Source organism: Collinsella sp. LCP19S3_B6 (assembly GCF_052121815.1).
Lineage (GTDB): Bacteria > Actinomycetota > Coriobacteriia > Coriobacteriales > Coriobacteriaceae > Collinsella.
On sequence record NZ_JBQKDN010000017.1, the window covers coordinates 1 to 46,553 of the forward strand.

General features: G+C 58.1%; 33 protein-coding genes, 4 tRNA genes, 1 rRNA gene and 1 pseudogene. 35 read left to right on the forward strand and 4 right to left on the reverse strand.

What is annotated here, in order from left to right; all coding sequences use genetic code 11:
* From rrf to uvrB, 4 genes are all read left to right on the forward strand, one after another.
* Positions 1–91, forward strand: a 5S ribosomal RNA gene (rrf, locus tag ACTQWD_RS06875); the annotation flags it as partial.
* A gap of 191 nt (positions 92–282) precedes the next feature.
* Positions 283–924, forward strand: a complete 642-nt coding sequence (gene coaE / locus ACTQWD_RS06880) for a dephospho-CoA kinase (RefSeq protein WP_441559604.1) — start codon at positions 283–285, stop codon at positions 922–924.
* Positions 917–1,498, forward strand: coding sequence for a lytic transglycosylase domain-containing protein (locus ACTQWD_RS06885; protein WP_441559605.1), 582 nt, complete (start codon positions 917–919; stop codon positions 1,496–1,498). The genes coaE and ACTQWD_RS06885 overlap by 8 nt, the downstream gene beginning before the upstream one ends.
* Before the next feature lie 51 nt (positions 1,499–1,549).
* Positions 1,550–3,790, forward strand: a complete 2,241-nt coding sequence (gene uvrB, locus ACTQWD_RS06890) for an excinuclease ABC subunit UvrB (protein WP_441559606.1) — start codon at positions 1,550–1,552, stop codon at positions 3,788–3,790.
* 65 nt (positions 3,791–3,855) lie between these two features.
* Here the strand turns inward: uvrB and ACTQWD_RS06895 are convergent, their stop codons facing one another.
* The 4 genes from ACTQWD_RS06895 to ACTQWD_RS06910 all read right to left on the reverse strand — a co-directional run bounded on the left by ACTQWD_RS06895 (position 3,856) and on the right by ACTQWD_RS06910 (position 9,978).
* On the reverse strand, positions 3,856–5,496 hold the full coding sequence (locus ACTQWD_RS06895; protein ID WP_441559607.1) for an NAD(P)/FAD-dependent oxidoreductase: 1,641 nt from the start codon (positions 5,494–5,496) through the stop codon (positions 3,856–3,858).
* Positions 5,497–5,576: 80 nt separating this feature from the next.
* Positions 5,577–6,848 carry an NAD(P)/FAD-dependent oxidoreductase gene (locus ACTQWD_RS06900; RefSeq protein WP_441559608.1) on the reverse strand — a complete coding sequence of 424 codons (1,272 nt, stop codon included), beginning with the start codon at positions 6,846–6,848 and terminating at the stop codon, positions 5,577–5,579.
* A complete protein-coding gene (locus tag ACTQWD_RS06905) occupies positions 6,849–7,679 on the reverse strand; it encodes an Mrp/NBP35 family ATP-binding protein (protein ID WP_427718672.1) in 831 nt (276 codons plus the stop codon).
* 145 nt (positions 7,680–7,824) lie between these two features.
* Positions 7,825–9,978, reverse strand: a complete 2,154-nt coding sequence (locus ACTQWD_RS06910; RefSeq protein WP_441559609.1) for an LTA synthase family protein — start codon at positions 9,976–9,978, stop codon at positions 7,825–7,827.
* Positions 9,979–10,171: 193 nt separating this feature from the next.
* Between ACTQWD_RS06910 and uvrA the strand changes: the two genes are divergently transcribed.
* From uvrA to ACTQWD_RS07065, 31 genes and pseudogenes are all read left to right on the forward strand, one after another.
* Positions 10,172–13,051 carry an excinuclease ABC subunit UvrA gene (gene uvrA, locus ACTQWD_RS06915; RefSeq protein WP_427728763.1) on the forward strand — a complete coding sequence of 960 codons (2,880 nt, stop codon included), beginning with the start codon at positions 10,172–10,174 and terminating at the stop codon, positions 13,049–13,051.
* Positions 13,052–13,185: 134 nt separating this feature from the next.
* A complete protein-coding gene (gene ybaK / locus ACTQWD_RS06920; protein WP_154517518.1) occupies positions 13,186–13,686 on the forward strand; it encodes a Cys-tRNA(Pro) deacylase in 501 nt (166 codons plus the stop codon).
* 3 nt (positions 13,687–13,689) lie between these two features.
* On the forward strand, positions 13,690–15,987 hold the full coding sequence (gene murJ, locus ACTQWD_RS06925) for a murein biosynthesis integral membrane protein MurJ (protein WP_441559610.1): 2,298 nt from the start codon (positions 13,690–13,692) through the stop codon (positions 15,985–15,987).
* Between the two features lie 60 nt (positions 15,988–16,047).
* A complete protein-coding gene (gene uvrC / locus ACTQWD_RS06930; RefSeq protein ID WP_154517564.1) occupies positions 16,048–17,934 on the forward strand; it encodes an excinuclease ABC subunit UvrC in 1,887 nt (628 codons plus the stop codon).
* A 364-nt stretch (positions 17,935–18,298) separates the two neighbouring features.
* Positions 18,299–19,906, forward strand: coding sequence for an ABC transporter substrate-binding protein (locus ACTQWD_RS06935; protein ID WP_441559611.1), 1,608 nt, complete (start codon positions 18,299–18,301; stop codon positions 19,904–19,906).
* Positions 19,907–20,063: 157 nt separating this feature from the next.
* The gene (locus tag ACTQWD_RS06940) at positions 20,064–21,020 is read left to right on the forward strand and encodes an ABC transporter permease (RefSeq protein ID WP_370450641.1); all 957 of its coding nucleotides are present in this window, start codon (positions 20,064–20,066) and stop codon (positions 21,018–21,020) included.
* 3 nt (positions 21,021–21,023) lie between these two features.
* Positions 21,024–23,039, forward strand: coding sequence for a dipeptide/oligopeptide/nickel ABC transporter permease/ATP-binding protein (locus ACTQWD_RS06945; protein WP_154517511.1), 2,016 nt, complete (start codon positions 21,024–21,026; stop codon positions 23,037–23,039).
* Positions 23,040–23,861 (forward strand): annotated as a pseudogene (locus ACTQWD_RS06950) (ABC transporter ATP-binding protein); the annotation flags it as partial.
* Positions 23,862–23,998: 137 nt separating this feature from the next.
* Positions 23,999–24,925: an acetylxylan esterase gene (locus ACTQWD_RS06955; protein ID WP_441559612.1), complete on the forward strand. Its 927-nt coding sequence runs from the start codon at positions 23,999–24,001 to the stop codon at positions 24,923–24,925.
* The gene (locus ACTQWD_RS06960) at positions 24,918–25,769 is read left to right on the forward strand and encodes an acetylxylan esterase (RefSeq protein WP_427795962.1); all 852 of its coding nucleotides are present in this window, start codon (positions 24,918–24,920) and stop codon (positions 25,767–25,769) included. Before ACTQWD_RS06955 ends, ACTQWD_RS06960 begins: the two co-directional genes overlap by 8 nt.
* A 68-nt stretch (positions 25,770–25,837) precedes the next feature.
* Positions 25,838–26,758: a dihydrodipicolinate synthase family protein gene (locus tag ACTQWD_RS06965; protein WP_427718650.1), complete on the forward strand. Its 921-nt coding sequence runs from the start codon at positions 25,838–25,840 to the stop codon at positions 26,756–26,758.
* 170 nt (positions 26,759–26,928) lie between these two features.
* Positions 26,929–27,894: an ROK family protein gene (locus ACTQWD_RS06970; protein WP_441559613.1), complete on the forward strand. Its 966-nt coding sequence runs from the start codon at positions 26,929–26,931 to the stop codon at positions 27,892–27,894.
* Positions 27,895–27,964: 70 nt separating this feature from the next.
* Positions 27,965–28,651, forward strand: coding sequence for an N-acetylmannosamine-6-phosphate 2-epimerase (locus tag ACTQWD_RS06975; protein WP_154517496.1), 687 nt, complete (start codon positions 27,965–27,967; stop codon positions 28,649–28,651).
* A gap of 99 nt (positions 28,652–28,750) precedes the next feature.
* Entirely contained in the window at positions 28,751–29,671 is a 921-nt protein-coding gene (gene rapZ / locus ACTQWD_RS06980) for an RNase adapter RapZ (RefSeq protein ID WP_427718645.1), read from the forward strand.
* Between the two features lie 6 nt (positions 29,672–29,677).
* Positions 29,678–30,607 (forward strand): DNA-binding protein WhiA, encoded by a 930-nt coding sequence (gene whiA, locus ACTQWD_RS06985; RefSeq protein WP_154517461.1) that lies wholly within the window; start codon positions 29,678–29,680, stop codon positions 30,605–30,607.
* 193 nt (positions 30,608–30,800) lie between these two features.
* Positions 30,801–31,826: a type I glyceraldehyde-3-phosphate dehydrogenase gene (gene gap, locus ACTQWD_RS06990; RefSeq protein ID WP_154517458.1), complete on the forward strand. Its 1,026-nt coding sequence runs from the start codon at positions 30,801–30,803 to the stop codon at positions 31,824–31,826.
* A 140-nt stretch (positions 31,827–31,966) separates the two neighbouring features.
* A complete protein-coding gene (locus tag ACTQWD_RS06995) occupies positions 31,967–33,157 on the forward strand; it encodes a phosphoglycerate kinase (RefSeq protein ID WP_304212190.1) in 1,191 nt (396 codons plus the stop codon).
* Positions 33,150–33,917 carry a triose-phosphate isomerase gene (tpiA, locus tag ACTQWD_RS07000; RefSeq protein ID WP_154517452.1) on the forward strand — a complete coding sequence of 256 codons (768 nt, stop codon included), beginning with the start codon at positions 33,150–33,152 and terminating at the stop codon, positions 33,915–33,917. The genes ACTQWD_RS06995 and tpiA overlap by 8 nt, the downstream gene beginning before the upstream one ends.
* A 5-nt stretch (positions 33,918–33,922) precedes the next feature.
* Positions 33,923–35,476, forward strand: coding sequence for a 2,3-bisphosphoglycerate-independent phosphoglycerate mutase (gpmI, locus tag ACTQWD_RS07005; RefSeq protein WP_441559614.1), 1,554 nt, complete (start codon positions 33,923–33,925; stop codon positions 35,474–35,476).
* A gap of 163 nt (positions 35,477–35,639) precedes the next feature.
* Complete coding sequence (gene secG, locus ACTQWD_RS07010; protein WP_006236144.1) at positions 35,640–35,894, forward strand: preprotein translocase subunit SecG; 255 nt, start codon at positions 35,640–35,642, stop codon at positions 35,892–35,894.
* A 294-nt stretch (positions 35,895–36,188) separates the two neighbouring features.
* Complete coding sequence (locus ACTQWD_RS07015; RefSeq protein WP_441541202.1) at positions 36,189–37,865, forward strand: peptide ABC transporter substrate-binding protein; 1,677 nt, start codon at positions 36,189–36,191, stop codon at positions 37,863–37,865.
* A 157-nt stretch (positions 37,866–38,022) separates the two neighbouring features.
* Positions 38,023–39,060: an ABC transporter permease gene (locus tag ACTQWD_RS07020; RefSeq protein WP_304212150.1), complete on the forward strand. Its 1,038-nt coding sequence runs from the start codon at positions 38,023–38,025 to the stop codon at positions 39,058–39,060.
* Positions 39,061–39,119: 59 nt separating this feature from the next.
* Positions 39,120–40,010: an ABC transporter permease gene (locus tag ACTQWD_RS07025; protein WP_370450642.1), complete on the forward strand. Its 891-nt coding sequence runs from the start codon at positions 39,120–39,122 to the stop codon at positions 40,008–40,010.
* Between the two features lie 2 nt (positions 40,011–40,012).
* Positions 40,013–41,104, forward strand: coding sequence for an ABC transporter ATP-binding protein (locus tag ACTQWD_RS07030; protein ID WP_154517437.1), 1,092 nt, complete (start codon positions 40,013–40,015; stop codon positions 41,102–41,104).
* Entirely contained in the window at positions 41,105–42,133 is a 1,029-nt protein-coding gene (locus tag ACTQWD_RS07035; protein ID WP_154517434.1) for an ABC transporter ATP-binding protein, read from the forward strand. It abuts the gene before it with no gap.
* A 596-nt stretch (positions 42,134–42,729) separates the two neighbouring features.
* Positions 42,730–42,819, forward strand: a tRNA-Leu gene (locus tag ACTQWD_RS07040).
* A gap of 59 nt (positions 42,820–42,878) precedes the next feature.
* Complete coding sequence (locus ACTQWD_RS07045) at positions 42,879–45,224, forward strand: GAF domain-containing SpoIIE family protein phosphatase (RefSeq protein WP_441559615.1); 2,346 nt, start codon at positions 42,879–42,881, stop codon at positions 45,222–45,224.
* Between the two features lie 81 nt (positions 45,225–45,305).
* Entirely contained in the window at positions 45,306–46,052 is a 747-nt protein-coding gene (locus ACTQWD_RS07050; protein ID WP_441559616.1) for an anti-sigma factor antagonist, read from the forward strand.
* 105 nt (positions 46,053–46,157) lie between these two features.
* Positions 46,158–46,233: transfer RNA gene (locus tag ACTQWD_RS07055), tRNA-Gly, on the forward strand.
* 35 nt (positions 46,234–46,268) lie between these two features.
* Positions 46,269–46,342, forward strand: a tRNA-Cys gene (locus tag ACTQWD_RS07060).
* Between the two features lie 42 nt (positions 46,343–46,384).
* Positions 46,385–46,460, forward strand: a tRNA-Gly gene (locus ACTQWD_RS07065).
* Positions 46,461–46,553 lie beyond the last annotated feature (93 nt).

Below are 46,553 nucleotides of genomic sequence, written 5' to 3' on the forward strand. Positions count from 1 at the left end.
CGCCCGGTCCCGTTCCGAACCCGGAAGCTAAGCCCCATCGCGCCGAGAGTACTGCGGGGCCAGCCCGTGGGAGGCCAGGGCGCCGCTGACCGGTGGACGGCACCGAGCCGTGCGCTTGGACTGGGAAGGGGGAGGCCTCGCGGCCTCCCCCTTTTTGCGCTATATACAAGCTGTGCCTTGTGAACGGACTCTTCCTTTGACTCTCTTACTGTTTGGCTGTTTTTTGAACCGTCGCTTTGTATTTGCGCGATAATTACTCGCATTGACGTTAGGGAGGGCTTGATGTTTACCGTTTTCGTTTTGGGCAATATTGCTTCGGGTAAATCGACTGCCTGCCGCTTTCTGGAATCTCGCGGAGCCCTGCTTATCGATTTAGACGTTCTTGCCAAATCGCTGTACGTGCCGGGGTCGGATATCGTCAATGCTCTTGCTGAAGAGTTTGGCTGGGATATTTTGGACGAGGATGGCGGTGTTCGACGTAACGTCCTCGCTTCTCGAGCTTTTGTTTCTCCCGATATGGTTGCAAGGCTCAATAGTATTGTGCACCCCGCTCTCGTTGAGCAGCTTTCGCTGAGGATTCTCGATCCTGTTTGCTGTACGGTTTCGTCTTCCCGCTATCCCTTTGCGGCGGTCGAAGTATCTGCTCCGACTGGCTTTGAGGACGCCTTTGGCCTTGCGGATGAAATTATGGTTGTTAGCGCTCCTTTAGCGGTCCGTCGCGAACGCGCTATTCACCGTGGTATGGAGCCATCCGATTTTGATGCTCGCTGTGCTTGCCAACCCGATGAGTCTTCGCTTTGCAGTCTCGCCACGACCGTGATTGATAACGCAGCGGGCGACAGCTCGCTCTTTGAACAACTGGACGCGTGGCTTGCTCGCCATGGCCTTATGGATGCTATGGATAAGGAGACGACAGATGCCTAAGACGCGTTTCTTTACGTGGTATCGCCTTGTGCCGCTGGTTGTCGTTTTCGTCTTTGGCCTTATCTCGCTCGTTTACTCGTGTGCTCCCGCCGCTTTCTTTAAACCGTTCTATCCGATTGACTATGAGGCGTATGTAAAGCAGTCCAGTATTTCGCATAATCTCGATCCGTATCTGGTGTGTGCCGTCATCAAGTCGGAATCAAACTGGGATCCCGAGGTGGAATCAAACCAGGGCGCCCAAGGTCTCATGCAACTTATGCCCGAAACCGCTCAGGATATGATCGCTAAGGGCCTTGTCGACGGGGATGAGTATTCTGCCGATAACCTGAATGACCCCGCTTCGAATATCGAATTTGGGTGCGCGTACCTCTCATACCTGTTGACGTATTTCAATGGGTCGACGGATAGCGCTATTGCTGCTTACAATGCCGGAATGGGCAATGTCGATGGGTGGGCGCAGCAAAACACATCGCTCCATAACGCGATTGCCTTTCCCGAAACGCAAGCCTATTTGATTCGTGTCAATAATGCCTGGATTCGCTATAAGACCCTCTATCCCGACCGGTTCGTATAGGACTATGCCTGCCGCCTGCGTATACTGCAGATGTATGAGTTAGGAGTATCCATGGCGGATTTTGAAGTTGAGCGTGTTGGCGGAGAGCTCAAACGTTTTGGCGTTGAGGGCTCCGAGGTACCGTTTGAGGTCGTGTCTCCCTATGAGCCTGCAGGTTCACAGCCTAAGGCCATTGAGTCGCTTGTGCAGGGTGTGAGGGACGGAGACCGGTATCAGGTTTTGCTTGGCGTGACCGGCTCGGGCAAGACCTTTACCATGGCCAAGACCATCGAAGCTCTCGGTAAGCCAACGCTGGTCATGGCCCCCAACAAAACCCTCGCCGCCCAGCTTGCGAGCGAGCTCAAAGAATTCTTTCCCAACAACGCCGTGGTCTACTTCGTCTCGTACTACGACTACTATCAGCCCGAGGCATATGTGCCGCAAAGCGATACGTATATCGAGAAGGATGCTTCGATTAACGAAGAAGTCGAGATGCTTCGACATCAGGCGACCGCCTCGTTGCTTTCTCGACGCGATGTGATTGTCGTTGCTTCGGTGTCCTGCATCTATGGCATCGGCTCTCCTGAGGACTATGCGGGGCTGGCGCCGAATGTCGACAAGAAAGTACCGCTCGAGCGCGATGACTTTATCCATGCGCTCATCGACATTCAGTACGACCGGAACGACTATGACTTGGCGCGTGGCACCTTCCGCGTGCGTGGTGATGTTGTCGATGTGTATCCGCCCTATGCTGAGCATCCGTTGCGATTTGAGTTCTTTGGCGATGAGGTCGAGCTTATCGCCGAAATCGATGAGGTTACCGGTGAGATGCTTCGTGAGTATGAGGCTATTCCCGTGTGGCCGGCATCGCACTATGTGACCGAGAAGCCCAAGGTCAAGGCGGCCTTGAAGTCAATCAGTGAAGAGTGCGAGAAGCGCGTGGCGGAGCTCAAGGCAACCAATAAGCTGCTCGAAGCGCAACGACTGCAGCAGCGCACCGATTATGACTTAGAGATGCTCGAGACCATGGGTTTTTGCAACGGTATCGAGAACTACTCTCGCCATTTAGACGGGCGTAAGCCGGGTGAGCCGCCGTTTACCCTAATCGATTACTTTCCCAAGGACATGCTCTGCATCATAGACGAGAGCCATGTGACGGTGCCGCAAATTCGTGGCATGCATGAAGGCGACCGTTCGCGTAAAGTGACCCTGGTGGAGCACGGCTTTCGCCTGCCCTCGGCGCTCGACAATCGCCCGCTTCGTTTCGATGAGTTTGAGGCGAGAATCCCCCAGTTCATCTATGTTTCGGCAACGCCGGGCGACTACGAGCTGCGGGTGAGCCAAAACGACGTGGAGCAGATTATTCGTCCGACCGGCCTGCTCGATCCCAAGATCGACGTGCGTCCCGTTCGCGGTCAGATTGACGATCTTGAGGACGAGATTCGCGAGCGTGTTGCCCGCAAGGAGCGCGTGCTGGTGACCACGTTGACCAAGCGCATGGCCGAGGACCTGACCGACCATCTACTTGATGCGGGCATTAAGGTCAATTACATGCACTCTGATACGGCGACAATGGACCGTGTCGAGATCCTGCGAACGCTGCGCGAGGGCAAGATCGATGTTCTCGTTGGCATCAACCTGCTTCGCGAGGGCTTGGATCTTCCCGAGGTCTCACTGGTGGCAATTCTCGATGCCGACAAGGAAGGCTTCTTGCGCAACCGTCGTTCGCTGATTCAGACGATTGGCCGTGCGGCCCGTAACGCCGATGGCGAAGTCATCATGTATGCAGACGTTGTGACCGATTCGATGAAAGCGGCCATCGAGGAGACGCGGCGCCGTCGCGAGATTCAGATGGCATATAACGAAGAACATGGCATTGTGCCCAAGACAGTGCGCAAGGCCATCAACGACATCTCAAGTTTTATTGCCGAGGCCGAAAAAACTGTGGGCTCCAAGGGACGCTCGAAGGGCGACTCTCTTGGCCATGGTGCATTCTATACGCCCGATGAGTCGGGCGAGGGCGGTGTGCCGGAAACGGTGGTGCCCGAGCAGACACTTGCGGAACAGTTGGAAGAACTACCGCATGACGAGCTTGTGCGGATCGTCGAAACCATGGAAGAGGATATGCGTAACGCTTCTGCCGCCATGGACTTTGAGGAGGCGGCGCGCCTGCGTGATGCTGTCGTTCAGATTCGGGCGATGCTCGAGGGTGCGTCTGAGGACGAGACGATCGAGCGCTTGCGTTCGCAGGCCCGCAAGGGTTCCACGTTCGCATCGGGTAGAAAACGCCAGGGTGCACGGTTTAAGAAATAGCGAACAGGCCCCGAGTTCCCTGTGGAGCTCGGGGCCTGTGTCTTTTGCGCGCTGGAATTCGTTCGCTAGAGGTCTGCGATCAGGGCTTCGGCACAACGGATACCGTCGGTGGCCGCGCTCATGATGCCTCCGGCATATCCAGCTCCCTCACCACAAGGGTAGAGGCCCGGGGTCGATACGGCATGGCACGTTCGGTCTCGGGTGACAGTGACCGGTGAGCTCGAACGAGTCTCCACGCCGGTAAGAACGGCATCGGGGCGGTCGTAGCCCCGTAGCTTTTTTCCGAGTAGGGGAAGTCCCAGGCGGAGCGACTCGACGATATGCTGCGGCAGGGCTTCGTCAATTGCCGTCCAAGTCACACCGAGCGGATAGGTGGGCTTTACCTTTCCGGGCGCCTTGCTGGCGCGTCCTGCGAGGAAATCTCCGACGAGTTGTGCCGGTGCGTTCCAGTTGGAACCGCCCAGGCGATAGGCGGCCGCCTCGCAGGCGCGCTGGAGCTCGATGCCGGCGAGCGGGTCATCGTCGGGAAGGTCCTCAGGCGTGACGTTAACGAGCAGGGCGGCATTTGCGTTACGGCCGTCGCGGGCATTGAGGCTGGCGCCGTTGACGCACAGGTGGCCCTGCTCGGAAGAGGCGGCGACAACCTGCCCGCCGGGGCACATGCAAAACGAGAACACGCTGCGGCCGTTGGGAAGATGGGCGACGAGTTTGTAGGGGGCTGCTCCGAGGGCAGGATGTCCCGCCGAGGCTCCATATTGGGCTCGGTCGATGTCGCGCTGCGGATGCTCGATGCGAACGCCCATGGCAAAGGTCTTTTGTGCGAGGGCCACGTTGTGGTCCTTAAGGAGTTCAAAAATATCGCGAGCAGAATGCCCGCAGGCGAGGATAAGGTGCTTTGTCTCAATTGGCTCGTAAGCGGCGTCTTGGGACGATTGGACATCAATACCGGTGATGGCGCCAGACGCGTCGATGCGAATGTCGACGAGTTTTGTTCGATAACGGACGACACCTCCGAACTGCTCGATGCGCTGGGATATAGCGGTAACAACCGTGGGAAGGAAGTCGGAGCCAATGTGCGGCTTGGCATCCCACAGAATATCGCGGGGCGCACCCGCCTCGACGAAGGTTTCGAGGATGAGGCGATGGGCGGGATTTTTTGTTCCCGTATTGAGCTTGCCGTCCGAGAAGGTCCCCGCGCCGCCCAGACCAAACTGGATATTGCTCTCGGGGTCGAGGATACGCTCCTTTAGAAAGAGGTCGATCGCCTGCGAGCGGCGAAATGCCGGGTCGCCGCGCTCGATGAGCAAGGGCTTCAGACCTGCTTCGGCAAGGGTGAGTGCGGCGAAAAGGCCGGCGCATCCGGCACCGACGACGACAGGGCGCTCTTTGGGTGCGTCGGAGACGGGGGAGGGGAATGAAGGCTCATCGTCTTCTATCGCGCGTACGCGCGAGCGGTCACGCTCGGCAACGCTGTCGATCGCTTCTCGCTCGAGGTGGGGACTAGTCAGCTCAACACGAAAGCTCAGGATAAAATGGACGTCTCGTTTTTTGCGAGCGTCGATTGACTTGCGGTGGAGCTCGATGGACTTGATTTCGGAGTCCTTGCAACGTAGGACGCGCTTGGCGAATCGCTTGCCAACAATGAGGCAGGCATTTTCATCGCCGGCTTCATCGAGTGACGCGTTGACTTGGGTGATTTCGATCATCGAGGTCTCCTTAGAGGCAAGAAAGAGGCCGTCCGGTATCCCAGACGGCCCGAATGCGTTTTTGATTATAGACTGTGCGGCTACAGGCTGCTTGCAGCGCGAATGCCCGAGATCCAGGCCCACGCAAGGTTAAAGCCTCCGCAATCGGCGTCGATGTCGAGCGCTTCGCCGCAGACGTAAAGCGGGGCGTCGACAACGCTGCACGCGTGTAGACTGGGTGTTGAGATGCTCTCGACAGATACGCCACCACGCGTGACCTGCGCCGAGCGCTCCTCGGCTGTTCCCTCGACGAGCAACTTAAAGTGCTTGAGGAACGAGACCAGGTGGACGACATCGTTGGAGCCTGGATGGCACTGCTCGAACGCTGTGCAGACGACGCGGGAGAGTTGCGGGGCGAGCATGCCGTCGAGCCAACGGGGATTGCGGGGCGAAAAGACGCCGAGCAGCTTAACGCGCCGGTTAAGCATATCGAGCAACTCGTCTTTAGAGAGGTCGGGGAAAACGTCGAGCAGGATCGTATCGCCGCGCTGGATACGACGGGAGAGGTTGAAGACAGCGACGCCCGAGATACCGAAGGTTCGAAACAGTACTTCACCGTCTTCGTGCCAGAGCTCACTATGGTTACGGGTGAGCGTCAAGCGGGCGCGGACGCGCAGACCATCCAACGTCTTGAGTGCCGCCCGATCGCCGACGACCGTTGCCGATACGGGGCAGAGGATGGGGCGCAGCGAAGTGAGGGGGAGGCTAAACGTATCGGCGATACCGGTGGGGTTGCCACCCGTGGCGATAATTACGGCGCGCGCCTCCAGGGCCTCGTTCTTGCGAGGGACATCGGCGAGTGCTTTCCGAAGCGAGCGGAGCTCCGATTTTCGGTCGTCGTGCTTTTTTGCCTTGAGTGCCCGCGCTGGACGGTTTATTTGGAGTGCCCAGCCTTCGGAAGCTTTGTGCGCCGAGGCAACGTTGGCTCCGCAGATTAAGGTGATACCCAGGCGGTCGCAAACGTTGAGAAGCGCGTCGCGCACCGATTCGGCGCGAAGGGAGCGCGGGTACAGCCGGCCTTCCTCGGAGGTTGTCATGATGCCCAGCGAGGAGAAGAAACCCATAAGCTCTTGTTCGGGCTGGGGGCCCATGACGGATTCGACGAATGCGGGGTGGTTATACCGCTGTGGTTCAATCGATTCGTTGGAGAGGTTGCAGCGGCCGTTGCCGGTCGCAAGGAGCTTAAGGCCGCAGGCGACATCGCGCTCAACGATGCAGACGCTTTTGCCAGCGCGTGCGGCCGTAATGGCGGCGGCGAGGCCTGAAGCCCCGCCGCCGATTACCAGGACGTCATAGAAGGCGCTCGTGTTCACTTAGGCCTCGTCGGTCTCGTGCGGGGCAATGGCCTCGACGGCAGAGACGGCCTGGGGCAACATGCCGTCGGGCAGCGCGGTCTCGACCTCGCCCTTATCGCAGGCCTCGGCGAGTGCTGGATTAATGGGAAGCTGGCCCAAGATGTCGAGGTTATAGCGCTCTGCGACCTCGGGAAGCTTGCTCTTGCCAAAGACCTCGATCTTCTTGCCGCAGTCGGGGCACTCAATATAGCTCATGTTCTCGACAATGCCCAGAATGGGGACGTTCATCTTCTCGGCCATGTTAACCGCCTTGGCGACGATCATCGAGACCAGATCCTGCGGGCTCGTGACGATGACGATGCCGTCGACGGGCAGCGACTGGAAGACGGTGAGCGCGACGTCGCCTGTTCCCGGAGGCATGTCGACCAGCAGGTAGTCGATGGGGCCCCACGAGGTCTCGCTCCAGAACTGCCTAATGGCGCCTGCGATGACCGGACCGCGCCAAAGGACGGGGTCGGTCTCGTTTTGGAGCAGCAGGTTGGAGCTCATGACCTTAACGCCGTGCTCGGAGATTTCGGGCAGCATAAGGTTGCCAAGGGCATGGACGTGGCGTCCGCTCATACCGAACATCTTGGGGATAGAGGGACCGGTGATGTCGGCATCGAGGACGCCGACCTTGTGGCCGTGACGGGCAAGCTCGGTGGCGATGGCACCGGTGACAAACGACTTGCCGACACCGCCCTTGCCGGAAAGCACGGCGATGACGCGTTTGACCTCGGACAGCGTGTTCTCCTCAAATTGCGACGGTGACGTTTGTCCGCCGGCGGCCTGTGCGTGCTCGCAACCCATGTATGACTCCTTTGTATATGTTGGGGCCGGGGCCCCGTGATGTGACACGAGCGTCATTGTACCCTCGTTTGCGAGCGGGAGTCATTTGTGATGCATTTGGGCCGAGCGTGCTTGCAATACGATGGGCCCAAGCGAATGAGCGGGCTTACTGAACTTTGCTGGCGAACTCGAGGTATTGCATGCGCTGCAGCTTGTCGATCGTCGAGGCGTATGGGCTGTCTTCAGATTCCAAGTCGTAGCGCAGCCCGTCGGCACCAAGATAGCCGGCGACATTGATGGTGGGCACATCTGACCTTGTTGCAAGCAGAGCCTTTTGATAGTCGGTGAGCGGGGCGCCGATCTTATTAAGGGTAATGGCTGCAATCTCGTTTGCCCCGACGGTGTCGTAGACGTTGAGCTCGGTATTGCCAGCGATTTCATAGTTAGCCCAGACGAAATAGGTCGACTGATAGATACGGAAAGCGTGGCTTGCCGTATCTTCCTGAGGGTACAGCTCGTCGTTGAGAGTCGTTGCGGCGCTCGGCTGATGGTCGCCAAAAAAGACAAGAACAACCGGTCTTCCGATATTGCGGAGCTCGTTGATAAAGTAATCGAGGTCCCGGTCGGATGCGTTGATGCAGGTAAGATAGGTGTTGAGCGCGCTATTGGCGCCCTCGCTGGCTCCCTCGACCCAATAGTTTGTCAGCTCCTCGGCGGGAACGGTGCCATAGTCGTAGCCGCCGTGATTTTGCATCGTGACGTCAAAGATGAACTGCGGGGCTTCGTCGGTTCTAAGCAGGTCGAGTATCTTGTCGTAGGTGGCGTAGTCGCATACGCCGGCATGGTAGCAGGGCGCACCTTCGAAATCGCCGATTGAAAGAAAGTCTCCAAAGCCCAGCTGCTGATAGATTTTATCTCGATGGTAGTTGACGGGGTTTTGCGGGTGCATAGCGGTAGCGGTATACCCAAGCTCTTTAAGGTCCTTTGCCAGGCTGTTGACGTCATTCATCTGATACAGCTGATAGGGGATTTTGCCTAATCCGACAAAGGCCGTTGTCGCTCCGGTCAAAAATTCGAATTCGGAGTTCGCCGTTCCGCCACCGGCGACCGAAGCGAACATGGTGCCGCGAACAAGCGTGTCGGGAAGCGAGTTGTAGAATGCGGGGCCGGTGTACCCGGCCGCCTGGAGCTGCTCAAAGCACGAAAGGTCGCTAAAACTCTCGTTCATGACGGCAACAATCGTCGGCTTGATTTCATTGAACTGGGCAACGACCGCCGCGCGCTGCTCGCTCGAGCCATACGTGCTGTCGTAGGTGGCGGCGAGCTCCTGCTCGATGCTCTGCGCCTCATCGGGCGTATAGTCTTCGGGCTTCTCAATGGGCAACTCGTTGACCATTTCGGTGAACGAAGTGATAAAACCCTGAGACGCATACGTGGTGATGGGCTGCCAACGGTCAAATCCAAAATTCAGCGCCTGCTCCAAGTCGATGCTGGAAAAGCCCGAGAGCCCCACAACGGTCACTAGCAGAAAAGCGCAGAGGTTAGCGGCGATTGCGGGGAAGACATGGGTGGGCGTACGGAGCTTTCGCGGTCGGATAAGCGAAAGAAGCCCCAGGGAAATCTCTAGCAGGGCTAGAGAGGTTACGATTCCGGCGGTAAAGGTAAACTCGTATCCCTCACTCACTTCCATTGCGGTGCCAAGGGCCAAGATATCGCTTGGCAGGATGGCCTCGCCTTTAAACGTTATGACGAAGTGCTCGGCAATGCCAAGGATGCAACAGACGACGGGCACGAGGACCATGACGCCTCCATGACGCTGTCCCAGCAAATAAAGGGAGAGCAGAACCGTCGCGAGCAGCCCGACGGAAAACCCGAATGAGTTGGTGGGAATGCGATAGAACGTTTCATTGCAGGCAATTTCGAGTGAAACGAACGAGAGTGCTGAAACAGCGGCGATGACAAGGATGTCACGGCAAATACAGGCAACCGTTCCCGTCGCAAGATCGGTTTGGTCGATAAGTCCCGAAACCAAGGGCTCGACAAGAAGTATGACGGCGGCAGCACCGAGCGCCGAATAAGAAAGGACCCATAGGGAACTGCCCTCATTTACGAGCAATTGATTCGTAATCCATGCAGCTACCATGCCGAGCGGGATGAGGAGCGTCGCGCACCAAAAGACGCGGGCAATGGGCGGCTTTTCATTGTGTTTGATTGAAAAATACACGCGCACGACGACGGTGGCCACGATAAGGACGGCGATGAATATGGGCAGATTGGCCATGTCGCTCGAAGTGATTTCAAGGGGGATATCTTCGGTCATGGACGTTCCTCTGTTACAGCAAATTAAGTTCAGTATTTGATTACTGTAACCTTTCCACGGCATTTCGAGAAACAAAGCGCCCGATACGCAAAGCTAAAGGTCTGCGAATCTTGTATTACGAACATCTGTGCGCGTCGAGTGCGCTAAACTCATCGGCAGTATGATTCGATGCAATAGGAGGCAAGGAGCTTCCATGTCTGATTCTTCTATCGTTATTCGCGGCGCTCGTGAGCACAACCTCCGTGATATCGATGTTTCCATTCCGCGTGACCAACTCGTGGTCATTACCGGTCTTTCTGGCTCGGGCAAGAGCTCGCTGGCATTTGACACTATCTATGCCGAGGGCCAGCGTCGATACGTCGAGAGCCTTTCGAGCTATGCGCGCCAGTTCTTGGGCCAGATGGACAAACCCGACTTGGATTCAATCGACGGCCTTTCGCCGGCGGTGTCGATTGACCAAAAGACGACGTCTAAAAACCCTCGCTCGACGGTTGGCACCGTAACCGAGATTTATGACTATCTGCGCCTGCTGTTCGCCCGTGTGGGCACCCCGCACTGTCCCGAATGCGGCCGCGTCATTGAGCGCCAGACGACCGACCAGGTTGCCGACAAGGTCTTGGCGGCGGGGGAGGGTCGCCGCGCGTTTGTGCTGGCACCGGTGGTGCGCGGGCGAAAAGGCGAGTACACCAAACTGTTTGAGGACCTTCGCGCCGAGGGCTTTAGCCGCGTGCGTGTCGACGGTGAAGTGCGCTCGCTCGACGATCCAATCGATCTGGACAAGAAGTTCAAGCACGATATCGAGGTCGTGGTCGATCGCATCGTGATCCGTGAGAACTCTCTGGGCCGTATCGCCGAGTCCGTTGAGCAGGCGACCGCGCTGGCTCACGGCAATGTAAATGTGTACATGCTGCCCGATCGTGATGCTCCCGAGGGGACCGAGGGCGAGCTGCTGGAGTATTCGTTGGCCTTGGCGTGCCCGGAGCATGGACACTCCATTGACGATCTTCAGCCGCGTGATTTCTCGTTTAACGCTCCCTATGGCGCATGTCCTGAGTGCGACGGCCTGGGCTTTAAGAAAACCGTTGATGCCGAGGCACTGATCGAGGACCCCTCGAAGTCCATTGCCGACGGAGTCTTTGGTAGCCTGTTTGGCAATTCGAACTACTACCCGCAGATTTTTGCTGCGGTCTGTAAACACTTTAAGGTAAGCGCCGATACGCCGTGGGAGGACTTGCCCCCTCGCGTGCGTCGTGCATTCTTGGATGGCCTGGGCGATACGAAGATCTCGGTTGACTACCAAAAGCTCGACGGACGTCGTAGCCAGTGGGATACCAAGTTTTCGGGCGTTCGCAACATCCTGTACGAACGCTATACCGAGACGACGAACGAGAACACCAAGGCGCGCTTGGAGAAGTACATTCGCGAGGAACCGTGCTCGAGCTGCCACGGCGCTCGTTTGCGCCCTGAGATGCTCGCCGTCACTGTGGGCGGCAAGTCCATTTACGAGGTTTGTTGCCTGTCGTGCCGTGAGTCGCTCGAGTTTTTTGAGGGCCTGGAGCTCACCGAGCGCCAACAGTTTATCGGCGGGCGCATCGTCAAGGAAATCCTGGAGCGCTTGCGTTTTCTGGTCGATGTTGGACTCGACTATCTGACGCTCGATCGTGCCTCGGCGACGCTTTCTGGTGGCGAGGCGCAGCGTATTCGCCTGGCAACACAGATCGGCGCCGGCCTCATGGGCGTGCTCTATATTCTAGACGAGCCATCGATCGGTCTTCATCAGCGTGACAACGAGCGCCTGATCAAGACCCTTGAGCGCCTGCGCGATATCGGCAATACCGTCATCGTCGTCGAACACGACGAGGACACAATCCGTGCCGCCGACTACGTGATCGACATGGGGCCCGGCGCCGGCGTCAACGGCGGACACGTAGTCGCGGCGGGAACGCCTGCCGATATCATGGCGTGTCCTGAGTCGATGACGGGCGCTTATCTGACCGGCAAACGAATGATCCGGGTGCCTGATGAACGGCGCAAGCCCGGTCGCGGCTGCCTTAAAATTACGGGCGCTCGAGCTAACAACCTCAAAAACGTTACTGCCAAGATCGAGTTTGGTACGCTTACGGTTGTTACCGGCGTGTCGGGATCGGGCAAGAGCTCCCTGGTTACCGACACCATTGCGCCTGCCCTTACGAATGCTATTCACCGTTCGACGCGCCCTGTGGGTCCGTATAAGAAAATCGAGGGCATCGAGTGTATCGATAAGGTTATCGATATCGACCAGTCGCCGATTGGCCGCACACCGCGTTCCAACCCTGCTACCTATATTGGCCTGTGGGATGATCTTCGCGCGCTGTTTGCGAGTACGCCGGAGTCGAAGGCGCGCGGCTACTCGCCGGGTCGTTTCTCCTTTAATGTGAGTGGCGGGCGCTGTGAGGCGTGCAAGGGCGACGGACAGATCAAGATCGAGATGCACTTCCTTCCCGATATCTACGTTCCCTGCGAAGTTTGCGGCGGTAAACGCTACAACCGTGAGACACTCGAGGTCACCTACCGTGGCAAGACCATCTCGGACGTGCTCGACATGAGCGTCACCGAGGCGCTGGCCTTCTTTGGGAATATCCCGCAGATTAAGCGCAAGCTTCAGACTTTGTATGACGTTGGCTTGGGCTATGTGAGTTTGGGGCAGCCGGCCACGACGCTTTCGGGCGGCGAGGCGCAGCGTGTGAAACTCGCCAAGGAGCTTCATCGACGCCAGACGGGCAAGACGTTCTATATTTTGGACGAGCCGACGACCGGCCTTCATTTTGAGGACGTCCGCCAGCTGCTCGATGTGCTGCAGCGCTTGGTCGATGCGGGCAACACGGTGCTGGTGATTGAACACAACCTTGATGTCATCAAGGTTGCCGACCGCCTGATCGATATGGGTCCCGAGGGCGGCAATGGCGGCGGAACCGTCGTGGTCTCGGGTACGCCGGAGCAGGTCGCGGCATGTTCGCAGAGTTACACGGGCAAGTTCTTGGCACCGCTGCTCAAGCGCGACCGCGAGCGTCAGGCACAACTCGACGCCCAGTAAAGAGACGCCGTCGGACGAGAAGCGCCACCGATTCCTTTCGATTCGGTGGCGCTTCTGTGTGTCGAGATGACGTATGCGGCTAAATTGGACATATACTTAGGCGTTACGTTCGAATGCGAGGGAAGGGACATGCCATGGCAAAGGCTGCAAAGACGCCGAAAACCAATGCGATGCGCGAGCTGGAAAACGCCGGCATCTCCTATATTCTCCATACGTATGAAGACGATGGCGATGAGTCGGTGGGTTTAGGCGTTGCAATTTTGGAACAACTTGGCGAGGAGCCTGGCCAGGGGTTTAAGACCTTGGTTTGCGTGACGCCGTCCAACGAACACGTTGTGTGCTGTCTTCCCGTTGCCGACGAGCTTGACCTAAAGGCCGCCGCGCGCGCCGCTGGTGAAAAGTCGCTGACCATGATGCATGTCAAGGACTTGCTTGCCGCGACGGGGTATGTCCGGGGCGGCTGCAGTCCAGTCGGCATGAAAAAACGCTTTCGGACGCTGATCGATGAGACATGCGTCCTTTGGGATACCATTTTTATCTCAGGCGGTAAGCGTGGCTATCAACTTGAGCTTGCCCCCGACGACTTAGTTGCATTTTGCGGGGCGACGGTTGCCCCGATCACGAGAGAGGACTGAGCGATGCCGCAGGAAGAATCGAAGCGCGGAGCTCACTTTGCAAAGGGTTCGGCTTCTCAGACGCCCGCGCCTGAGGCTTCTTCGGTCGATGACCAGATTCGAAACGCTTGGTCCGTTGCTGCAGATCCAGGGGAGACGGCTGTGTATTTGCGTGCCGCCGGCGCCGGTACGGTGCCTCCCCGCACGATTCTCTCTTCGGCTCGCCCCGATGAGACGGCGGTGTTTTTGGCCGCGGCTCAATCCCGTGCCGGACGGATGCCTGACGCCGGGGCGTCTCGTGCGCCGCGTCCCGATGAGACGGCGGTGTTTTTGATGGCGGCTCAGGGAAAGGGCGCACTGCAGGGTGTCCCAGCCGATCGTCCCGCGAGGCCTGCAACCGACGGTGATGGCGAGCAGTTTCTTTTGGATGACGAGTGGTCACCGCTCGGCTCGACCGATCCGGTCGAGGGCGTTGCTGTTGAGGACGATGATTGGGATCTATTGTCGTTTTCTGGTCGAACCGCTGCCGCCAGGGAAGTTGACACGGTGTTTGGTAATAATGCCGTAGCTAACGATGGCGCTTCGTTTGACAGCGATGTCACGCCTGTTGACGGAGCTTTTTCTGCCGATGATGCCGTTTTGGTCGACGACCCCTTCGCGATAATCGATGAGCCTGATATCGAGGTTGATTCTCGACAACACACTGAAGTCAGCCCCCAATCACAGGACGACGTAGATGATATGGGCTCGTCGGACTACTCTACGGTTGGCCGTTCTGCCGGCCTCATGACTGCACTGACCATTGTGTCGCGTGTCACCGGGTTTATCCGTACTTGGGCTATGGCTGCCGCCATCGGCATGTCGCTGCTCTCGTCTTCCTATCAGGTCGCCAACAACCTGCCCAATATGCTCTATGAGCTCGTGATGGGCGGTATGTTGGTTACCGCCTTTTTGCCGGTGTACATGGGCGTGCGTCGTGAGCAGGGTCGCGACGCCTCAAACGAATACGTAGGTAATCTGCTCGGCATCCTGCTTTTGCTGCTGGGCGGCATTTCGGTGTTGGGCACCGTGTTTGCTCCGGGCTTTATCTGGACGCAGTCGTTCCTTTCGGGCGATGGCGGAAGCATGGATACCGCTGCATTCATGTTCCGTTTCTTTGCCATTCAGATTTTGTTCTACGGCTTGGGCTCGGTGTTCTCGGGCGTTCTTAACGCGCATCGTGACTACTTTTGGTCGACGTTCGCCCCGGTACTCAACAATGTGATTGTCATTGCGAGTTTTATGGGCTTCGCTCCCGTATCTGCCTGCTTTGGTGAGCAAGCGGGCGTCGTTTTGATTTCGCTCGGCACGACGCTTGGCGTTTTTGTCCAGATGGCGTGCCAGATTCCCGCACTCGGTAAGCATGGTGTCCGGCCTCATATTCATATCGACTTTAAGGATCCTGCACTGCGACAGACGCTCGCGCTCGGCGTCCCGACGTTGCTCGCTACGGTATGCATGTTCGTGTCGACTTCCATTACCAACGCAGCCGCGCTGGTGGTGCAGCCCGAGACCGGTCCTTCTGTAATTGCCTATGCGCGCCTTTGGTACACACTGCCTTATGCCTTGATAGCCGCCTCGCTCTCGACGGCGCTTTATACCGAGCTTTCGCACGATGCCCAGGAAAAGGATTATGACAGCGTGCGCGTTGGTATCTCGCGCGGCGTGGCCCAGATGCTCTTCTTCCTGATTCCTTTCGCGCTATATCTCATTGTGTTTGCCCGTCCGCTCAACATGATTTATTGCGCCGGCAAGTTCGACGAGTCGGGTGTGGCGCTTGTGTCCGAGTTTCTGGTTTATCTGGCGCTCTCCCTGCCGCTCTACGGCGTGGTCGTGTTGATGCAGAAGAGCTTCTCGGCGTTGCTCGACATGAAGCCCTATAGCCGCTATTGCCTATACTCTGCTATCGGTCAGGCTGGTTCGGTTCTGCTGTTTGGTGTGGTGCTGGGCTATGGCATGCCTGCGATTGCGATTTCGTATGTTGTCGACTATGTGATTCTGGTCGGCTGTTCGCTGTGGTGGCTGCGTCGTCGTCTGCAGGGTCTTCAGGTTAAATCTATTCTGCACGGCTGCTTCTATGGCCTTTTGCTCGGCGGCCTGGGTGCCGCAGCGGGTGCCGGCGTTTTGTGGGCGCTCGAGAGTTTTGTCGGAGCGCTTGGCGGATCGATTCTTATTACCTTGGGCTATGTTTGCATCGCGGGCATGGTTTCACTTGCCGTGACTTTTGGCCTTGCCGTCCTTCTAAAGATGCCTGAGGTCTCCGCGCTTCTTCGCCGCAGGTAGGCAGTCGTGGCAGGTCATGACAACATTCCAACGCTTGCCGAACAGGTTTCGCGTGTGCCCATGCAGCCTGGCTGCTACCTTTGGAAAGATGCCAAGGGCGATGTCATTTACGTTGGCAAGGCTAAAAATCTGCGCTCGCGCATGCGTCAATATGTGACGCTGCAGGACGAGCGCCAAAAGATTCCACTGATGATGCAGCTGGTTGCGAGCTTTGACTATATCGTTGTCGAGAACGAGCACGAGGCGCTGGTGCTCGAGCGCAACCTGATCGGTCAATACCATCCGTACTTTAATGTCGACCTTAAGGACGATAAGAGCTATCCCTTTATCGCTATCACCAAGAGTGATCTGTTCCCAGCTATTAAATATACTCGTGAGCGTCATAAGCCGGGAACGCGTTATTTTGGTCCCTATACCGACAGCCGCGCGGCGCGCGAGACCATTGATACGCTGCGCAAGGTAATCCCGATCTGCTCGGCTTCTTGTGCGGAATGGCGTCGATGCCGCCGTATCGTCGAGTCCCACAAGGGCGAAGAAGATATCGTCAATATGATTTGCGCTCAAAACGGGCGTCCTTGCTTTGACTTCCATGTTGGCCGCGGCCCGGGGGCATGCGTCGGTGCGATCTCTCCAGCCGACTATGCTAAAAACGTTAAACGCGTCGAGCGATTTTTGTCGGGCCATCGTAAAGATGTCGTTGATGAGCTTACATCCGAGATGACGGACGCCGCCGAAGCGCTCGATTTTGAGCGGGCGGCGCGCGTCAAGCGTCGCTTGGAAGTTATTAGGGGCTTGGACGACCGACAGCAGGTCGTTTTTCCGTCGAGTGTCGATCTCGATGTGATTGGTTTCTATCGAGAAGAGACCATTTCGGCCGCCTGCGTGTTTGTTGTGCGCGAGGGGCGAACGGTTCGAACCTGTGAGTTCATTCTCGATAAGGGCCTGGATGTCGATGAAGAGGAGCTTCAGTCGGGCTTTCTCAAGCGCTATTACGACGAGACGGCTGATATTCCAGCCGAGGTGAACCTTTCCGTCGAGCTTGAGGATGCGGAGGCGCTAGGGGAGTGGCTTTCGGACAAGCGCGAGCGTTCCTGTCATCTCCATAGGCCTCAGCGCGGCGAAAAACACCGGTTGCTCGATATGGCATCTAAAAATGCGCGTCATGCCCTCATGCGTTATATGATGCGCACGGGATACGCCGACGATCGCACCAATCGAGCACTCCTGGAGCTTGAGAGCGCCTTGGCGCTACCTGCGCCGCCAATGCGAATCGAGTGCTTCGATATCTCTACGCTTCATGGCACCTTTACGGTCGCCTCGATGGTGGTGTTTACCAACGGCCACGCCGACAAGAGCCAATACCGCCGCTTTAAAATCCAGGCCGAATTGGACGAGGCGAACGACTTCGTTTCGATGTCCGAGGTTTTGGGGCGTCGCTATGCTCCCGAGCGGATGACCGACGAACGTTTTGGCTCGCGCCCCGATTTGCTCGTTGTCGACGGCGGCAAGCCGCAATTGACGGCTGCAATTAAGCAACTTGAGGCCCTTGGGCTCGATATACCAGTTTGTGGTTTGGCAAAGGCCGATGAGGAGGTTTTCGTGCCTTGGGACGAGACTCCTGTCGTGCTTCCGACCGGGTCTGCGTCGCTCTATCTCATCAAGCAGGTGCGCGACGAATCGCACCGTTTTGCCATCACGTTCCATCGCGAATTGCGCGATAAAGCCATGACGGTCTCGGTACTCGATGACGTTCCAGGCGTGGGACCCACTAGAAAACGTGCAATTATGCGCCATTTTGGCTCGATGAAGCGGTTGCGCGCGGCGAGTGAGCAAGAGATCGCGGAAGTTCGCGGCATACCTGCCGATGTTGCCAAGGCGGTCCACGAGGCGCTCGTTGCATGGAATGCCGAGCGCGCCGAGGCCGCGGCTGGCCATTCCGATAGCTAAACACGAGCATAAACAACTGATATACATGATTGCGCGATTTTCAACCATTTATTTCGCCATGATTGCCTGCTGGTTTCGGGTTTTATTAACGCTAAAACGTTTGACTAACCCAAGCGAAAACCCTGCTATCCTGCGGGTTGACGAAGACTGATATCTCACCTCGCCGATACATACTGTCTGCTGTATCGTTTGTCAACGAATTCGGTGAACGGTAGTAAATACCGTTCAAGCGTATGTATGTATCGGTCGCCGAGCGCGGCACCTCAGTTGGGTTTGTCGGTAGGTAAGGTATATATCGTCCGCAAGTTGCGCGGGGGCAAGTTTAGGTGCTCCCGGGTAAGATTCTCTATTGATAGGAGAAGACATGGCCATCATCAATAAGGGTATGTCCAGGCGTTCGTTCCTCGGCCTCACCGGCAGCGTCGCTGCTGTCGCCGGCTTTGGTCTCACTGGCTGCGGTGGCAGCTCTAGCGACGAGGGTTCCGCTCCCGCCGATTCCGCCAACCGTGGCGGCGGCGTGATCACCGCCGGTTCCGCTTACGCTCCGTCCAGCTTCGACCCCGCCAGCACCGGCTCCGCCGTGGGCCTGGGCGCTAACTGGCACGTCGTCGAGGGCCTCTACGGCATCGATTACCACGACTACAGCACTTTCAACGAGCTCGCCACCGATGATCCCAAGTCCGTGGACGACACCACCTTCGAGGTCACCATCCGCAAGGGCGCCAAATTCTCCGATGGCACCGAGGTTACCGCTGACGACGTCGTCGCCTCCTACACCGCTTGCGCCGCTTCTGCCACCTACGCTCCGTTCTTCCAGCCTTTCGAGTCCATCGAGGCCAAGGATGCCAGCACCGTGACGGTCAAGACCAAGGTCCCCAACTTCTCCCTGCTCAAGGATCGTCTGGCCATTATTCGCGTTACTCCTGCCGCCCAGAGCGAGGAGGATCGCGCCAAGCAGCCGATCGGCTCCGGCCCCTGGATGTACGATTCTATCTCCGATACCGAGATCACCCTGGTTCCCAACCCCGAGTACAACGGTGAGTATGCTGCCGAGGATAAGAAGATCCAGTACAGCATCCTGACCGACCCCACCGCTCGCGTCACCGCTCAGCAGGAAGGCTCCACGCTCGTCATGGAGCTCGTTACCGCTGACGCCGTCGACCAGCTCGAGGGCGCCGGCTGCAAGATCGACAACGTCCAGGGCTTCGGCACCCGCTTCATCATGTTCAACGTCGCCAAGGAGCCTTGGAACGACGTCAAGGTCCGTCAGGCTGTCATGTATGCGCTCGACACCGAGAAGATGATCAGCAACACCTTCGCCGGCCTTGCTACCGCTGCCAGCTGCTACCTGCCCAAGAGCTTCACCAACTATCATGAGGCCTCCACGGTGTACAAGACCGACGCCAAGAAGGCCAAGAAGCTTATCGAGGAGTCCGGTATCACCCCGGGCGCCATTACCCTGCGCACCACTGATAACGAGCAGATCAAGGGTATGGCTGCCCAGGTCAAGAACGACCTCGACGCTCTCGGCTTCGATGTGACCATCCAGACCGATACCTCGCCGGCCACCTATGCTGCCATCGACGGCGGCGAGGCCTACGATATCCTCCTTGCCCCTGGCGATCCTTCCTGCTTCGGCGCAGACCCCGACCTGCTGCTCAACTGGTGGTACGGCGACAACGTCTGGATGCAGACCCGTTGCCCGTGGAAGGAGTCCGCTGAGTGGCAGAAGCTCCACGGCCTTATGGACGAGGCTCTTGCCGCCGAGGGCGACGAGCAGCAGAAGAAGTGGAACGAGTGCTTCGACATCATCGCCGAAAACGCCGTTCTGTACCCCGTTGTCCACGTTAAGACCGTCTCCGCTTCCTGGAACGATCCGTCCACTGCGCCCAACGGCGAGGCCCTCGATGGCTTCAAGGGCATCGGCACGACGAGCATGTCCTTTAAGGGTGTCGCGACCGTCAAGGCGTAAGACTCGCTTGAGTCTATATGCAGGATGTCGGCCGTTGGGACCGTATCCTCATAGTTGAAACAAAGACCCGGGCGGCAACGATGTCGCTCGGGTCTTGTAATGAGTGTCCGTACTCATATACCAGTTGGTCCTACCGACAAAAGAAAGGGGAGAGAACGTGAACAACTTTCTACGTTTGATTGGAAGGCGTCTCGTGGCGCTGCCGATCATGGCATTGGGCGTCACCGTCCTGGTGTTCTTCCTTATGTCGTTCTCCAAGACCGACCCCGCCTACACGGCGTTGGGTGACGGTGCCTCGCCCGAGGCGGTTGCCGAGTACCATGAGAAGTATGGTCTGGACGACCCCTGGCCCGTGCGCTACGTGCGCTATATGGGCAATTTGATCCATGGCGACATGGGCACCTATGGTGCTGCTCGCAACTCCGTTGCCAAGCGCATCTCCACGGCCCTACCCGTCACGATGCAGCTGACCTTCATCGGTCTTGCCATCGGTGCGGTCGTATCGTTTTTGCTCGGCGTCATCGCGGCACTGTATCGCGATAAATGGCCGGACCAAGTGATCCGCGTCTTTTCCATCGCCGGCTTGGCAACCCCGTCGTTCTGGCTTGCCGTTCTGTTGATCCTGCTGTTCTCTTCCTACCTTAAGGTACTCCCGGCATCGGGCGCCCTGCCGCACTTCACCACGAATCCGGCTGGCTATCTGGGACGCATGATCATGCCCGCCATCGCCTTGGCGTTTCCGCTGACGGGTCAGATGACTCGTATCGTGCGTACCGCCATGGTCGAGGAGCTCGACAAGGACTATGTCCGTATGGCTCGCGGCGCCGGCGTTCCCGAGAAGGTCGTCGTCGGCATCAACGTTCTTCGCAACGCGCTGATCACCCCGGTCACCACCCTCGGTCTTAAGATTGGCTATCTCATGGGCGGCGCCGTCGTCATCGAGGTCATCTTCAACCTCCCCGGCATGGGTACTGCGATCCTGCAGGGCGTTCAGGGCAACGAGGCGAACCTGGTTCAGGGCGTCGTCATCGTCGTTGCTCTTGCCTTCATCATCATCAACATCGTGGTTGACATGCTCTACCTGCTCATCAACCCGCGCATCAGGACGGTGTAGATTATGGTAAAGATTCGAGAGAAGCAAACCGAGCAGCTCGAGAAGGCTGCCTCCAAGGGGCTCAAGCTCGGTGGCTGGAAGAAGATGACGCTGTCTTCTAAGATTGCCGCCATCGTGCTGGTGCTGGTCGCCCTGACTGCGATTCTTGCCCCCCTGCTTGCCCCCTATAGCCCGGTCGAGATCTTTACGGCTCGCCAGGCTCCCGGCAACGGGTTTATCTTCGGAACCGACGACAAGGGCCGTGACATCCTTTCGCGTATGCTCTACGGTGGTCGTTACTCGCTGATCATCGGCTTTGGTGCTACCGCTATGGCTCTGGTCTGTGGCTCCGTTGTCGGTGCTCTTGCTGCGGTTTCGCGCAAGGCCGTCTCCGAGACGATTATGCGCATCCTGGACATCATCATGTCTGTCCCGGGTATCGCCCTCGCAGCCGTCTTCGTTTCCATCCTGGGCAACTCCGTGCCGTCGATTATCTTTGCGATCGGCTTTATGTACACCCCGCAGATCGCCCGTATCGTGCGCGCCAACATCGTATCCGAGTACGGTGAGGACTATGTCCGCGCGGTCATCGTCTCCGGCGCCAAGGCTCCGTGGATTCTGATCAAGCACGTTCTTCGTAACTGCATTGCCCCGATCATGGTCTTCACCGTCACCCTGGTCGCCGACGCTATCATCTTCGAGGCTTCGCTGACCTTTATCGGCGCTGGCATCCAGGAGCCCACTGCTACGTGGGGCAACATCCTCGCCGACGCCCGCGGTGGCGTGCTCGCCGGTCGTTGGTGGCAGGCGCTGTTCCCGGGTCTGGCCATCATGATCACCTGCCTGGCGCTCAACATCCTCTCTGAGGGCATTACCGACGCTATGGCCGCTGCTCCTTCCGCCGCTCTGGATCCGACCGATTCCTCCAAGCGCCGCGAGGCCGACCTGCTGGTCTCCGACCCCGTTCGCGCCTACAAGGAGCAGGCCCAGTCCCTGTCCGCCCGTCTTGGCGCCCTGCGCGATGTCGAGCTCAAGCGTAACGACCGCCATGTGCCCGATGAGTCCGTTGAGCCGATTCTTTCGGTCCGCGATTTCTGCATCCAGTTTGAGCACCACGGTGATATCAACGTGGTCGACCATGTCAACTTTGACGTCCGTCCCGGCCAGACCATGGGCCTGGTAGGCGAGTCCGGCTGCGGTAAGTCCATCACCACGCTGGCCATCATGGGCCTGACCGATGAGGACGAGCATCTTTCCGGCGAGGTCCTCTGGGAGGGTCGTGACCTGCTCAAGATGAGCAAGAAGGAGTGGTTCGGCCTGCGCGGTACCGATATCGCCATGGTCTATCAGGACGCCCTGTCCTCGCTCAACCCCTCTATGCTCATCTCCGCCCAGATGAAGCAGCTCACCAAGCGCGGCGGCACCCGCAGCGCCGAGGAGCTCCTGGAGCTCGTCGGCCTCGATCCCAAGCGCACGCTCGAGAGCTATCCGCACGAGCTTTCCGGTGGACAGCGTCAGCGCGTTCTGATCGCTATGGCCCTTACCCGCGACCCCAAGCTGGTCATCTGCGACGAGCCCACGACCGCTCTGGACGTTACCGTCCAAAAGCAGGTCATTAAGCTGCTCAACGATCTTCAGGCCAAGCTCGGCTTTGCCATGATCTTCGTTTCGCATGACCTGGCGTTGGTCGCCGAGGTCGCCCATAACATCACGGTTATGTACGCCGGTCAGGTTATCGAGCAGGCGCCCACCAAGGAGCTGCTCACCAACCCGATTCACGAGTACACCCGCGGTCTTCTGGGTTCCGTTCTGTCCATCGAGAGCGGTTCGGGTCGCCTGCACCAGGTGCCCGGCGCCGTCCCCAGCCCGCGCGATTTCCCCAAGGGCGATCGCTTCGCGCCCCGCTCAAGCCATCCGCACATCGGCCTGGACACCCGTCCGGTCTTCAAGCGCGTGCCCGGCACCGAGCACTTCTATTCCGAGCTCCCCGATGAGGTGCTCAAGGCAAATGGTTTGACCCCTCATGCGGAGGTGATGTAGATGAGCGAGACTGCGGTCAACGGCGTCGAGCCGATTATCTTCCTTGACGATGTCCACGTCACCTTTAGGACCCGTACCGGTTCGATCCTGCACCCCAATCTGGTTCATGCCGTCCAAGGCGTGACCATTAAGCTCATGCCCGGTCAGACGATCGGCATCGTCGGCGAGTCCGGTTGCGGCAAGTCCACCACTGCTAATGTCATGTGCGGCCTGCAGGCCCCCACGAGTGGCAAGGTCTACTTTAAGGGCAAGGACGTCACCAAGCGTACTGCCGAGGATCGTCGTCACATGGGCCGCGTCATCTCGGTCGTGTTCCAGAACCCCGCGACGGCACTCAACCCTCGCATGGTCGTTCGTGAGCAGCTGCTCGATCCCATGCGCGTCCACAACCTGGGTACCGAGGCCGAGCAGGAGAAGCGCGTTAAGGAACTCCTGGAGCTCACCGGTCTGCCCAGCTCTGCCGCCGAGGTTCTTCCCGGCCAGCTTTCGGGCGGTCAGCGCCAGCGCGTGGCAATTGCCCGTGCCCTGTCGTTGAACCCTGACGCCATCATCGCCGACGAGCCCACCTCGGCTCTGGACGTTTCGGTCCGCGCGCAGATCCTCAACCTGTTGACCGATCTTAAGAAGGAACTCGGCCTGGCCATGGTGTTCATTAGCCATGACATCCAGACGGTCCGCTACATCTCTGACGACATCATCGTCATGAACGGCGGCAAGATCGTCGAGCAGGGCGAGGCCAAGCAGGTCTTCCAGAACCCGCAGGACCCCTACACCAAGATGCTGCTCGGTGCTGCGCCGTCGCTGCTGCACCCCAAGCTTGGCGTGTCGGTTCGCTTTCCCCACGGTGCGCCCGGCTCCCTTGCCGGGCGCACCCTCGTTGCGATTTCGAAAGGTTGGGTTCACGAGCCATGCCAAGCGCTCAGGAGCTACAACAGCAATTTGGTGGTTATCGGGGCGCCATGCCTCGTCCATCAGATTTCGATCTCTTTTGGAACGACCGCATGGCCGAGGCTGACGCCGTCGAGATCGACTATGCGGTTGAGGCGGCATCGATTGCCGATACTGCGACCTGCCAGTTTTTTGACCTCTGGTATACCGGCATGTGTGGCGCCCGCCTGCATGCCAAGTATCTCAAGCCGGTTTCGGACGAGTCCGTGCCGCTGGTGCTACAGTTCCACGGCTATCCGGGCGCAAGCCGCAGCTGGTTCGAGCAGGCGTCGTTTGCGGGTATGGGCATGGCACTTGTCGCCCTCGACTGCCCCGGTCAGGGTGGCCCCTCCGAGGATATTGGTGGATTTGAAGGCGCAACGGTTGCCGGGCATATCGTTGCCGGTATCGACGGCGACCCGGCCAATCTCTACTACGTACGCTTGCATCAGGATATCCGCATTCTGTGCCGCATTGTTCGCGAGCTCGAGGGCATCGATCTTGCCCGCGTTTTTGTGAACGGTGCGTCGCAGGGCGGTGGCTTGGGCATTGCGACCTGCGCGCTTAACAGCGAGCTTATCAATCGTGCCGCCATCCTCTATCCTTTCCTGTCGGATTTCCGCCTGGTCTGGGATTTGGATGCCGACGACATTGCCTACGAGGGCCTGCGCTATTGGTCTCGCTGGTTTGACGAGGACTCGACTTGTATTGACGAAGCCTATGCCAAGCTGGCGTATTTCGATTCCAAGAACTTTGCCCCCATGGTCAAATGCCCCGTGCTGTTTGGCACGGGAACGGCCGATATCGTCTGTCCACCGGCGACGCAGTTTGCGGTCTACAACAACCTGACCTGTGAGAAGCGCCATGAGTTCTTTGAGGGTTTTGGCCACGAGGAGATTCAGGATTTTGACGATCTGATTATTCCGTTTTTCTGCAAGGAAGGGGAGGCTCATGTCTAAGTGCGAGAGCAATGTCAATGAGCTGATTGACCCCGAGCTTGCGGGGATCTCTGGGACGGTTTCGTCAAGGCTCTCCGATTTCCGTGATTGGCGCGGCGATGCTTTGGCGGATGTTTCCGAGTTGGAGGCAGCCGCTTCGGACCTTGAGGTTTGCGGACTGACTGTCACGGCGATTGATTTCGCCAATCCGTGCGCGCGTTACTCCGAGGTTTCCTTTGAACTTGCCGGGGAAGTCGTACACGGCCGTTTGATTGAGCCCTCAGGTTGTGCCCGGGCATCCGAGCTTGTGCCGCTATGCCTGATGTTTCACGACATCGACCGACCCGTACGTGGATGGCATCACATGACGAGGTTTGCCGCCATGGGATATGCCGTGCTTGCGCTGGACGACGATGTGATTGGGCTCAGCGAGCTGCAGCAGGGGGTTACCTCGCCCGTTTTTGTTGAACGCGTCCGCTGGGGCTGTGCAATGGCAAAGGTCGCGCGCAATCTTGACGGCATGGACCCCGACCGCATCTTTGCATGGGGCGAGGGCCTTGGCGGTGGAGTCGCGCTGGCGGTTTCTGCTCTGGACGAGCGGGGCCTTGCCTGCACGGCGGTTGCCAATCCGCTTCCCGGTGGCCTCGAAGCGCTGTCGTCTCGGGTGCGCGGATCGGTACTTATGGGTACATCGCTCATGGATGCCGTGAGCGATCCCAAGGGCCAGTTTGCCGTATTCAACGGTCTTGAGTGTGACCGGAGGCATATTATCTATGCCAAATATGCTCACGAACGCATCAATGCGTTCGAAAACGAAGTCGTCGACTTCTTTAACCAAGCGTTCTACCTGTGTTCTTTGGCCTAGACGGCCTGGACACTGCCAACAAGAGTGGGCGGCATAGGGCCACCCGCCAGACAACTAAGGAGATTCTTGTGGCAACTCAGAAATTCACCGGCGTTATTCCTCCCGTCGTTGTTCCCGATACCGAAGATCACCAGCTCGACGTTGCCTCCTTTGAGCGCAGCATCAACCGCATGATCGACGCCGGCGTCGATGGCCTGTTTTTCCTGGGCTCTTCGGGTGAGGTCGTTTTCTCCACCGACGAGCGTCGTCGACAGATCATCGCCGAGGCCGTTCGAATCGTCGACCACCGCGTTCCTGTTCTGGTCGGCATCATCGATACCGAGACCGAGCGCATGATTGAGCACGGTAAGGTTGCTCAGGAGCTGGGCGCCGATGCGCTCGTTGCCACCTGCCCGTTCTATGCCCTGCAGGGCATGACCGAGGTCGAGGAGCATTTCCGCATCCTGCATGAGGAGCTCGACCTGCCCATCTTTGCCTATGACATTCCCGTGTGCGTTCACACCAAGCTCCCCTGGAAGCTCCTTGCAAAGCTCGGCGCCGAGGGCGTCCTTGCTGGCGTCAAGGATTCCTCGGGTGACGACGTCTCGTTCCGCTACCTCGTTCAGGAGAACGAGAAGAACGGCCATCCGATGAGCATCCTCACCGGCCATGAGGTCGTCGTCGACGGTGCCTACCTTGGTGGCGCCGACGGCTCTGTCCCGGGTCTCGCCAACGTTGAGCCCGAGGGCTACGTGCGTCAGTGGAAGGCCGCTCAGGCTGGTGACTGGGCTACCGTCAAAGCCGAGCAGGATCGCCTCAATGAGATTTCGCACATCTGGGACGTCACCTCGGGCGTCCAGGGCTATGCCGGTGGCGTTGGCGCCTTCAAGACCGCTATGAACCTCATGGGCATTTTCGACAGCCCGACCATGCCGCGCCCGGTGAAGGCCATGACCGGCGAGAACGTCGAGGCGATTAGGAAGGTCCTCCAGGACAACGGCCTCCTGTAAAGCTTTCCCGGGCACCCGATCTTGGGGCTCAAGCGATCGAGCGTGACCCATTAGGTCAATGCCCGACCGCTTTCACCCCAACCCCGGGCACTCGGGAAGCCTTTAGCAAGCTGCGGCGATAACACCGCCTTTATTTCCTGTAGTTGTTTTTATCTCCTAAGGAGAGCGACATGGAGAACAAGTACATCTGCTCCGTTGATATCGGTGGCACCAAGATTGCGACCGCCATTATGGAATATCCGGCTGATGGCGGCGTGCCCCATCCCGTATTTGAGGCTGAGGTTCCCACCGAGGCCCAAGAGGGCGGTGAGGCCGTCTTCCAGCGTATCGAGGCGTCCATCAAGGCCGCTCTCGAGGCGAATCCCGATGTCGAGGTCCTTGGCGTCGGTATCGGTGCCGCTGGCGTCGTCGATCCCAAGACGGGCGCCATCGCGTATGCCAACGAGATCATGCCCGGCTGGTCCGGCGTTCAGTTGGGGCCGCGTCTGCGCGAGGACCTCGGTCTTCCCGTTGCCGTTGTAGGCGACGTGCAGGCTCATGCTCTGGGTGAGGCCCATTGGGGCGTCGGCAAGGGCAAGTTCTCCGTCTTGTGTCTGGGCATCGGCACGGGTATCGGAGGCGCATATGTCGAGAACGGCCGCGTGATGCAGGGCTTCCATGGTGCTGCCGGCCATATGGGCCACATCGAGTGCTCGGCTGCCGCCGGCATTCCCTGCGCCTGCGGGCGTTCCGGCCATCTGGAGTCGGTGGCTTCGGGTACGTCGATTGGGCGCATGTACGACGAGCGCTTCGGTCGTGTTGACCCCAGTCGTCCCTCGGTTGGCCGCGACGTGAACGACCTGTGCCGCGTGGGTGACGCAAAGGCGACCGAGGTCATCCACGATGCCGGCTTTGCATTGGGCGCTAGCTTGGGCTCGCTCGCCAACATTCTGGATCCAGAGGTCATCGTGCTTTCGGGTGGCGTAATTCACCAGGGACCCGATTGGCGTTCGCAGACGTGGAAGGATTCGGTACACGAGGGCTATGCCAGCCAAGCGCTCGATCCGCTTCAGGACACGCCGATCCTCATCGGTTCTCTGGAGGGCGACGCACCGCTTATCGGTGCCGCCGAGCATCTTCTTGCCTCGTTAAAGTAAACGTATCTGCTGTAGGAGCCTCCCGAGACGACACGCCTCGGGAGGCTGTTCTGAGAAAGGTTATAGCCTTATGACCGTCGATCCTTTAATTCAATCCCTGAAGGGTAAGCTCATCGTGAGCGTTCAGGCGTATATGGGCGAGCCGCTTCGTACGCCCGAGACCATGGCTCAAATGTCTCGCGCTTGCGAACTCGGAGGCGCCGCCGCCATTCGTTGCCAGGGCCTTGCCGACATTGCTGCCATTAAGGGTCGTTGTGAGGTTCCTGTTATCGGCCTGTGGAAGGATGGACACGAGGGCGTTTACATCACGCCGACGCTGCGTCACGCCCGCGCCTGCGTTGCTGCCGGTGCCGACATCGTGGCGATTGATGCCACCGATCGTCCGCGCCCCGATGGCAAGTCGCTCGAGGACACTTTTCGTCCGCTGCACGAGGAGGGCGTGCTTCTGATGGCGGACTGCGCCACGATCGAGGATATCCGCCGCGCGGTCGACATGGGCTTCGATTTGGTTTCCACTACGCTTTCGCATGGCGTCGCCGCCATCGATTGCACCATGGCAGACGGCCCCGACCTGCCGCTTTTGCGCCAGGCAACCGAGGAGTTCCCCGGTCTTCCCATTATTTGCGAGGGTCGTGTGCATACGCCTGAGGAGGCTCGCGCCGCGATTGACGCCGGCGCCTGGGCCGTTGTCGTTGGCACTGCCATTACGCACCCCACAAGTATTACGAGTTGGTTCAAGGCTGCGCTTGAGGCGTAAGACGGGCCTCGTATCCGCTTGGGGCGGTATACTCAACTAAGGCAATTGATCGCGCGGGATCCGCTGGCCGGGTCCTGCGCTTATTTTAGGAGGCAGCACATGCAAAAGGGAGATGCCATGGATGCGGCGGAGCGCACGGAGCGCATCCCCGATATCGTCATCATCACCGGAATGTCCGGATCGGGCCGAACGCAAGCCATGCATGTGTTTGAGGACATGGGCTATTTTTGTATCGACAACCTGCCTCCGCGCCTGATTGCGCAGCTCGCAGAGCTCGTTGGCATCAATACGGGTGTGGGTAGACATCTTGCTGTTACCTGTGACCTTCGCAGCCAAGGCCTGTTTGATGAGCTGCTTGACGCCGTTGCCGCCTTGGAAGAGCGCGAGATGAGCTGTGACATTGTGTTTCTCGATGCATCTGATGAGGTGCTGATTCGCCGCTACAGCGAAAACCGCCGCCGCCATCCCATTGCGAAGCCGGGGGAGACTACGGCCGACGCCATCCAGCGCGAGCGTTTACAACTCCAGGGCGTGCGCGACCGAGCCGATATGATCATCGATACGAGCCGCCTTCGTACCTCTGCTTTACGCAATAAGCTGCGTGCGGCTTTTTCAGAGCTGTCCGACCAGCAGCTCATGGACGTCCACGTCTTCTCATTTGGCTTTAAGCATGGTATGCCCGTCGAGGCAGACATCATGATCGATGTTCGCTTCCTACCTAATCCATTCTACGACCCCGAGATGCGCACGTTGACCGGCCTCGATAAGAAGGTCTCCGACTTTGTCCTGGACCATCCCAAGACGCAGGAGTTCTGGAAGGTTTGGACGCAGTTGCTCGATACGGTCATGCCGGGTTATATCGCGGAGGGCAAGCCGCAGCTTTCCATTGCCATCGGCTGTACGGGCGGCCAGCACCGCAGCGTTGCCATTGCAGAGGCTACGGCCCGATACCTGGAAGGTGCTCAGTATCACGTGAGCATTTCTCACCGCGACTTGTCGCGTGCCAATACGAAAGCATAGGTTTGAATGTCGTTTACCGCCGAGGTGCGTGACGAGCTTGCGCGCTGCGAACCCGAATGTGAATATTGCGATCTGTCGACACTTGCCGCTCTTACACGTGTGAGTGGCACGCTTTCGCTGGCGGGCTCTGGTCGGTACCGTTTGACGGTTGCGACCGAGACGGGTGCCGTTGCACGCACGATGATTACGCTGACGCACCGCATCCTCAAGCTCAAAACGGAGTTTACCGTTCGCAAGTCGGTCTTGCATAAGGTGCGAAACTATCTCATCACCTTGCCCGACCAGCCCGACCTCGATAAGGCTTTGGTTCTGCTGGGCATTCTCGACCGCAGGGGAGGGCTCGTCGCCGGTGTGCCGCGCCATATCGTCGCCCGGCCCTGCTGCAGGCTCGCCTACATTCGCGGCGCTTTGATTGCCGGCGGCTTTGTGGCAGACCCGCGTGGCGATTTTCACCTGGAGATTGCGGTGCAGGGCGAACAATACGCCAAGGGGCTTTGCGACCTGTTGGAGCAGGTCGGGGTTCATGCACGCGTCAACGCCCGGCGAGGATCATATGCCGTGTACATCAAGAGCGCCGAGGAGATTGAGCATTTGCTCAAATTGATTGGTGCCAAGCGCAGCGTTGCCGAAATCGAGGAAGCCCGTGCGGTCAAGTTGGTGAAAAACGACGTAAATCGTCGCGTGAATGCTGAGCTGGCCAACCAGACGAGAAGCGCCGGCGCTGCCCAGCATCAGCTCGCGCTTATCGAGGAGCTTGAGCGACGCGGCATGCGCGATGTGCTCCCGGATGCCTTGGCGGCCTTTTGTGACTTACGTGAGCGCTATCCCGATCTCTCACTGCGAGATTTGGGGGAGATGGCCGACCCTCCTTTGTCAAAGTCGGCCCTATATCACCGTGTTTTGCGTCTTGAAAAGCTCATTGAAGCGAACAGGTAGTTTAAAGCGGCAGTTTATATAGTACTTGAACTGCTGTTTTATGCTTTAAAACGTTTTAAAGCAAATTTGATTTTCAATTTCGAGCATTCTCGTGAAATTCAAGTCAAAAAAAAGGTATATTAGGCGAGTGGTTAGTTTGTGGGCCTCAACGGCGGGCGCTGTAGCTTGCGGGGGCCTTACGAAAGGAGACACAATGGCAGTAAAGGTTGCTATTAACGGCTTCGGTCGCATCGGTCGTCTGGCCTTCCGTCAGATGTTCGGTCATGAGGGCTCCGAGATCGTCGCTATCAACGACCTCACCTCTCCCGATATGCTCGCTTACCTGCTGAAGTACGACTCCACGCAGGGCAACTATGCTCGCGATCACGAGGTCGTCGCTGGCGAGGATTCCATCACCGTTGACGGCAAGGAGATCAAGATCTACAAGGAGGCCGACGCCAACAACCTGCCTTGGGGCGACCTCGACGTCGACGTCGTTCTCGAGTGCACTGGCTTCTACACCAGCAAGGCTAAGGCTCAGGCCCACATCAACGCTGGTGCCAAGAAGGTCGTCATCTCCGCTCCGGCCGGCAGCGATCTGCCCACCATCGTGTACAACGTCAACCATGAGACGCTGACCGCTGAGGACAACATCATCTCCGCTGCTTCCTGCACCACCAACTGCCTCGCCCCGATGGCCAAGGGTCTGAACGACTTCGCTCCCATCGTGTCCGGCATCATGACCACCATTCACGCCTGGACTGGCGACCAGATGCCGCTCGACGGCCCGCAGCGCAAGGGCAACAAGCGTCGTAGCCGCGCCTGCGCCGTCAACATCGTCCCCAACACCACCGGTGCTGCCAAGGCTATCGGCCTGGTTCTCCCCGAGCTCAACGGTAAGCTCATCGGTGCCGCCCAGCGCGTCCCGACGCCGACCGGCTCCCTCACCAACCTCTACGCTGTCGTTGACAAGAAGGTTACCGCCGACGAGGTCAACGCCGCTATGAAGGCCTACGCTGCCACCATCTCCGAGACCTTCGCTTACAACGAGGACGACATCGTCTCCACCGATATCATCGGCGAGACCCATGGCTCCATCTTCGACGCCACTCAGACCATGTGCTCTGACCTCGGCAACGGCCAGACCCTCGTTCAGGTTACCTCTTGGTACGACAACGAGAACTCCTACACCTCTCAGATGGTCCGCACCATCAAGTACTTCGAGAAGTTCGTTGCTTAATTTGGCTTTTAGCGAATAGCTCGTTGAGCGTCTAAAAAAGGGCGCGGCCTTATAGGGCTTACACCCTAAGGTCGCGCCCTTTTTATAAGAAATCGTCTGCCGTAATGGGAGGCAGACACGTACGAAAGGTAGAAGCAAACATGGCCTTTACCAAGAAGACCGTCCGCGACATCGATGTCGACGGCAAGCGCGTTCTCGTCCGCGTTGACTTCAACGTGCCTATCAAGGATGGCGTCGTTGGCGACACCACCCGTATCAAGGCTGCCCTGCCCACCATCAACTATCTCGTTGAGCACAATGCTCGCGTTATCCTCATGAGCCACCTCGGCCGTCCCGAGGGCACCGGCTTCCAGCCCGAGCTTTCCCTCGAGCCCGTCGCCAAGAAGCTCGCCGAGCTCTCTGGTCTCGATGTTGCTTTTGTCGCCGACACTTATGGCGAGAAGGCCGCCGAGGCCGTCGCCGCCGTCGAGCCGGGCAAGGTCCTCGTTCTCGAGAACGTCCGTTTTGACAAGCGTGAGAAGAAGAACGATCCTGAGATCGCCAAGACCCTCGCTTCCTATGGCGACGTCTTCGTCCTCGACGCCTTCGGTACCGCTCACCGCGCCCAGGGTTCTGTCGTGGGTCCCGCCGCTTACCTGCCCGCAGTCGCTGGCTTCCTTCTGGAGAAGGAGGTCGACACGCTGACCGGTATCTTCGCCGAGCCCGAGCGTCCCTTCGTCGCCATCGTCGGCGGTTCCAAGGTTTCCTCCAAGATCGGCGTTCTCGATCACCTTATCGACTCCGCCGACACCCTGATTATCGGTGGCGGCATGGCCTATACCTTCTTCCTGGCTCAGGGCATGACCGTCGGTCAGTCCCTCAAGGAAGAGGACTGGGTCGAGCGCGCTGGCGAGATGCTCAAGAAGGCCGAGGAGAAGGGCGTCAAGATCCTGCTCCCCATCGACAACCGTGTTGCCGACCACTTTGGCGAGGACGCTGTCCCCGAGGTTGTCGCTTCCGACGCTATCCCCGACGACCGTGAGGGCATGGACATCGGCCCCAAGACCGAGGAGCTCTACGCCGAGGCCGTCAAGGGCGCCAAGACCGTATTCTGGAATGGCCCCATGGGCGTCTTTGAGTTCGACAACTTCGCTCACGGCACCCAGGCTATCGCCGAGGCCGTCGCCGAGGCTGATTGCACCTCGATCATCGGTGGTGGCGATTCCGTCGCAGCCGTCAACAAGTTTAACCTGGCCGACAAGATGAGCTGGATCTCCACCGGCGGTGGCGCTTCCATGGAGCTCGTCGAGGGTAAGGCCCTGCCCGGAGTGGAGGCGCTTCTCGATGCCTAATCGCACCCTTCTTATCGCTGGTAACTGGAAGATGAACAACGACGTCGCCGAGGCTGCCAAGCTCGCCGACGAGCTGGCCCAGGCTCTGCCCGAGGTTCCGGCTGGCGTCGAGGTGCTCGTCTGCCCTCCGACCATCGACATTACTACGGTTCATGACCGCATTCAGGCTGCCCCCATCGCCCTCGGTGCACAGAACGTGTACTGGGAGGCCAAGGGTGCCTTCACCGGTGAGTCCTCTTGCGACATGCTCAAGTCCGCTGGCTGCACCTACTGCATCATCGGCCACTCCGAGCGTCGTGACTACTTCCACGAGACCGATGAGGACCAGAACAAGAAGGCTAAGGCTCTCGTTGCCGCCGGTCTTGTTCCCGTCTTCTGCTGCGGTGAGTCCCTTGAGGTTCGCGAGGCCGGCACCTATGTCGAGCATGTCGTGAACCAGGTCAAGGCTGGTCTCGAGGGTCTTGAGATCACCTGCCCCAAGCAGGTCGTCGTCGCCTACGAGCCCATCTGGGCCATCGGCACCGGCAAGACCGCTACCGCCGAGGACGCTCAGGAGGTCTGCGGCGCTATCCGTGAGACCCTCAAGGAGATGTTCGGCGAGGAGCTCGCCAACGGCATCCGCGTTCTTTATGGTGGCTCCGCCAAGCCCGCCAACATCGCTGAGCTTGTTGCCAAGCCCGACGTTGACGGCGCCCTCGTGGGCGGCGCTTCGCTCAAGGCTGCCGACTTCGCCTCTATGGTCGTCAAGGCAGGCGAGTAGGGTATATGGCACAGCGTCATCTTCCTGCACTCCTAATCATCATGGATGGCTGCGGCTTGGCTCCGGCCGACGGCGAGAACGCCGTCGCTGCCGCCAAGACGCCCTTCCTCGATAGCCTGTACGAGAAGTATCCTCACACCACGCTCGGTGCTTCGGGCGAGGACGTGGGCCTTCCCGACGGCCAGATGGGCAACTCCGAGGTGGGTCACCTCAACATCGGTGCCGGCCGCATCGTGTTTCAGGAGCTTTCGCGCATCAACAACGCCATCAAGGACGGCTCCATCGCCAAGAACGAGGTTTTCGTCAAGGCTATGGATGACGTCAAGGCCGAGGGCAAGACCCTGCACCTCATGGGCCTCATGAGCCCCGGCGGTGTTCATTCTCACATGAACCATGTCGAGGCCCTGGTCAAGATGGCTGCCCAGTATGGCATTAAGACCGTTCGCGTTCACGCCTTTATGGATGGCCGCGACGTCGATCCGCAGTCCGGTGCCGGCTACATGAGCGAGTTCTGCGCCTTCCTGGCCAAGATCTCCGAGGAGACTGGTTGCGACGCTCGCGTTGCTACCGTCTCGGGCCGTTATTGGGCCATGGACCGCGACAACCGTTGGGAGCGCATCGAGCGCGCCTACGACGTCATGGTCAATGCGTCCGATGCCGATACCGACCCCGTTGCCGGTATCAAGGCCTACTACGAGAAGGATCCGCGCGGCGATGAGTTCGTTGAGCCGTTCGCTGCCCACAACGAGGGCATCCACGAGGGCGACGCGGCCATCTTCTTCAACTTCCGTCCCGACCGCGCTCGTCAGATGACCCGCGTGTTCACGGACAAGGAGTTCGACGGCTTTGAGCGCGAGCAGATCAAGCTCTCGCACTTTGTGACGATGACCGAATACGATCCGACGTTTGACGTCGAGGTCGCCTTCCCCAAGACGTTCCCCGAGAACGTTCTGGCCGACGTTATCGCAGCCAATGGCCTGAAGCAGCTGCACACCGCCGAGACCGAGAAGTACGCCCACGTGACGTTCTTCCTTAACGGCGGCATCGAGGAGCCCAAGGAAGGCGAGGAGCGCGTGCTCGTCGCTTCCCCCAAGGTTGCTACCTACGATTTGCAGCCCGAGATGAGCGCTCCCGAGGTTACCGAGAAGCTCGTCGCTGCCATCAACGAGGATCGCGCTGATTTCTACATCGTGAACTTCGCGAACTGCGATATGGTTGGTCACACCGGTGTCTTTGACGCGGCCGTTAAGGCCGTCGAGGCTGTTGACGATGCCCTGTCCAAGGTTGTCCCGGTGATTCTCGCTAAGGGCGGCTTTGCGCTGATTACCGCCGACCACGGCAACGCCGATCACATGTTTGACGTTGCTTCCGACGGTTCCAAGCATCCGTTTACGGCTCACACCACCAACCGCGTGCCGTTCATCATCGTTGATGAGAAGGCACAGCTCACCGGTATCGAGGACGGTCGACTTTCCGATATCGCCCCGACTATGCTCACCATGGCTGGTCTGGAGCCTTCCGCCGAGATGACGGGCCGCGTGCTCGCGACCGAGGCCTAAGAGAAAACGCCAAGCGTTTCTTTGCAAGGGGGTTGACCATATTCGGGCAACCCCCTTTTTGGTATTTCTGCCATTTCTACCTCGTCCCCAAATGGCAGGTGGGGAGTGTCGGGGGTTGTGGTACAGTACTAGAGTTTGAATTGTTCTATTAAGGAGCTTCTCTATGGGTCCGTTTCAGATTCTGCTGTTTGTAGTTTGGGCTGTCTCTGCCGTGGCGCTGACGATTCTCGTCCTGATGCATTCCGGTAAGGGCACCGGCGTTTCGGATATGATCGCCAGCTCGCTGTATAACTCCAGCTCTGCCACGGGCGTTATGGAGCAGAACCTTGACCGCCTGACCGTCATCATGGCTGTCGTGTTTGCCGTGTGCGTCGTGCTGTGCATGTTCTTCTTCCCGCAGGGCATCGTGGGCTACTAAGCACGAGCCGCATAAAAAAATTGAAAAGGGTTCCGCAAGTGCGGGACCCTTTTTGTTTACAGACTTGTAACAGAGCCAGAATATCACCACATACTGCGCCCAACTAAAGAAATTCTCGACCGTTAACCGGAATTAGCCCCAAATCGTGCATAAAATGCGCTACTGTATTGAAAACGATGGCCTGTTGTGCATAACCAGCCATAGCAACGGGCGGCGTTTCGATAGTTCGGATCGGATTGTCTCGACATATGTCCGACTGAACATTTCTTTGTCCTATCTCATAAGGAGGATGGCATGGCTGATTCTATGTTCCACCAGCCCGTTATGGGTCGTCGCGCCTTTGTCGGCGGTACCCTTGCTGCGAGCTCCATGGCTTTTCTTGCCGCATGCGGCAAGAAGGGCGGCGACGCTTCCGGTTCTGAGTCCGGTTCGACGCTGAACTTCTACATCAATAACCCGGTCTGCATCGACCCCTACAATGTCCAGGAGGACCAGGGCACTCAGGTCGAGTACCAGCTCTTTGACGCTCTGACCTCTTATGACGCCGAGAAGGGCGAGATCGTTCCGCTGGCTTGCGAGTCCTTCGAGGCCAACGACGACGCCACCGAGTTTACCTTCAAGATCAAGAAGGCCAAGTTCCACAACGGTGATGACGTTACCTCCAAGTCCTTCAAGCTCGGTTGGGAGCGTCTGGTCAGCACCAAGTCCGCTGTCGCTAAAGAGTATGGTCCTTCCGAGGTCTCCTATCACCTTTCCATGGTCGAGGGCTATGACGATCTGCTTGCCGGTAACACTACTGAGCTCAGCGGTGTTACCTGCCCTGACGATGAGACCCTCGTCGTCAAGCTGACTTCCGCTTACGCCGACTTCCCCTTCGTCGCCTCTCATCCGGCTCTGTCCCCGGTTCCCGAGTGCGCCGAGTCCGATGTCAAGAGCTTCTACCTTGCCCCGATTGGTAACGGCCCGTTCATGATGGACGGCAAGTGGGAGGATGGTCAGGAGATCAACCTCAAGAAGTTCGACGATTACTATGGCGACAAGGCCAAGATCGATAGCATCCACTTCCAGGTCATCAAGGACGTGGAGACCGCTTACAAGGAGTTCCAGGCCGGTAACCTTGACATCTGCGACGTTCCCGTTGCTCAGATCGACGCCGCCAAGAAGGATCGCGGCGAGTCCAAGGACGGCTACACCATGGGCGACGGCGAGCGCATGCTGCTCGGCGCCGAGCCTTCCACCTACTACCTGACCTGCAACACCACGGCCGAGCCGTTCAACAACGCCGATCTGCGCAGGGGCATCTCCCTGGCCATCAACCGTGAGGCCATCTGCAAGACCATCTTCAAGGGTACCCGCACCCCCGCTGACGGCATTGTTCCTCCGGGCATCGATGGCTACAAGGAGGGCGCATGGGAGTTCTGCGCCTACGACGTCGACAAGGCTAACGAGTATCTCGACAAGGTTGCTCCCGCTGACGCCAACGGCGATCGTGGCATTAACGTGACTCTGTCCTACAACCAGGACGGTGGCCACAAGGAGATCATGGAGTCCATCATCGGTGACCTTGCCAAGGTTGGCATTACCGCCGTCTCCGATACCCCCGAGTGGTCTGCCCTGCTCGAGCAGTACCAGAACCTCAACTATCAGTTCGGTCGTCTGGGCTGGATTGCCGACTATCCGATCATGGACAACTTCCTGTATCCGCTGTTCCACTCCGACTCCCTCGGTGGCGACAACCGTTCTGGTTACAACAACCCCGAGTTCGACGCCAAGGTCGACGAGGCCCGTACCACGATTGACGACGAAGAGCGCGTCGCTAAGATGCAGGAGGCCGACGCAATGGTCGCTGCTGACTGCCCGGTCATCCCGCTGATGTTCTACACGCACACCATCGCCGGCTCCGATCGCATCAAGTACCTCTATGTCGATCCGCAGAAGCACGCCGATCTGGGTACCGCTGAGCTCGCCTAAGAGTTTTGCAGCTTCCGTGAGGGTCAAGTATTTACGTAGACCTCATGGGAAACATACAGTTCTCCCTAACCTGGGGTAAACTGGCTGATGGTAATTTTGGGATGCCGGTCTGGCGATCGGCATCCCATTTAAGTTAATCCCTAGATAGGGGAGTGGTATGGGTAAGTACATCGTTAAACGTGTGCTTCAGTTCATCCCGGTATTTTTGGGCGTTACGCTGATTCTGTTCGCCCTCCAGAATATCGTGCCGGGAGATCCGATCAAGCTGATCGGTGGAGACAAGGCTCTGTCCCCCGAGGTGGAGCTTCAGCTTCGCGTCCGCTATCACCTGGTCCAATCGGACGAGGACGGCAACGCGATCCTTGACGAGAACGGCGACCCCGTTCAAACGTCGCTCGTGGACCGTTACTTGTATTACATGAACGGCCTGCTTCATGGCGATCTGGGTAATTCCTATCAGCGCAAGCTGCCGGTTACGGAAATCTTTGCCCAGAAGTATCCGTATACGGTCAAACTTGCCGCGTGCGCCATCGTACTCGAGGCAATCATGGGTATCGGTGCGGGTATCATTTCGGCGGTAAAGCGTTATTCCTTCTGGGATATTTTGGTAACGCTCACCACGTCGATCCTCGTTGCCGTCCCGGCCTTCTGGCTCGGTATGTTGCTGCAGCTGTTCTTTGGCGTCATTCTCAAGGACGCCACGGGCGGTGCATTCTCCATGCCGATCTCGGGTGCCGGTGGTTCCAGTTCTCAGTATCAGGATTGGATGCACTATGTGCTTCCGACCATTACGCTGGCTTCGGTTTCGACCGCTTATGCCGCCCGCATTATGCGCTCGCAGCTGCTTGACGTCATGAGCCAGGATTACATCCGTACGGCAAAGGCCAAGGGTCTCTCCAATCGCGCGATCATCATCAAGCATGCGCTTAAGAATGCACTCATCCCCGTCGTTACCTATATTGGTGTCGACTTTGGTGCCATGCTTTCGGGCGCCATCCTGACCGAGACGGTTTTTAACTGGCCCGGTATCGGCTATGAGGTCTATCGCGCCATTAGCATGCGTGACTGGCCCATCGTTATGGGCGGCGTTACGCTCATCGTCGTCGTCGTCATGGTGATCAACCTGCTCGTCGACATTAGCTATGCATTCCTCGACCCGCGCATCCGCCTTGGCGGTCCGTCGGATAAGGCCTAAGGGAGGTACGTCTCATGCAGGAAACTGATTCTCAGTCTCAGGAGCAGGCTACCGCCACCATGGCCGCATCTGCTCCCGCCAAGTCTCGCACGCTGTGGGGCGACGCTTTTAAGCGTCTTCGTAAGAACAAACTCGCCGTTATCGGTGTCTGCTGGATCATTATCGTCGTTGTGGTTGCCTTGACCGCAGATCTGTGGGCTAAGCCCTGGCTCGGTTCGCCGACGGCTTCCGATTCGACCACCATGGCCGAGACGTCGCTGCTGGCTCCGTGTGCAGAGCACCCGTTTGGCACCGACTCCCTTGGCCGTGACATTCTCGTCCGCGTTATCTACGGTGCACGCGTTTCGCTGTCCGTCGGCATTATGGCCACTGCGATCTCCACGGTGATTGGTCTGGTCATGGGCGCTCTGGCCGGTTTCTACGGCGGCATCTGGGATACGATCATCATGCGCTGTGCGGACATCTTCCTTGCGTTCCCGTACGTGCTGTTCGTTGTCGCCATGATCGCCGTTATCGGCCGTGGTCTTCAGAACGTCTTTATCGCCATCGGTATTCTTGGCTGGCCTTCGATTGCGCGCGTCTTCCGATCCGCGATCTTGACGGTCAAGGAAAACGACTATGTTGACGCTGCGCGCGCGATGGGTGCATCTGATGCTCGTATCGTCGTGCGTCACATCTTCCCGAACTCCGTTGCCTCCATCGTGGTCTACGCGACTATGAACATTGGTGGCGCCATTCTGACCGAGTCCGCTCTGTCCTTCCTCGGCATGGGCGTTATTCCGCCTACGCCTTCGTGGGGCTCCATGATTCAGGACGGTCAGCAGTATCTTCTGACTGCTCCCTGGATGATGATCATGCCCGGTCTGGCAATTCTCTCGACGGTGCTCGCCTTCACCCTGCTGGGTGACGGTCTGCGCGACGCCCTCGACGTCAAGATGAAGGACGCATAAGGATGAAGAAGAACAAGAACTATGTGGACCTGAAGGACCAGCCGGTTCCCGAGGGCCAGCATCTGCTCGAGGTTGATGACCTTAAGATGTATTTCCACACCGAGGATGGCGTCGTTCGCGCTGTCGATGGTGTGTCCTACACGCTCGATCGTGGCGAGACCCTGGGTGTCGTCGGTGAGTCCGGCTCCGGTAAGTCCGTGACCGCCATGACCATCATGGGTCTTATCTCGATGCCTCCGGGAAAGATTGAGGGCGGTGACGTTCGCTATCGCGGTCGTTCTATCCTCGAGATGACCGAGGAAGAGATGCAGCACATTCGTGGCAACGATATCGCGATGATCTTCCAGGATCCTATGACTTCCTTGAACCCGGTCTATAAGATCGGCAAGCAGGTGGGTGAGGGCCTTCGTCTGCACCGTGGCTACTCCAAGCAGGAGGCGCTCAAGCGCGCCACCGAGCTTTTGGACCTCGTTGGCATTCCCGAGCCCGAGAAACGCGTCAATGAGTATCCGCACCAGTTTTCTGGTGGTATGCGTCAGCGCGTCATGATTGCCATGGCCCTTGCCTGCGATCCCGATATTCTGATTGCCGACGAGCCCACGACTGCCCTGGACGTTACCATCCAGGCTCAGATTATTGAGCTTATGCAGGAAATGCAGGAGAAGAACGGCAACGCCATCATCATGATTACCCATGACCTGGGTGTTGTCGCCGATATGGCCGACAAGATCATGGTTATGTACGCTGGCCGTCCCGTCGAGTTCGGTACTGCTGAGGAAATCTTCTACGAGAGCCGTCACCCCTATACCTGGGGCCTGATTCGCTCCATCCCGGAGCAGGCCATCGATGAGAAGAAGCCGCTTACGCCGATTCACGGCAACCCGCCTTCGCTCATGAACCTGCCCGAGGGTTGCGTGTTCTCGCCTCGTTGCCCCTATGCGACCGATAAGTGCCGCAAGCAGCGCCCCGAGCGTTTTGTCACCGAGTCCGGCCACTATTCTGCGTGCCATTATTCCGGTGACCCCGAGTTCCTCAAGAACGCCCCTGAGACGTCCCGCACGCGTAAGGATTCCAAGAAGGGAGGCGAGGCGTAAATGGCAGACAATAACGAGCGCACTCCGCTACTGAAGGTCGAGCACCTCTCTAAGGAGTTCCCCGCAGAGTCCGGCATGTTCGCCAAGCGTTTTTCCAAGCGCGTCGTCTCTGCTGTAAACGACATCTCTTTTGAGATTTATCCTGGTGAGACCTTTGGTCTGGTTGGTGAGTCTGGTTGCGGTAAGTCCACTACGGGTCGCACCATCATGCGCCTGACCAAGCCGACCGCCGGTAAGGTGTTCTTCCAGGGTAAAGATGTTGCCGAAATGAGCAAGCATGAGATCAAGGATATGCGTCGCGAGATGCAGTTTATCTTCCAGGATCCTTATGCCTCGCTGAATCCTCGCATGACCATCGGCGAGATCGTCTCCGAACCCATGACCATTCACGGCGTGGGAACCAAGGAGGAGCGCATTGAGCGCGTCCGCGAGCTTCTCGACGTTGTCGGTCTGAACCCCGAGCACATCAATCGCTATCCTCATGAGTTCTCGGGTGGCCAGCGTCAGCGTGTCGGCATTGCCCGCGCTTTTGCGCTGAAGCCCAAGCTGATTATCTGTGACGAACCGGTATCCGCTCTGGATGTGTCCATTCAGGCCCAGGTTCTGAACCTGCTTAAGGAACTGCAGGACAAGTTTGGTACGGCGTATCTGTTTATCGCCCACGACCTGTCCGTCGTTCAGCACATCTCCGATCGCGTTGCCGTTATGTATCTGGGTAAGGTGGTCGAGGTTTCTGACTGGAAGACGCTCTATAGCGAGCCTCACCACCCGTATACGCAGTCGCTGCTGTCTGCCGTGCCGGTTCCCGATCCGGATATCCAAAAGTCCCGTAAGCGCATCATCCTCGCCGGCGATCCGCCGTCACCGCTGGATCCGCCGACTGGCTGCCGTTTCCACACGCGCTGCCCGATCGCGCAGGGCATCTGCTCCGAGAAGCTTCCCGAGTTTAGGGAAGTTGCTCCGGGCCACTGCTGCGCCTGCCACTTCGCCGAGCCGTTCCCGATCAAGGAATCGCACATCGACCTGTAGTCGGTTGTTATCGTTCGGGCCCGTGCTGGACTTAGTTTTCAGAACGTCCTCGACCATGGAAACCCCCTTATCCTGCTCCTTCGGAGCTGCGGATAAGGGGGTTTCCTGGTCTGCGGAATGTTCTGAAAACTAAGTCCAGCACGGGCCCTGTGTTACCACTGCAGGGGGGGCGATTCCTTGATCGCTCACTTTATCTAATAAGAAATTTAGTGAGGCCGGAGCTTTAGCTCCGGCCTCCCCATAAAAGGGCTCGGCAAAGCCGAGCCACTAAATTAATATCAGCCCCCAGAACATGTTTGAGAACTGTGCATGAAGCATGTGCCCCTAGGGCAGGAATGAGGTTGCCTTCCAACGCATTCCGCAGGGGGCGGCATTATTTTGTAGCGCGAAGCGCAGATCAAAATAATGCCGCATGCCCGAGGACGCGTTGGAAGGCAACCTCATTCCTGCCCGAACAGGTCAGTCTACCTGCGCATTTTCAAATTCGTAAACTTTTTTGAAAAAAGTGCTTGCACAGTTCTCGAATCATAGGTTATTATCTTCCTCGTTGAAAGCGCGGGTCCAACAAAACGAACTGCGAATCAACAATATAGCATGTCGGAGTGGCGGAATTGGCAGACGCGCTAGCTTGAGGTGCTAGTGACCGCTTTTTGGTCATGCGGGTTCAAGTCCCGCCTCCGACACCATCGCATTTGAGAAGCCTCTTCGGAGGCTTTTTTGTTACCGATAGACGGTGAGGTTCACGATGGAAACGCTTGAGCGCAATGAGTGGGTTGACGTTGCCCAATTGGTCGATATTACGAGCGATGCTGTCATTATCTGCGAGCTCGACGGAACCATTTTGCATGTAAACAATCGCTTGCTCGACTTGATCTGCGAGGAACGTTCCGATGTGATCAACGGGGACGTTAAAGATCTCTTGTACTCGTCAGCATTTGAACGCGCGACAGAACATCGTCTTCCTTTTGAGACCAATGGTACCGAGAGCGAGTTGATGCTTAAGCTAAGTGACGGCTCCTTTATTCCCGTCCTAGTTTGTGCCGGCTCGGTTACGCCGCCTCGTATCTTTGGCCGCCGTGCGCCGCGTGTTCTCGTGGCGCTCCATAGTATCGAAGAGCAGTATTCGCATGACCGTCAGCTCAAGCGTGCGCTTTCGGAGCTCAGAGTGGCGAATAAGCGCCTCTCGGGCACGTTGTCGGTCATTATGAGCACGGTGGGCTCCGATGAGCTGCCTAGTTTGTTGGATACCGTTTTGAACCAGCTTGTAGGAACCCTCGATGCCTCGGGTGCTGCCATCTATTTTTCTGAGAGCGGCGGTTTTAAGCTTCGCGGTGTTTCCAAGGAGCTGTATGACAGCTACCTGCCCGAGTTTATGCCGTATGGTGCGGGTATCCCGACGTATGTGCTCCGTGAGTCTCGTGCCTGCCGCCTGTCGATTCAGCAGGACCTTGAGGGCGATAGGGTTGCCTCGGGTATGTTCATGGACCTGGACAATCGTTCTAAGCACCTGCTACGCGTGCAAGATATGCCTCCATACCGCAGCGAGATATGTCTTCCCGTGTTTTATGGCACTCAGGTGCTCGGTGTGTTGGAGGTCGGTTGGAAACGTCCGCAGGCGCCGCTTGCCTATGATGTCAACGTGCTCGAGGTCATTTGCGATTATCTCTCCATCCAACTAGTCGGCATGGCATCGAGTCTGCGTTCACGTCGCACGGCAGAGCTTGGCCGTTCTCTCAACGTGCTGCGCGATGAGTTGTTTGCCTATCTCGATGATCCTATTGCCGCCTCGCGTGCGGTATCGACCGAAATCTGCGCTGTGCTCAGTTGTCATTTCTGCCCCGTGGAGTATGATGCGGGCCTCGAAACCTATGTCATCGATTTTGAAGGCGGCAGTCGTGTGGCATTGCCGGGCGATCCGGAGTCACTCTTCTTTTCTGTCACGACGCCGGCGGCGCGCTTGGGGACAATTTCCGATGGATTTGAGACATCGGTGCTGGGCGGGACGAGCGCCGACGACCTCAAGCACGTGCGCCTTACACGCGTGGACGAATCCACGACTATGGGCGCATGGTTGAGAGCCCACGGCCTGCCGTGTCAGGGACTTTATATCGATTCCGGTATCGAGGCGGGGCGCTGCCGCTCGGAGGCGGATGGTACGCGAAGCAACGATGCAATCGTGCCCGCTGATATCGCCAAGGGACCGACGAGGCGCGTTTTGCTGCTCCGTGATGGCAGCCAGGAGCCAATCGACGACCTTGAATACGACTACATGGTGCATTTGGCACACGACTTTGAGCTGATCTATGAGGGCGAGTCTCAAAAGCGTGAAGAGCGTCATATCGCTCAGACGCTTCAGATTGGCATGAGAAATTCGCTAGGCGACGTTCCGGGCATCGCAACCGATTCGGTATACCTGTCGGCAACGAATTCGGCGTTGGTCGGTGGCGACTTCTATACGCTAGTCCGTCTTCCCGACGATTGCGCCGTTATGATATTGGGCGATGTCTCCGGCAAAGGAATTGAGGCGGCGTCGATGTCGGCGCTCGTCAAGACGGCGTTGACGGCTTATGCCTGGGAGGGTGCGGGACCCGCTCGCATGGCCCGCTCGCTCAATAGCATGCTCATGGGCTTTTCGAGGGTCGAGACGTTTGTGACGGCGTTTATCGCCAAGATTGATCTTAAAGCGGGCCGCGCTACCTATTGCTCTGCGGGGCATCCTCCCACTATGGTCATTAGGCCGTCGTCGACGCCGCATGGCGGAGGAGAGACCTGCGGGGGAGAAGTGGAGCTCCTTGGGTGCCAATCGGGCGTGATAGGTGCCTTTGAGAGCATGGTGTACGAGACGGGCGTGTTTACGTTCGATCCTGGTGACATGCTGTTTATGTATACCGACGGAACGATCGAAGCACGCGACCGCTCGGGTGCTTTCTTTGGCGAGCAACGCCTGCGCGACCTTCTACTCTCTGTTTCGGGTGAGGGCGTATCGGGCATCTGCGGTAAGGTCTTGGGCGAGCTTGACCGCTTTACCGACTCGGCGCTGGACGATGACATTGCATTGGTGTCCCTTGAGTTTTTACGGGGTCGATCGTAGGTCGCGACGTTGGGCATACAGAATCCTAACGGTTGCAGAAAAGTGTGCATCGAGCGAGCTCTTTTGGGGAACCATGGTCGCATGAATGAGTGGAATGACATAGCGGTTTTGACGCCACCGGGCGATATCGATATCGCCTCGGTGCCCGAGCTGCGCCGACGGTTGGATAATTTAATCGACCGGGGCGTGCGCCGTGTTGTCATCAATTGCCAGACCGTGGCTTTTATCGACTCGACGGGTTTGGCGTTTTTGCTTACGCGTGCCAGAGAGCTTATGAGACGAGAAGGGCTGCTTTCGCTTGTTAACGCCTCCGATGAGGTCGTTCGCTTTTTGGAGATTGCCCGACTTGTCGACATCCTTCATGTTGCGGGTCCGGTGCGGGAGTCGATTCCCGCCATTCCGGTGGGGGAGTTGCCGCGATGGAGCAAGAGCGTCAAGGTGCAGCGAGGCATCGAGAATCTCCCGTATTATCGGCACCGTGTGGCCGAGCTTCTCGAATCGCTTCCCCTGAGGCGTGATGAGCGCTATGACGTCGCATTAGCGTTGGGGGAGGCATTGGGTAACGCATATGACCATGCGGGCGGTGTTGGCTGCATCCTGACGGTTCAGGCCTATGGGGACCGTGTTGTGCTTGAGGTGCTTGATCGAGGTTCTGGCTATTCTATCGATGGGGCGAGCGAACCGATGGCATCCGAGGAACGCGGACGCGGTATCAAGCTTATGCGCATGCTCGTCGATAATGTGGAGGTTGCCCGTCGCACGGATGGTGCCGGCACACGCGTTCGGATGGTGAAGCTGTTTAGTTCGGCATTGGAATCGTGCGCTTAGCGCCTTGGGCCGACATGATTTCCCTGCGTGAACTTGCTTTGGGCAACTTTTTTGAAAAAAGTACTTGCGTCTTTTGGATAACTCGCGTAAATTAATAACCCGCAAGCGGACATGGCTCAGTTGGTAGAGCACAACCTTGCCAAGGTTGGGGTCGCGGGTTCGAGCCCCGTTGTCCGCTCCATTGCATTTCCGGACCGTTCTTAACGGTCCTTTTTCGGCGAAGTGGCCAAGTGGTAAGGCAGAGGCCTGCAAAGCCTTTACCCCCGGTTCGAATCCGGGCTTCGCCTCCAGGCAACATCCGGGCGCTCCGGCGCCCGTTTTGTTTTACATATGCGGACATGGCTCAGTTGGTAGAGCACAACCTTGCCAAGGTTGGGGTCGCGGGTTCGAGCCCCGTTGTCCGCTCCAAGCACAACAGCCCGACTACCACGGTAGCCGGGCTTTTTCGTACCCATTGCAGAGGCTCGAACCCGAGAGGGAGCGAGCGTTAAGCAAACGCGG

Bases quoted from the DNA above. Each gene is read 5' to 3' on its own strand.
- coaE (WP_441559604.1), top strand. From the start codon at position 283: ATGTTTACCGTTTTCGTTTTGGGCAATATTGCTTCGGGTAAATCGACT.
- ACTQWD_RS06885 (WP_441559605.1), top strand. From the start codon at position 917: ATGCCTAAGACGCGTTTCTTTACGTGGTATCGCCTTGTGCCGCTGGTT.
- uvrB (WP_441559606.1), top strand. From the start codon at position 1,550: ATGGCGGATTTTGAAGTTGAGCGTGTTGGCGGAGAGCTCAAACGTTTT.
- ACTQWD_RS06895 (WP_441559607.1), bottom strand. From the start codon at position 5,496: ATGATCGAAATCACCCAAGTCAACGCGTCACTCGATGAAGCCGGCGAT.
- ACTQWD_RS06905 (WP_427718672.1), bottom strand. From the start codon at position 7,679: ATGGGTTGCGAGCACGCACAGGCCGCCGGCGGACAAACGTCACCGTCG.
- ACTQWD_RS06910 (WP_441559609.1), bottom strand. From the start codon at position 9,978: ATGACCGAAGATATCCCCCTTGAAATCACTTCGAGCGACATGGCCAAT.
- uvrA (WP_427728763.1), top strand. From the start codon at position 10,172: ATGTCTGATTCTTCTATCGTTATTCGCGGCGCTCGTGAGCACAACCTC.
- ybaK (WP_154517518.1), top strand. From the start codon at position 13,186: ATGGCAAAGGCTGCAAAGACGCCGAAAACCAATGCGATGCGCGAGCTG.
- murJ (WP_441559610.1), top strand. From the start codon at position 13,690: ATGCCGCAGGAAGAATCGAAGCGCGGAGCTCACTTTGCAAAGGGTTCG.
- uvrC (WP_154517564.1), top strand. From the start codon at position 16,048: ATGCAGCCTGGCTGCTACCTTTGGAAAGATGCCAAGGGCGATGTCATT.
- ACTQWD_RS06935 (WP_441559611.1), top strand. From the start codon at position 18,299: ATGGCCATCATCAATAAGGGTATGTCCAGGCGTTCGTTCCTCGGCCTC.
- ACTQWD_RS06945 (WP_154517511.1), top strand. From the start codon at position 21,024: ATGGTAAAGATTCGAGAGAAGCAAACCGAGCAGCTCGAGAAGGCTGCC.
- ACTQWD_RS06955 (WP_441559612.1), top strand. From the start codon at position 23,999: ATGCCTCGTCCATCAGATTTCGATCTCTTTTGGAACGACCGCATGGCC.
- ACTQWD_RS06960 (WP_427795962.1), top strand. From the start codon at position 24,918: ATGTCTAAGTGCGAGAGCAATGTCAATGAGCTGATTGACCCCGAGCTT.
- ACTQWD_RS06970 (WP_441559613.1), top strand. From the start codon at position 26,929: ATGGAGAACAAGTACATCTGCTCCGTTGATATCGGTGGCACCAAGATT.
- ACTQWD_RS06975 (WP_154517496.1), top strand. From the start codon at position 27,965: ATGACCGTCGATCCTTTAATTCAATCCCTGAAGGGTAAGCTCATCGTG.
- rapZ (WP_427718645.1), top strand. From the start codon at position 28,751: ATGCAAAAGGGAGATGCCATGGATGCGGCGGAGCGCACGGAGCGCATC.
- whiA (WP_154517461.1), top strand. From the start codon at position 29,678: ATGTCGTTTACCGCCGAGGTGCGTGACGAGCTTGCGCGCTGCGAACCC.
- gap (WP_154517458.1), top strand. From the start codon at position 30,801: ATGGCAGTAAAGGTTGCTATTAACGGCTTCGGTCGCATCGGTCGTCTG.
- ACTQWD_RS06995 (WP_304212190.1), top strand. From the start codon at position 31,967: ATGGCCTTTACCAAGAAGACCGTCCGCGACATCGATGTCGACGGCAAG.
- tpiA (WP_154517452.1), top strand. From the start codon at position 33,150: ATGCCTAATCGCACCCTTCTTATCGCTGGTAACTGGAAGATGAACAAC.
- gpmI (WP_441559614.1), top strand. From the start codon at position 33,923: ATGGCACAGCGTCATCTTCCTGCACTCCTAATCATCATGGATGGCTGC.
- secG (WP_006236144.1), top strand. From the start codon at position 35,640: ATGGGTCCGTTTCAGATTCTGCTGTTTGTAGTTTGGGCTGTCTCTGCC.
- ACTQWD_RS07015 (WP_441541202.1), top strand. From the start codon at position 36,189: ATGGCTGATTCTATGTTCCACCAGCCCGTTATGGGTCGTCGCGCCTTT.
- ACTQWD_RS07020 (WP_304212150.1), top strand. From the start codon at position 38,023: ATGGGTAAGTACATCGTTAAACGTGTGCTTCAGTTCATCCCGGTATTT.
- ACTQWD_RS07025 (WP_370450642.1), top strand. From the start codon at position 39,120: ATGGCCGCATCTGCTCCCGCCAAGTCTCGCACGCTGTGGGGCGACGCT.
- ACTQWD_RS07030 (WP_154517437.1), top strand. From the start codon at position 40,013: ATGAAGAAGAACAAGAACTATGTGGACCTGAAGGACCAGCCGGTTCCC.
- ACTQWD_RS07035 (WP_154517434.1), top strand. From the start codon at position 41,105: ATGGCAGACAATAACGAGCGCACTCCGCTACTGAAGGTCGAGCACCTC.
- ACTQWD_RS07045 (WP_441559615.1), top strand. From the start codon at position 42,879: ATGGAAACGCTTGAGCGCAATGAGTGGGTTGACGTTGCCCAATTGGTC.
- ACTQWD_RS07050 (WP_441559616.1), top strand. From the start codon at position 45,306: ATGAATGAGTGGAATGACATAGCGGTTTTGACGCCACCGGGCGATATC.